Genomic DNA, 57,671 nt, shown 5'->3' on the forward strand with positions numbered 1-57,671 from the left:
GCGGAACCCATTCCTGTGCTCAAGCGACGCGAAGCCATGCACCATACTCCGAAAGCCGCGCACCACATGCAGCGCATCCACTTCACTGAGTCCATACGGTTCAAGAATCCGCAGTAAAAAGAACACAACATCATTGCCCGCCTCCTTCAACTCCGGATCTTCATAATCAGGCAAGATGGAAATAGCCTCATACAAACCAGGATGTTTCCGGGCAAAATCCACATAAGCAAAACCTACAGCTAACAAAGCATCGTCTTTCGCTTTGCCAATTACCGCATCGACCATGGCCGCTTTGATGAGCATCAGTCCACGCCGGGAAAGCTGCGTCCTCAGGTCTGGCAAGCCTTTAATATGGTTATAAAGCGATGGCGTTTTTACATTTAATTTGGCTGCTAATGCTGCTAATGTCAGACCTTCGACACCCTGTGTATCTGCCATTTCTACAGCTGCTTGCAGCACGTTTTCTGCGTCTAGTCCTTGTCTTTGCGCCATTGAAGTCCCGTCCCTTTTTTATCTAAATGTTTGCCGCTGTCATCTGAAATTTCTGAGCTGCCTCCGCAATGGCGCGGTCGATCACCGCAAGCGGCTGGTCAATCATTACGCCATGCCCGACCGCAAGAAGGCTTGGAGACAGCTGCCTCAATTTGCGCGCGCTCTCCAGCGACACTTCTTTGTTCCATGTGGCCATGGCCGGGAATGGAAACCAGAACTTCATCAAACCGGAAACCGCCACCCCGCCGCGAACTTGAAAAGCATCACCGGCAATCAGCGCACGGCTGCGTACATCCAGAAATGCCATCGATCCCGGCGTATGTCCTGGAGCCGAAATGGCTTGAAGCGAGCCTACGTAATCGCCATCTTTTAACAACACGTCCGGCTTCGTCTGCACCGACTTGGGAACGTCTCCTTTGATCGGTAAATTTGCCTCACCGTCCTCCAGTTCCTTGCTGCCTGCCAGCAGCTTGGCATCTCTTCGCGAAATATACACCTTCGCCTGCGGCAGGACTTTTTTCAAACCATCCAATGCGCCAATATGATCGCCATGTGCGTGCGTAAGCACGATGCGGGTAATGGGTTTCCCAATGCTCTCTGCAGCCTGAAGAATACCTTTCACACTGAACGGCAAAGCCGCATCAACCAGCGTCAACTCATTCTCTTCCTCCACCAAATAACAATTTACCGGAAAAAATCTCGGCATAAAAGACACCTGATACAAAAACCCTTTTTTCGTTACTTTCATTTTGAACGCCTCCCGCTTATTATCTATATAAGTATAATAACTAAGGTCATTAGTTTTGTAAAGCTGTCTTTGGCCTAAATCTCATTTATTTTTCTAATATGATAAAATAACAGTTATCGCACGACCTAATCATGTAAAAAAGTGAGGATTTCCAATGAACACTGAAACGTTAGAGCTTTTTCGTACATTGACTGAACTCCAGGCAGCTCCTGGCTTCGAACGGGACATCCGCAAATTTGTCCGTGGTGAAATGGAGAAATACACCGACGAGTTCGTCCAAGATGGCCTCGGCAGCTTGTTCGGCATCCTGCGCGGCGACGAGGCCGGTCCGAAAATCATGGTTGCCGGCCATTTCGACGAGGTTGGCTTCCTGGTTAGCGGCATCACCGAGCACGGCACCATCAAATTCCAGCCCCTCGGCGGCTGGTTCAGTCAAGTGCTGCCCGCCCAGCGCGTACAGATCATGGCCGAGCAAGGGCCGATCGTCGGTGTGATCGGCTCGGTGCCCGTGCACTTGCTGGACGAAGCGGCACGCAGCAAGCCCGCAGACATCAAGACGATGTACATTGACATCGGCGCAGAAGATAAAGCCGATGCCCTCGCCATCGGCATCAAGCTCGGGCAGCAGATTGTCCCCATCTGCCCGTTCACGCCCCTGGCCAATCCGAAGCGGATTATGGCCAAGGCTTGGGACAATCGCTACGGCGTAGGCCTGGCGATTGAACTGCTGAAGGAGCTTCACGGCGGGCCGAAGCTCCCGAATGTCCTGTACGCGGGCGCTACCGTACAGGAAGAGGTTGGCGTGCGCGGCGGTCGCACGGCGGCGAATCTCATCCAGCCGGACTTGTTCTACGCGCTGGATGCCAGTGCCGCCGGGGATATGACCGGCGACCGCAATGCTTTTGGGCAGCTGGGGCGCGGAGCGCTGCTGCGCATCTTTGACCCTACGATGATCACGCATCGCGGCATGGTTGAGTTCATTCTGGATACGGCGGAGACGCATAAGATCCCGTATCAATATTTCATTTCAGCCGGCGGTACGGATGCCGGACTGGTACACGTGCAAGGTACCGGCATCCCTTCTGCCGTGATCGGTGTCTGCGCGCGTTATATTCATACTTCCGCTTCGATTCTTCACGTGGATGACTATGCCGCAGCGAAAGAACTGCTCATTAAGCTCGTGCAAACGAGCGACCGTACGACGTTAAACACGATCCATGCACAAGCATAAATCGTGCTCAAGACTATCCCCCCCGCCCTTCGGCGGGTTTTTTTTATGCAAATGTAGAACTTATGTTCCAATATATGGTATAATTAGCAGAATCATAGGATCATAGAAAGAAGGCCCGTAATGACGTATATCATTCGAGAAGCAAAACCCCAAGATACGAAAGAAATCAGCAATTTTGTTTCCAAGCGGACAGGCAAGATGATTTCCCCTTTGCACATTGAAAATAGGTTGCATTTTATGCGTGACAATCCCGATGAATCCCTCTATGTGTACGAAGAAGAGAACCAAATACTTGGCACTCTAGGGTTTCGTATTCGTCAAGCGGATGATGCCGTTGTGAAGTTTAGCGAAGTCTCCGTGATATCTATGGAAGAAACAAACAGCAGCCAAGCAGCAGCCGATAAGCTAAAAAGCTATGCAGAGCAGCTGGCCCAAGAGCACGCCTGCTCAGGGATGTGGTGGATCACAGGTTCGGAGAACCATGGGGATCGCCGGAAAGCGCAGCAACCGCTTGGGTTTCATGAAACCGGATATCGATTCGTCAAAAGATTCCTCTAAAAAAGTCCGCGAATTGACTACGAAACTTTGAGGAGTGATTATTATGTCAACAGGCTTCAACACAGGAGCTTTTCCTAATCAGGGCAGTGCAGGCCTTTTTATCATTATTTTTACAATTGTGGCGGTGCTTATTGGCGGCTTTATTTTATTTGTCATTATCAAAGGATTGATCACATGGTCTTCCAATAACTCAGCCCCCATCGAAAATCTGACCTGTAAAGTTGTAGCCAAAAGAATGCAGGTTAGCGGAGGATCCGGGGATTCGAGTGCTAACACGAGCTATTATGTGACCTTTGAATTTGAGGATCGCCAACGATTGGAATTGCGTGTCGGACGGGATCAGTTCGGTTATATTGTTGAGGGAGATCAGGGAATACTGACTTACCAAGGAACCAGATTCAAAGGGTTTTCTCGCCATTTATCTTTTCAAGCTTAAGGAGTGTTCAGTATCCAAAATAATAGATTTACAAAACCTTTACAAAAACTAAGCAATTCGAAGAAAATCAAAGAAAACACGAAGATAGTCAGCAATAATCTCTTTTTAGCAAATATTCTGAATATTTACAATATTATAATAATAGACTATAGTTGGGTTAGGCTCACTTGAAGGACAAGCCTTACAGCTGGTAAGGCCCCCTAAGAGTAGCCAGGATATTCTCAACTTAGGAAGGGGATAGTCCAATGGACAAGGTTAGCGAAACATGCCCACTTTTCCTTCAAACGACGGAAGAAAAGGTGCGGGAACGCGTTACGTTCATCGGGCATGTGGGAATCCAGAAGCGGTAAATGTGATCAGCGTTTATTCGAGGAAAGGATCCTTTTATAGTCGTAATTTCAACGGAAGTTGGTTTGATTGGAGTGTGCGTAGGGACAATTGAATACGATGTGTGAAACTTAGAGACCTCCGGTTATCAGTGATAAGCGGAGGTCTCTATTTGTGCTCCTTCTAAGATTCTTGCAACGAGAACCGAACGATAAACGTCGTCTTTTTCTCCGGTTTACTTTCTACGGATATCGTACCTGCATGCATATCAATGATCTTTTTTACAATCGATAGTCCTAGTCCGTTGCCTCCTGAGGTTCGATTTCTCGATTTATCCGCTTTGTAGAAACGCTCAAAGATATGAGGCAAGTCTTCCTCAGCAATATTAGCTCCATTATTGGAGATTCGAATAATAACTTCTTTTCGGGTGCTTTCAACATGGACCCCTATGGTGCCGCCAACAGGCGTGAATTTGACCGCATTATGAATTAAATTCGTCCACACCTGGCTCAATAAATCTTCATCGGCCAATAGCGTAACGGGTTCCAGATCAATATCCATTTCGATATTTTTCTCTATCCACTGCGGTTCACAGGCAAGAATATGATTGCGGATCTGCTTATCCAGCCGGTAACTTTTCGGTTCAAAAGGGTGATGCTGTGACTCTAATGACGATAATTTGAGCAAGTTATCACTTAGCTTGGAAAGGCGTGTGCTTTCGGCTTCAATAATTTCCAAATAATGCTTGCGTTCCTCTGGCGTGATGCTCTCGTTCTGGAGCGCCCTTGAGAAACCGCTGATCGAAGTGAGAGGCGATTGAATTTCATGCGACACGTTAGAGATGAATTCCTGCCTCATTTTCTCCAATTGGCCCAGCTCTACCGCCATGTTGTTAATGGAATCAACCAGCTCTACAAAGGGGCCATTGTGCGGATTATTATCAACAGACACATTGAAGTCGCCTCTGGACATACTTTGGATCGCTGCAATCATAGTTTTAAAAAATTTCATCTGCTCGCTGCGAAAGAACCTGCCCAAGCAAGTCATGGTGACGCCCCAGAGAAACATGCCGCTGATACAGTTAATAAGCTGAACGATGACTTCGCTTGGGCGCTTATCGATATAGGTGTAAATCCACTCTGTACCGTAAAAGGCAGCCAGCCAGTAAAGAATGATGAGCAGAAAAAAACCTACGGCGAACAAAGTACCGCGTACACGCTGTCCGCGACTTCTAGGATCCTTTCTCCGCACTTTCTTGTTCATCATTGCAGGACCTCCATCCGGTAGCCTAGCCCCCGAATCGTCGCAATGCGAAAAGCGTGCCGTTCTTCCGGGAACCGCTCGCGAAGCCGATTGATATGCACATCGATGGTTCGTTCGTTGCCTTCATAATCGAAACCCCAGATTTGCTCGATCAACTGGTCGCGCGAAAATGTTTTTCCCGGGTAACTCGCCAGCTTATAAAGCAGCTCAAATTCTTTGAGCGGCAGTGTCAAGCTCTCGGAGCCGACGGTTACCTCGTAGGTTTTTTTGTTCATGCTGAGGTCGCCGACCTGAACCGTTTGGGATGCAGCAATTTTATAACGCTTCAGCAGTGCTTTGACCCGCATCGCTAGCTCGACAGGCTCGAAGGGCTTAACGAGATAGTCGTCGGTGCCCAGCTCAAAACCTTTGACCTTCTGCGAAGTCTCGCCTTTGGCGGTGAGCATGAGCAGTGGGATATCATAGTGCTCCCGCAGTTCTTTGCATAATTCCCATCCGTCCATATTCGGCATCATGATATCCATAATGACCATGTCGACTTGGACGGTTTCCAGCAGCTTGAGCGCTTCCGCGCCATCCGAAGCTTCAACCACCTCGAAGCCTTCGTTCAGCATAAAAACGCGAACCAGCTCACGAATATAAGGATCATCATCTACGATCAGGATTGGAGCCATTTTATATCAAACCTCGCTTCATGTTAGGTCTAATTTTCACTTATTTTAGCATAAAGCACTTTTATAAACTGAATTTAAACCAACGGAGGGTCCATTCCTATGTAAGGGCTTTTTTTGGTAAAAAAATTGTGATACATTTTGGAGAAAGTATGTTTTTGGGGGGACCTCACCGTATGATAACGAATACGTATACCGAGTTTTCCATGCTTCAAAGCGCTGAAGCCGAAGTTGCTTATCAGCAAGAGGTATGTGCCGAGGGTTATGCCGGCTTTCGCCGCCTGCTGGACGGCTTAACCGAAGCTATTAAAGCAGCCGCAGATGCGGACATCCCTGGCCTGGAGCAAGCACTCGCCAAAGCTGGCCGCCTCTTTCCTGAGCCGGTGCAATTCAGCCCGTCGTGGGAACGCATTTGGGCCGAGCTTGAGGCTACTATAGCAGCAAAGAAACACGTCCTGACGACCATTTCACCGCCGGAACGCACGGGAGAATGGCAGGTCATCATGGATAACCCGAACTTGGTCCAAGAAGTCGTGTGTTACCCCGGCCTGGACTTCCATGACGCGGCGTATTTATACGCCTATTTCCGCCCCCAACTGGAAAAATCGGAATATATCCGCCTTCAGAAGATTCAAACCGTCATTCAAGAGCTTGGCCACTAAGGACGCAGCCACCCATTCATGATTTCAGCTTCGATCTCATCCACTCGCACCAATGCAGGTCTGCATCTACTTTGAGCATAGCTTTTTTTACCAGAACATAATTAGCGAACATAGGGTCATGAAACTCTAATTCCTCAAGCGGTTTCTCACTTTGTCCTTTAACCTTCTCGAAGGACTCCATAAACCGCTCTTTCTTCCCTTTATAATAGCTCGCGCGCTCAACCAACATCTTCAGGGCTTCTTCTTTGTTCACAAGGCCAATGCAGTATATTTTCAGCGCAAATTCATCACGAGTTACCGGCGGGTCTGTAGGCAGCCCGATCCATTCCTGAAGTGCTTTTAATCCGGCTTCTGTTAATGAATAAACTTTTTTATCCGGCTTATCTGACTGTACAACGTGTACAAATTCAACATACCCCTTCTGCTCCAGTTGAGCAAGGAGAGGGTATATTTGACTATGCTTTGCCGGCCAAAAAGGCTGAATATGCTGCATAAGCTCATAGCCCGTTCGAGAATCTTTAGATAGCAGGCTGAGCAATCCATAGGAAAGGGTATTCATAGGAACTCCTTGTTATGTCATAATTGACATATGTCTACTTTGGTAGTATGATGATTTTCATTCAAATTATAGAGAATCCGGCGAGTAAGATCAATGGAGAGTGGAGGTATCAAGTGAGTAAGGATGATTTACAGCAAGTTCGTTTCTGGCCGATTATGATTGCCATCTTCTTCGGATCATTCGTTTCGATCTTAAGTATGAGTACAATCAACATTGCTATACCGATTTTGAGTGAACATTTCAATGCTGATTTGAGTAAAATCCAATGGACCATCACCGGATTTATGCTGGCGAGTGGTACAATTGCTCCTATTACCGGTTACTTAGGTGAGCGATTCAGTTATAAGCGGCTGTATGCTTTGGCTCTTGTGGGCTTTACTGTCTTTTCATTACTATGTGCAATTGCCTGGGATGCTTCTTCCCTCATTGCTTTCCGTATTATCCAAGGGGCATTCAGCGGTCTCATTATGCCGGCGACAATGACAATCGTGTATCAGGTCATTCCTCGAGACAAGCAGCCTATTGCAATTTCCCTATGGTCGTTATCCGCTATGATGGCTCCTGCCATCGGGCCGACATTGAGCGGCTGGCTTCTGCAGAATTGGAGCTGGCACTGGTTATTCCTTCTTAATGTACCTGTTGGACTTATTGCTATTTTTCTCGTTATCAAACTAATTCCCTTCTACCGTCTTTCTGTGCCAAAAAGGTTCGATGCGATCGGTTTAATCACCGTCGTCCTTGGAAGTCTCTCTTTGCTCGTTGCATTCTCACAAGGCCATGCTTGGGGATGGACTTCGGGTCGCGTCATCGGGTTGTTCGCAGGAGGTATCCTTATGCTTGGCCTCTTCATCTGGAGGGAGCTGAAAGCCGATTCTCCTTTGCTGAATGTTCGCGTCTTGGCTAATGCGCGCTACTCTTTGACACTTATCATTTCTAGTATTGTTACCATCAGCTTATACTCGGGAACTTTCCTGACACCTATTTTCCTGCAAAATATTCAGCATGTAACGCCACTCGATACTGGCTTAATCCTACTGCCAGCTTCCCTAGCCATGGCGCTCTGTATGCCGATTGTAGGGAAACTATATAGCATTTTAGGCCCGCGTATTCTTCTGTTTGTCGGAATTTCTTTGATTGCGGTAGGCACATTAACACTTAGCTGGTTGAGTGTCGATGTATCCCGCGGCTATATCTTATTTTGGATGATCGTACGTAACGTCGGGATCGCTTTTGCAACAATGCCAGCGAGCAACGCCGGTATGGAGCAAATTCCGCGCACATTGTCCGGTCATGCAACATCCATGAGCAACTGGGTGCGTAACGTTTTCGGTTCTTTCGCTATCGCGCTTTTCACTTCTGTTCTAGCGTCCCAAACCGCGACTCATTCCCAAGAACTTGCAACCAGCGGAATCACGGACAAAGCTGTTATCGGCATGCAGTCCTTTACTATGAGCGTGAACGATGTGTATCTTCTGGCTACGTTCATCGTGTTAGTTGCGCTGCCGCTCAGTTTGTTCGTCGGCAAACGTCCGATCGAGAAAGAATCTCCTGCTGCGATTGCTGCGGTGATTAGCCCTAAAGCAGTTAAATGATTGATGAAAAGTCCCCGCCTTTGCTGTGTGTTGCACAGTGAGGCGGGGACTTTTCTGTCGTGAGGGAGCTTTTTCGGCTTTGTTGGCTCTTGGATGTGGGGCTACGTTGTATTTTATACAACGATTTAGTGACTTTTATGCACTTAAGCCACTCTTCAATGTATAAGATACAACAATTTCCCCAAAAAGCGCTGTATATCCATCTTTATGAAGCAAATGGTTGTATTAAATGCAATATAGCATGCTTTAGCAGCATTATTAGGCGCATTTGACTGCATAAAGTGCAATCAAGGGATGGCACTCATTTGAACATTGGCTAGAACGAGCAGCCTGCACTTATGAAGCTGAGCCCATATGGATGGATCAGCTCCGATTCATTTTAATTTGTATAACCCCCTCTTCTCGCACACTTCTCTCTAATAAGCACATCTGCTGCATCTTTGTTACTTGGAGTAGCTAGTTCTGCCTCGGTGGTAAAGCGCGCATTTTCAGCCACTCTACCCAAACGCAAAAAAAGCCCTCAGCCAAGGAAAACTCCTTAAACTGAAGGCTTTCTATTAACCCAGCACCACGCGGTCATCCGACAGCTTGCTGCCGCTGATGTTTTCGAACTCACCGAGCAGCTGCTCCACGGTGAGGTCCTTTTTCCGTTCCTCACTCACATCGAGGATGATGCGGCCCTTGTCCATCATGATCAGGCGGTTACCTAGACGAATCGCCTGCTCCATGTTGTGCGTGACCATCAGCGTGGTCAGCTTCATTTCGCGCACGATTTCCTCGGTCAATCGTGTGATCAGCTCCGCCCGCGCAGGGTCGAGCGCGGCGGTATGCTCGTCCAGCAGCAGAATCTGCGGCTGGGTGAAGGTCGCCATCAGCAAGCTGAGGGCTTGGCGCTCTCCGCCGGAGAGCAGACCCACCTTCGCGCGCAAGCGATTCTCCAAGCCGATGCCGAGGCGCTGCAGTTGTTCCAGGAACAACGCGCGTCTACGCGCGTTGGTGCCGAAGCTAAGCCCGCGCTTCTTGCCGCGGGTATACGCCATGGCGAGATTCTCCTCGATGGTCATTCGAGGAGCGGTCCCCGCCATGGGATCTTGAAAGACGCGGCCGATCCAGCGGCTGCGCTCGTACTCGGGCAGGTGGTGGATCGTCTCGCCACTGATCGCCACCTCGCCGGCATCCGGCGTCATCACACCGGAGATGATGTTCATCAGTGTCGATTTTCCGGCACCGTTACTGCCGATGACCGTGACGAAGTCGCCGGGCTTCAGGGTTAAATTAATGCCGATCAGCGCGATTTTCTCATCAGCTGAACCAGGGTTAAATAACTTGGAAACATTCGAAAGCTTCAGCATCAGCGTCCACCTCCCTTATTCATTTGCACGGCGCGGGCGATGAGCTCAGCGGAGCGCCGTTTGGCGGTTGCTTTTTGCCGGATAGACCGCTGCACGGATGGCAGGACGAGTGCGATAATAACGATAATCGCAGTGATTAATTTTAAATCAGAAGCATTGAGCCACTCCACGCGCAGAGCCAAAGCAACCACGATACGGTACACAATGGAGCCAAGAACAGCGGCAAGTGTCGCTCGGAACACGCTCTGGGAACCAAAGATCGCTTCCCCGATAATGACCGAAGCCAAACCAATAACAATCATCCCGATGCCCATCGAAATATCGGCGAATCCAGATTGCTGAGCAATCATCGCACCGGAAAGTGCTACTAATCCATTAGATAAGCTGACACCAAGAATTGTGGTATTGTCTGTATTTGCCCCGAAACTGCGAATCATGCGGGCATTATCGCCCGTTGCACGCAGAGACAGTCCCAAATCGGTATGCAGAAACCCGTCCATCAGCAATTTAAACAGAATTACAACAATGAATCCCACCGCAATCGGAGAGATGGACGTGAACATGGTATCTGCACCAAGCAGTGAAATGTTCGGTTTGCCCATAATCCGCATATTAATCGAATACAAGGCAATCATCATCAAGATACCGGACAAAAGCCCGTTAATTTTCCCCTTTGTATGAAGCAATCCCGTACAAGCCCCGGCAGCCAGTCCACCTGCAAAAGCAGCCAAACAAGCGAGCAGCGGAGAATATCCGTGTGAAATCATAATGGCTGCAATTGCGCCGCCAGTCGTGAAACTCCCGTCCACCGTCAAATCAGGGAAATCGAGAATGCGAAAAGTGATGTAGACACCAAGCGCCATCAGGGCATAGAGAAGACCTAGCTCGACAGCACCGCTCATGGAATCCATCATGTTGAAACAACCTCCTAGTTTAAAATAAACAACGCCTAACCTCAGGTAGACGGGAGAAAAAAAGAGATGAACGAAAGTGACGTCCACCCCTTTTGTATCCCAAAATCTTACTGAATAATGTTTTTCTCTTTGTCTTTTACAGCATTTTTCATAGCATCCGTTACTTCAACGCCTTGCGCCTTAGCTGCTTTCAGGTTCAAGATCAGATCGAGCTTATCAGGAACAGTTACTTTCATGTCCGCTGTTTTCTTCCCATTTTTCAAAATATCAACAGCCATTTGTCCAACTTGATAACCATGATCGTAGTATTTGAAGCCAACCGTTGCAAATGCTCCTTTTTCCACGGTATCGCGGTCACTGGAGAAGAACGGAATGTGCTTTTCGTTAGCAATTTGAATGATGCCGTCTACACCGCTAACAACGGTGTTGTCGAGTGTAATCAAGAATGCGTCTGCGCGTCCAACAAGGGATTGAGCAGCTTGTTTTACTTCAGATGTATTCGTTACAGGCGCTTTTACAAGTTTGATGTTGTTTTTCGCCAAAGCTTGCTCAGCATTTTTCGCCATAATCACGGCGTTCGGCTCACCTTCGTTGATAACAAGACCGACTGTTTTCACTTTAGGCATGTTAGCTGCAACGAAATCCATCAATTGTGCGACCGCCATTGGGTTCGTGTCCGATGCTCCGGAAACCATACCGCCTGGTTTGTCTACATTTGTTACGATTTTAGCTGCCACTGGATCCGTAACGGCAGCAAAAAGAACTGGAGCTTTTTTCACTTGCTGTACAACCGCTTGAGCGGATGGTGTTGCGATACCTAGCACCAGGTCGTTGTCTCCCGAAGCGATTTTTTGCGCGATGGATAAATTATTCGTTTGATCCCCTTGCGCATTGTTATAGTCAACCTTCAGGTTCGTGCCTTCTACGATTCCAGCGTCTTTAAGCGCTGCCAAAAAGCCCTGACGAGTTGCATCCAAAGATGGATGTTCCACGATTTGCGAAATCGCGATTTTGTACGTTTTTGCCGCAGCTGCCGTTGCTGCTGGAGCTGTTGATGCGCCGCCTGCTGCAGGCGTTGTCTCTGTTTTTTGACCACAACCGGCTACGACCATAAGAGCTGCTGATAATACAAGTGATGCAAGTGCTTTCTTTTTCAACCTAATTACCCCTCTCTTTTTTCCCTTTTGGTTGACTTGAACCCATTCCCCGCTCACCACTTTAACGCTTTTGCTCGCCAAAGTATGTAGGCGCTGTTTGGTATCCAAGCTGTGATTCTAATTTACCATAGTTTAATTGGCTCGCGTGTTTCCGTCAATCGTTTTATCCATTCTGCTAATATATGGACGAGATTACTGCTGATTTTGGCGATAAAAGTCGCAAAGCAGCTCATCCATAACCCGATTTGTCCGCGCAGCCGTCCGTCCTGTACTTGGGCTTTTCCCAACGCCTCTAAGCTCATCCACAACCATCCCGATTAAAGGCTGTTGCACATGGGCCGGATTCGGAATCATGAACTCCTGCACTTGACCGTCCGCTGTCTCCAAACGAAGATCCCCGCCAAATGTTGAAAAAATGACTTTGCCGAGACTTCCTACAATCTCGTTCACATCACTGCGCTTGTAGCTGTTAAAGCTCCAAATGCCCGTCCCCATAACGCCTGACTCAAACGCATACGCCGTTGTCACGATATCTTCGACTTGCAGCTGTCCGCTCTGATTGCGAGCAAAGCCTTTGACCTCACCAATCGGCCCCAGCAAATAGTCCAAAACATCCAGCGTATGGCTGGCTAAATCGACAAAAAGTCCGCCTCCCGAAAGCTCAGGCTGTAACCGCCACGGCAGATCCTGACCCTGGTCTTCTCTCAGCATTTGCAGATATGTTGTATGGACGAACCGGATTTCCCCCAGAACACCGCTATCCAGCAGTTCTTTAATTTGAATAAACTTCGGCAAACCCCGGCGATAATAAGCAACGAAAAGAGGTACCCCAGCCACTTCACAGGCGCCAATCATCTCCAGACACTCCCCGTGATTCCTAGCCATGGGCTTTTCCACATAAACCGGCTTCCCTGCTTTAGCCGCCATCAACGTATATTCATGATGAAAACCAGGCGGAGTGGCGACATATATGGCATTGACATCCGGATCATGAATAAGCGCATTCGCGTCATCATACCATTTAGCAACGCCGTGTCTTCTCGCGTAATCTTCCGCCAACGCGCCATTGCGCCGCATGACGGCCACAAGTTCAGAACCCGCCACCTTTTGGAGGGCCGGTCCGCTTTTAATTTCGGTCACATCTCCACAACCAATAATTCCCCAACGCACTTTATCCATTAACGCGTATCCCTCCAGATCATCATTTGAATGCTACTTTATTTATTCGACAACAGCACTCTTCCTCCTTTTGTATAGTGGCACACTATTTTCCATTGGAATTGGCACTATATTTAACACATTTACCTTGTTACAATACCGTTAAATTGAAAGAAGCAGGTGAAAAGCAACATGTACATCCCTTCCTATTTTAAAATAAAAGATGACGACCTCCTGTACACGGTTATCGAACAAAATGGCTTTGCGACCCTGGTTTCGCAGCATGGCGGCCACCCGATGGCAACCCACTTGCCGCTTACGCTTGATCGCACCAATAAATGCTTGTATGGACATGTTGCTCGTCCGAATCCGCAGTGGAGAGATCTTCAGCAGCAGGAGGTTCTGGTCATCTTTCAAGGGCCGCACAGCTATATCTCTCCCTCCTGGTACGAAACCAGCGATTCCGTTCCGACATGGAATTACGTGGCTGTTCACGTATACGGGCAAGCCAAGCTCATCGACGATGAGGATGAAGTGATGTCCTCCATGAAGAGCTTGATTGAAAAATATGAGGAGCCCGATAGCCCCTATGATTTAAAATCCGTAGACTCCACCTACTTATCCGGTCTAAGCAAAGGCATTCAAGGCTTTAAAATCCACATATCCGACATGGAGGGTAAGGCCAAATTAAGCCAAAATCATCCCGTTCAGCGCCAAGAACTGGTCATTCAGAGGCTGGAAGCTCTCAATCGAGAGAATGAACGGAATATTGCTGCTTTGATGAGAAAAAACCTTGAGCTTCTTTAAAGTCGAAGAGGGGGAACTACGGTCCTCTATTCCGTGTGAATGAACCAGTTTCCTCGGTGAAGGGGAACTACGGGCCTCTATTTCCCCAATTTCAATTGAAATGTAAGGTTTAGGCCCAAATATGAGCCTGTGGTTCCGTTCAGACCTGAATCCAGCAGATTTAGCTCGAATAGCGCTCTGTAGTTCCGCTGAGCTGCCATGCTCTTATCTGCAACATGCTCTCATCTGCAAAAAGGACTATCTCAATCGCAGATTAATCTGCTTTTGAAACAGTCCTTTTTGGAGTCCTACTTTGCAGCCTGCGCTGCAGTTACCCTGTATAATTACCGATGCGAAGGAGCCTCCACGGGAGCCAGCGCCTCCTCAGACACGAAACCCGAATCCGCGGAAAGCTGCTCTTGCAGTTGAAGCTGCTGCGTAGCAAACTCGCGGTACATGTCATGCGACTCCAGCAGTTCCTGATGCGTTCCGCTGCCGGTCACCACGCCTTTGTCCAGGAAGATAATCTGGTCGGCATCCACCACCGTCGATAAGCGATGCGCGATGACCAGCGTCGTCCTTCCCTGCATGAGGTTCTGCAGCGCCTGCTGCACCACAACCTCGGACTTGCTGTCCAAACTGGACGTCGCTTCGTCCAGCATCAAAATCTTCGGATCGCGCAGCAAAGCTCGCGCAATCGCAATCCGCTGCCGCTGTCCGCCGGACAGCTTAATGCCGCGCTCGCCGACTTCCGTTTCATACTGTTGCGGCAGCTCCTCAATAAATGTATCCGCATAAGCCATCTGCGAAGCCCGCTTCAGCTCCTCCAGCGTTACCTCACGCTGCAAGCCATAACAGATATTATCCCGGATCGTACCTGCTATCAGCGGACTCTCCTGTGAAACATAACCGATCTGGCTGCGCCAGGAAATAAGCGAGAAATGATCAATCGGATCGGACCCTAAGGTAACAGAGCCCTTCTGCGGCGTATAGAATCTCTCGAGCAAGGAGAACGTCGTCGTCTTCCCGCTTCCGCTCGGCCCTACGATGGCCGTCACTTTGCCGGCTTCCATCGTGAAACTGACATTTTTAAGGACAGACTCCCCTTCTTTGTAGCCATAGGTCACTTGATCGAAATGAATGGACTGTGAAGCATTCGCTACGGGCACACCTGCATGCGGATTTTCTTCTTCATGATCCAGCACTTTGAGGATGGTATCCGTTGCTCCCATCGCTTTTTGAGCCTGATTGAAAAACTGTGTGATCTGCGTAATCGGCATGACAATTTGGAATAAATAGAGCATGAACGCCACCAATTGACCTGCGGTTATCGCGCCTGAAGCCACTCGCATACCGCCGTAACCGAAAAGAACAACAAACAGCATCAGCATAACAAACGTTACAAGCGGAGCCATTAAGGCTTGAATCTTACCCTCGCGAAGTCCAAATTTAAACAGTCTTTGAATCCCTGAGCTGCCTTCTTGGTACTCTACAGGTTCGGCATTCGCTGCCTTCACCAAGCGAATCTCGGATAGGACACGATTGAGCACAGAAGTGAAACTTGCTGTCTCAGCCTGCATGCCCTTGGAGATTTTGAACATTTGCCGACCCAGTGGAAAAAGGATGAGGAAAGCTATCGGGAATACGCTGAACATGATGAGCGTCATTTTCCAATCCATATACAAGAGCACCGCGATAGAACCAATAATTGAAATAATACCTGTCACGAACCCTGACATATGCTCGGCGATTAGCCCTTTAATCACAGCGGTATCATTGGTCATCCGGGAAATCGTATCCCCCGTCTGGTTGTTATCGTAATAACGAACCGGCAGCACGAGAAGCTTTTTCCATAGTCGCTCACGAATGCCGGCCACAACGCTTTGACCCGCGTGATTCAATAAATAAACCGAGACGCCAGAAGCAATTGCCGAACCGACAAAAGCGATCGCCATGCCGGTTATCTGCATCCAATTCAAGTTGTCGAGCGAAAAGCTGTCGACCACATTTTTCGTAAATAACGGGATCACAAGTCCTGCCAATGTTGAAATAATGCTTAATCCTAATGCTATGCCTAGAAGAAGCTTGGGTGGATTCGCCTGCATGATCAAGCGGACGAATCCCCGCCAATTGCTTGCGCTCTGTGGCGCTTCTTTCCTTGTAACTGCCATGTATCTCTACTCCTTTACCCGATCGAATATACATCCGTCATCTGAATGATTCTTTGCTTTCCAGTATCTCTTTGCAAAATGAATCATACACCTGTATTTTAAACGGAATATAAACAGGAACGAATCGGTCCGTGGATGTAGAGGGGCTCATCTCAAGCCTTATACCTCCGTAGAAATCTGCCAAATCACACCGAACGGGTCTTCAAGTCGACCGAACATCGTACCCCAAAACATGCGCTCAAAGGGCATGATCACTTGACCACCCTGGGATAATGCTTCAAAAATACGTCTCGCCTCCTCTTCACCTTTAAATTCCAATGTTAAATCCAACCCTTTGCCTCTATCTACCGATTCTGTACCTGCATCCGCCATGAAAAAGCGTAAGCCAAGCGCTTGAAGCTCCAAATGAAGCACGCGATCTTTCATGGACTCATCAGCCCCCGGCATATCTGCGAACGTACGCAGGCTGACGATCTCGCCGCCAAACGCTTTTACATAGAAGTCCGACTGCTCTCTTGCATTTCTGCTATAAAAATAAGGTGTTAATGTCGCCATGGCGATTCCTCCTATTATGGTGTTGATACAAGCTAGAACCGGCTCTGCGCCTTCGTCCTTCTAATTTTGTTTTTTGCTGTTTCTTTCTATACAATATAGGGGTAAGACTACATATAGATGATCTCGAGGAGGTAATTCGATGAATACATTTACTTATTATAATCCAACCACGCTGCATTTCGGACAGGGGACACTCGAGAAATTAACTGCGGAGGTACCCAAATACGGTAAGAACGTGCTGCTCGTATACGGCGGCGGAAGCATTAAACTGAACGGCATTTACACCCAAGTTGTTCACCTGCTGAAAAGCATCGATGCTTCAATTTTCGAACTGAGCGGTGTTGAGCCTAACCCAAGACTTACAACCGTCCACCGCGGTGTGGAAATGTGCCGCACTCAGAACATCGACTTAATCCTCGCTGTAGGTGGAGGTAGCGTCATCGACTGTGCCAAAGCGATTGCCGTCGGCGCCAAATATGAGGGTAACTTCTGGGATATCGTTACGCGTAAAGCATCCGCAACTGGGGCGCTGCCGTTAGGCACCGTGCTGACGATTGCCGCAACGGGCTCGGAGATGAACTCCGGCTCAGTGATTACGAATTGGGAGACCAAAGAGAAGCTCGGTTGGGGCAGCCCCTTCTCCTTCCCGAAATTTTCAATCCTGGATCCCGCTCACACAACTTCCTTGCCTGAAAATCAAACCGTATACGGTATGGTCGATATCATGTCACACGTTTTTGAACAATATTTCCATCATGTCGATAATACACTTCTTCAAGATGGCTTTTGTGAAACCATTCTTCGCACTGTGATCGATACGGCGCCTCGCTTGCTGCAGGATCTCACGGATCTGGAGAACCGCGCAACGATTCTGTACAGCGGCACGATGGCGCTGAACGGGACGCTTAGCATGGGAGTTCGCGGCGACTGGGCGACGCATAATCTCGAGCATGCGGTGTCAGCCGTTCATGATATCCCGCACGGCGGAGGCCTTGCCATTCTATTCCCGAACTGGATGACCTACACGCTGGATGCCAATGTAGCGCGGTACAAGCAGTTCGCGCAGCGCGTCTTTGGCGTTACAACCACCGGCAAAACGGACCGCCAGGTAGCAGAGGAAGGTATCGCGGAGCTTCGCGGGTTCCTTAACTCCATCGGCGCGCCAAGTCGCCTGGCGGATTACGACATCGACGATTCCACGATCGAGCTGATGGCGGACAAAGCGATGGTGTACGGCGATTTCGGCAACTTCAAGAAGCTTACACGCGAGGATGTCGTGAACATTTACCGGATGTCCCTATAAAAAGGAGCTATCCTTGAGCAGAGTCTTTGCTTAAGGATAGCTCTTTTTTTATAGGCAAGCGGCCGGATCCAGCGAAATAGCGATCCCTAGTTCCCGTTACCTACCGCAGCACCGTATAATCGCGCCACTCCTCCGGCAGCAAACGCTGATACAGCGGCTGCAGGTACCGGTCGTCAATCAGCAGCAGCACGCCGTGATCCGTTTCGGAGCGGATGAGCCGGCCGCCGGCCTGCTGCACTTTGTTCATACCGGGGAAGACGTAGGCGTATTCGTAGCCGTTTTTGCCCGTGTCTTCGAGGTAGGCCTTGATCAGATTGCGCTCAGGTCCGAGCTGAGGCAGCCCAACGCCAACAACCGCCACGCCGGTCAGCCGCTCGCCAACCAAATCGATGCCCTCCGAGAAGATGCCGCCCATCACAGCGAAGCCGACCAGCGTGCCATCACGCCCCGCTTGGAATTCGGCCAAGTACTGCTCCCGCTCCTCTTCCGGCATCTGAACCGTCTGAACCAGGACACGCAACCGGCTATCCTCTCCCTGCTCATCTACAAGATCCGTAAAGGCCTCATAGACACTGCTCATATACGCATACGAGGGGAAAAACACGAAATAGTTGCCCGAACGGCGGGTCACCATTTGATAAATCGAACGGGCAATCGCCTCCCGGCTTCGCTCGCGATCCTGATACCGGGTCGACAGCGGCTGGACGAAAACCTCCAGCTGTTCCTTGGCAAAAGGCGAAGGTACGCTCACGGAGTAATCCTCTTCGCCTGCTCCAAGCGTGTCCATGAAAAAGGACAGCGGCGAAAGGGTCGCCGAGAAGAACACATGCGAGCGATAGCCTCTCCCCATCTGCCGGAGCAGATGGGAAGGGTCCAGGCAGAAAAGCTTCACGCTGACTTCGTTACGATCAGACGTGAACAATGTCATATAGCGTTCATCGTACAGCTTGGCAATACGGACGAAATTGTGGGCTGCGAAATAAGTCTCCATGAGCAGCGGGCTCGCAGGGCTTCCTCCGCTTGCAGCCAGCTCCTTTTCAGCGCTTGCAAGGAAACCGTCCAGCAGCGCCAAGAGCTCCTCCGGCAGTTCCGGCTCCACCAGCATCTGGCGGTCTCCGATTCTTTTGCGCAGCGTAATGAAATATTGGTTGATGGCCTTAGCCGCATCGTGCAAATCCGCGCGAACGCCTTTGAACTCCCGCTGCAGCGCAAGAAACCCGGATTTGGAGAGCGTGCTGCTGTACATTTCCCGCGCACGGTCAATCAAATTGTGCGCTTCATCCACGAGCAAAGTCGTATGCCGCCTCTGCTCCTCGAACAACCTTTTTAAATTGACGCGCGGGTCAAATATGTAATTGTAATCGCAAATCACCGCATCCGCGGCATAAGCGACATCGAGGGAAAATTCAAAGGGACAAACCCGATGCTTCCGAGCATACGACTCAATGACCGTACGCGTCATAATCGTCTCCGATTGAAGAAGATCGAGCACAGCGCCGTTAATGCGGTCGTAATACCCATCGGCGAATTCACAGTGCTCCTTGGTGCAGCGGACTTCGTCCTTCAGACACACCTTCTCCTTCGCCGTGATGGTCACGACATGCAGCTGAAGACCATGTGCCTGAAGCAGGCCATATGCTTCCTCCGCCGCCGTGCGGGTGATAGTCTTCGCCGTCAAATAAAAAATCCGCTGCAGCAGCCCCTCGCCAATCGCTTTCACCGACGGAAACAAGGTCGACATCGTCTTCCCGATACCGGTCGGCGCTTTGGCAAACAGCTTACGCCCTTCGCTGATCGTTTTGTACACCGCTCCTGCCAGTTTCCGCTGGCCTTCACGATAGGCTGGAAATGGAAATGCCAGCTCCTTGATACTGCGATTCCTTCGCTGCTCATGCTCATAAATTGCTTGTGCGTAGGGGTAATACTGCTCCACCACGTCATGCACGAACTGCTCCAACTCGCTGAACGAAGCTTCCTTCACAAATCGGCGCGTATCTTCCGTCTCCACCTGCATATACGTAAGTTGAACCCGCATATGATGAAGCTCGCGATCTTTGGCTACCATATAGGCATAGCACATCGCTTGCGCCCAATGCACGGGATACGAATCTTCTTCGATCTCGCTGATGTCCGAGGAAGTAGACTTGATCTCATCTACCGTCACAGGACCGCCGTCCGCATCTTGAAGAAGACCGTCGCACCGCCCGTCAATTACGAATAGGAGCTCCCTGCAAGCAATTTCAGCGGAAACATACACTTCATGCTGATCCGATCCGCCATATTGTTTCTGCAGTTTTTGGTGTGCCTTCGTGCCTTCAACCAGCGCAGTGCTTGTCCGAAAGCCGGACTCAATACTCCCTCTGCGAAACACATATTCGACCAGAGAGCGTACGGAAATGTTGATCAATTCAGCCATTCGTCCTTCTCCGTTCTAGAACATTTGTTCTTTATTGTAGCATGCGGACGGACCAAATATCTACTTTTTCAGGAAAGGAGCCCCATGTTCTATTTCAGTAAGATCTTCCTTAAACTGCTGCGCATGAACAACAAGTTCATCTATAGTCTGGCCTTTCTTTTCATCCTTTTATCTGCGATCAGTGCTTATATGTTGGAAAAGGAAACCTTCGGCAGTGTCTTCAACGGACTTTGGTGGGTGATGACAACCGTGACCACCACGGGGTACGGCGACTATGCGCCAAAAACTGTGGCCGGCAAGTGCCTCGGCATCTTCCTGTATATTTTCGGAATTGGGCTCATCTCCGTCACGATCAGCAAAGTCGTCGATTCATTATTCGTATACAGACAGCGAAAGGAAGCGGGCAAATTGAGATATCAAGGCGAACAGCATTTCGTAATCATTGATTGGAGCAAAAATGCGGAGCTGGCGATCCAGGAGATTTTGAACACCGATACATCAACTGAGGTCGTACTGATCGATACCCATGAGAAAACACCGATCGTACATAATAGGGTCCATTATATAAGAGGCAATCCTACCCATATGGAAACTTTGGAGATGGCGAATATGGAAAAAGCCCGCTCCGTCTTCATCTTCGCCAATGAGATCACAGAAGACCAAGCTATGCTGCGTGACCCTTCCTTTGTCGATGGCAAAACACTGCTAGTCGCCACAACCATCGAGCGCAATTACCGCAACGTCCACTCCATCGTCGAAATCAAGAACAGCGAAAACATGCAAAATTTCCAACATGTTAACGTGAATGAATTTATCCTTGGCTCCGAGACCATTTCGCAGCTAGCCGTTCGCTCGGCTTTCTCACCGGGATCGTCACGGATTGTTTCGCAGCTCTTGACCCGGCAGTCCAGCAGCAACCTTCAAGTGCTTGCCAAAAGAAGCTCTTGGCGCACGTACCGCGACGCTTTTGAGCAGCTGCTCCTTGAGGGGGCGACACTGATCTCGGACCGCGATCAACTGAATATTAATCAGAAGTTAGACCAGCTCATCCCCGAGGATGCGCAGCTTTTCGTCATCTGTGATGCAGAAACATACGAACGCCTCTCTAAGCTAAAATAATGCAAATAGGACACCAACCTCTCCGCGCAGCGCAGAAAAATGGTGTCCTCTAACTTTACTCTCCTATTCACCCCTTCGGCTTAGTAGCCTGTGCCGGCTGAACCCAACGAAACGGCGTCGTATTCCAAAATAAATCCGGATTCACCTGTACATTATGCGCCCAAAATGTAAAGTGCAAATGCGGCCCTGTCGAGAAACCGGTCGTGCCGACGAGCCCGATAATGTCGCCCTGCTTCACCCGGTCCCCTGTTTTGACCCGCAGCTCGGAGAGATGCGCGTACTGTGAGAAAAGCCCCATCCCATGATCGAGATAAATGGAATTGCCGGTCAAATACAGGCTCTCGGCCAGCGCCACGATCCCGTCATTGGTCGCTTTGATCGGCGTGCCTTCCTTCGCGGCCAGATCAACCGCCATATGAGCGCTATCATACTTCCCGTTCACGTAACGGGTGTACCCATATGGCGTCGTCAAAATCCCCTCGATGGGCTTCACGAACGGCCCGCTGAACAGAAATTCCGGCTCGGACTTGCTTCGCGCCAGATCAATTTTCTTCTGATCGGCGTTGATACGCGCCGTATCCTGCTTCATGCTCTCCATCTCCGACGTAACCTTGAGATACTGCGTCTCAAACTTCTTCGCCACGATGGTGAGTGTCTGATCGCCAATCGGGTATTTGCCGGGCTTCGCACTCATCGAAATCGGTAAATACGTGAAATACCCCGCTCCGTAGGGCTCAAGCGTGTACGTTTTGTTCAGCCAGGTAATCGTCCCTGGCTCATCGTGACGAACAAGCACCGCATCTCCGGGCGCCGCGCTCTCAGGCACGAGCTTCCATCTGGCGCTCATGATTCCTTTCGCTGCTTCCTTCGTAGCGTAAAGATCCCTTTCCTTGGCCATCTGCTGCAAATGGCCCTTCTCCTTGAGGATGGCTTCCTTGACCTCCGCGGTCATGCCATCCACCCAAGATTGCCCGCCGTCAACGGTGATCAGCAGCGGATTCTTCGCATCCTTGCTGCTGGCGGGCAGCGCCCAACCAATACGCGGTGTCAGGAACTGCGTTTGCTTCACCGGGAACGCAGTCCCGCCTAACGTCGCCGCCGACGGGGCTGGACTAGAACCGTCTCCAGCTTCCAAGCTGAGCAGCTCGGCTAGATTACCATCGACTGCTGTTTCCGCAGCAGCCGCTTCGCCAGCGGCCGGTTGCCACATGCCGCCGCCATCCTCTGTCGCCGCGATTCCATCGGCGTATTTCACCCAGCCATGGTCCAGATCGACCATGCGGAATTCCAATGCCTCTCTAGGCGGAGGCGTGGGCACCGGTGTTGCTGCAGCCGGAACATCCTTCCCGGCAGCCTTCCAAGATGAGACCGGACCAAACGGCGATTTGCCGATCACGATGACGACACATGCCGCAAGCACACAAGCGCCTACCAGCAGCGGCCATTGCCGGCGTTTTTTTGATTTCACAGCATCTATTCCTCCCTCGCTTGCGATGGGCTAATTTCTTCCAATACGTGTCCATAATAACATAAAAAACCCGAAGACAGCAGGGTCTCCGGGTTTTTGTTATATTAAATTTGAACGCCTTTTTTGAGCGCTTTCTGATCAATGCTCGTGTTATTAACTAAAGGAAGTAACTTGACGCTTCGAACCATAGTGGACTGACACAAGTGGCAAGTCGGAACGTGATCAAATGTAAAATTATCTCGCATCCAGCCTTTACAACCTTCTTGTTCACAAGACCATATTGTCACATTTTCTAGAGGCATCTCTTCAAAGGACTTTTTTCTGGAATACATGATGGACCTCCTCAGCGTTTTACGTAAGTAAACTTCAATAGCTAAATTGAAAAAAGACTGCCATTACAAAGTAAAGGCAGTCTTTTAAATTATATTACAGTTTTACAACGTTTTCTGCTTGTGGTCCGCGGTTGCCTTGAACAACGCTGAACTCAACTTGTTGACCTTCATCCAAAGTTTTGAAACCTTCGCCTTGGATAGCGGAGAAGTGAACGAATACATCGTTGCCGCCTTCAACTTCGATGAAACCGAAACCTTTTTCTGCGTTAAACCATTTTACTGTACCAGTAGCCATGAGAAATACCTCCAAAAATTATTAACATGTTTTTTATTCTTCAAAGAGAAAAAATTCACACATTGCAAAAGGTTCACTAACAAAAATGAAAACCCTTTACAATATGTGAATTCAGGTTCTTTTTGTCGATTGGATTCATCATAACATATCACATTTGAAAACGCAAACTATTTCCAATTCTTACATGCTAATGAAATCGCTTACCCGACCCTGCTGATGAATAAAGAAGATGAGCGCCCCCAACTTTAGTCTAGGTAGATACTTGGTCCCCGGACCGTTTGCCGCTTCAAGCAGCGACTCTATACTGGAGCTATCGTAAACACTTAGGAGGGGCTTCATTTTGTACAACATAAGTATTGGAACTATTCTGGCAGCTTCGCTGCTATTCGTGATATGCACCTGGATCGGAAGCGTGAAAGCTTCTCGACTGCTCTATAGCCGCACCATTGAACGCATGCATCGCAAAACGCGCAAGCTGTTGTTCTGGGCCTGGTTCCCCATCATTCCGGCCGCCGCTATTCTAGGGGCTATCGCTTGGATACAGCAGACTATGCTCACTACCTTTTGGATCGATCACGTGTTCATCCAAGCACCGCTGATCCTTGTGCCGCTTCTAACCATCTGGTTCATAGCCGTTCCTAAACTGCTCAAGCTGCGCTCGATCACCAAACAGCCGCAAGGTGACACGGAGCAGGAAGCGACTGTTGATTCAACAGCGCACTTGAGAGCTGCCGCTCCAGGCCTCATCATTCCTTTTCAAATGACGGCGCTCGCCGCATTAACTTCCTTATATTTCGCGCTAGTTCCGCCTGTGCCGTTCAAATGGCTTGATATTTCCATACCGCTGGCTGTCTTCGTGTTGGCAACGGCAGTACTTTGGTGGAGGCATCAGTTCCGTTATAGGGAGGTAAGCAAGATGGAAGCTTATACGGCCCCGGCCTTTTGGAAACGAGGCTTGGCTATGCTCAGTATACTCGCCGTGCTGGGAGCGTCAGGTTATTATCTTTTTAACTATGCCGTGGACAAAAGCGAGCTGCCGCCCGAAATCGATATGGCAAGCGGGACGCATGATTACGGCGGTCTGATGCCAGCCGATATGAGCCTGCATAATCACCAAAGCGGAATGGCCGCAATGACCAGCAATTCAGGCAAAATGATCTCTGTCACCGACCTGACGGGCCCGCGCGAGGGGATACCGGATCGTCATTTTACATTAACCGCTCAGAAAAAGACCGCCACGCTCAGTTCCGGCAAAACCATCGATGCCTGGACGTACAACGGGCAAATTCCGGGACCCGAGCTTCGCATGAAAGAGGGTGAGTTAATTGAGGTTACGCTCATTAACCAGGATATTGAGCAAGGTGTTACCGCACATTGGCATGGACTGGATGTTCCGAATGCAGAAGATGGCGTTGCCGGGGCCACGCAAAATGCGGTCATGCCGGGTGAAACGTATACGTACCGCTTTCGCGCCGAACAGGTCGGCACGTTCTGGTATCACTCTCATCAGGACTCACGCGAAGCCGTCAGCATGGGACTTTTCGGGGCGTTAATCGTGGAGCCGAAAACGGAACCTTTTCAACCTATAAAAGACATTACCGTGATGACACATCGTTGGAAAGGGGCTTCGATTGCCGTTGGCGCCTCGGATCAACTCGAACGCATGGCGATCGCTCCAGGAACGCCTGTCCGAATGCGGTTGATTAACACGGACGATTGGGTGAATCAAAACTATACACTCGTTGGCACCCACTTTGAGGTGGCGGCTATTGATGGAACAGAGCTGAATAAGCCCGATGTGTTAACGAATACCCACGTAGTTGTGCCTACAGGTGGACGGTATGATATCACGTTCATCATGCCTGAGCGCCCGGTCTACTTAAATGTAGGAGGGAATCGGAGCGGAGGCCTCCTTATGTCTTCCGATGGCAGTGGGGATGTTCCTGAGATTCCGCCTACCGTAGCATTCGATCCTCTTACCTATGGCAGCCCCGCGGCAACCGCTTTTGATGCAAGCAGCCGCTTCGATAGAGAATTTACGTTAATTCTGGACAATAAGCTCGGCATTTTTAACCGTAACTTTGATTTTCTCTACACTTTGAATGGAGAAGTATTTCCCAATGCGCCTATGTTTATGGTGAAGGAAGGGGATCTCGTTAAAACAACCTTCATTAACCGAGGAAATGTCGACCACCCGATGCATCTGCACGGACATCACGTGCTTGTCCTTTCGCGCAATGGAAAGCCCTCAACCGGCAGCCCTTGGTGGTCCGATACGCTGAACGTGTTGCCGGGAGAGACGTATGAGGTCGCCTTTGTAGCCAATAATCCGGGATTATGGATGGATCACTGCCACAATCTTGTGCATGCCGCCGCAGGCATGTCGATGCACCTCATGTATGAAGGCGTAACGACCCCTTATGCCGTGGGCAGCGGAACACAAAATCATCCCGAGTAAAAAGAGGGAGGGGATGTAGGGTTCATGTTAGAAATCATAACATTTCGTTGACAAAAAGCCGATGTCCGTTTACGCTAGAGAAAAGCAGGAACAACACGAACTGAATAATCTCTTTCGTATAACCTTAATAATCGGATTAAGGGTCTCTACTTAGAAACCGTAAATTTCTAGCTACGAAGAATGTGCGCATTTGCATATTTTTCGTAGCTAGTTTTTTTATGTTCCTCACGTCATACAATAAACAGAAGTAGTAGGAGGTTTATGCCCATGGCGACAATTCTTATTAAGCAGGCAGAAATAGTAACCATGAACCGCGACGGGGATATTTTCGTTGGGGATATTCTCATTGAAGACGACCGGATTAAGGCCATTGGACCTGACTTAGATGTGGACGCCGCACAGGTGGATAAGGTGATTGATGCCAAAAACCGAACGGTCATTCCAGGCTTCGTGCAGACTCATATTCATTTATGCCAAACGTTGTTTCGAGGCAAAGGGGACGATCTGGAGCTGATGGATTGGCTGAAACAGCGGATTTGGCCGCTGGAAGCTTCCCACGACGAGGAATCCATTTATTATTCCGCCTTGCTCGGCATCGGCGAGTTGATTCAAAGCGGTACAACGACCATCGTAGATATGGAGACGGTGCATCATACCGACTTCGCCTTCCAAGCCATCGCATCGAGCGGGATCCGCGCTTTGTCCGGCAAAGTGATGATGGACAAGGGCGATGAGGTGCCATTCTCTTTGCAAGAAAAAACATCCGAATCGCTCCAGCAAAGCGTCGATTTGTTGGAAAAGTGGAATGGCCACGACGGCGGCCGCATCCAGTACGCGTTCTCGCCGCGATTCGTCATCTCTTGCACGGAAGAGCTGCTGCGTGAAGTACGCAGCTTATCCGAGCAGTACCAAGTGAAAGTGCATACGCACGCATCCGAGAATTTGGGCGAGATTGAGATTGTGCAGGCCGAGACCGGCATGCGCAATGTCGTATATCTCGACCATCTGGGCTTGGCGAATGAGCGCCTCATTCTGGCGCACTGTATTTGGCTGGATGATGAGGAGAAGCGCATCATCCATGAGCGGGGCGTCCACGTGAGCCACTGCCCGGGCTCGAACCTGAAGCTTGCTTCAGGCATTGCCGAGACGCCCGACATGCTGAAGCTCGACATCTCGGTCTCGCTTGGCGCTGATGGCGCACCATGCAACAACAATCTCGACATGTTCAACGAGATGCGGTTGGCTGCGCTCATCCAGAAGCCCGTGCACGGACCGACGGCGATGAACGCGCAGACGGTCTTCCGCATGGCGACCATCGGCGGTGCCCGCGCGGTCGGCATGGAGCAAGAGATTGGAAGCCTCGAAGTCGGCAAGAAAGCCGACTTGGCGATCCTCGATCTCATCAATTTTCACACGTATCCGTCCTTCGACGTGGATCCGATCTCGCGCATCGTGTACTCTGCGACACGCGCGGATGTGGAGACGACGATCATTAACGGTCGGATCGTCATGGAAAACCGCATCATGCGGACGATCGATAAGGACATTGTCCTGCCTGAGGCCAACCGCTCGATCCAGCGCCTGCTGAAGCGCGCTAATCTGCGCTAACGAGCAAAAAGCCAGCCTTCCACCGTATTTCGGTGAGGGCTGGCTTTTTATCCACTATTTACCCCAAAGCAGCTTCCCTGCCTCCAGCTTCGTAAGTTTTGTAACATCGCGCCCTGCGTCTTTCTTCAAAATAGCTTCCTTCTGCGTTTTGGTAGCCGGTTCATTCCGTAGGATCTCATCTAAATTATCATAAGCCACTTTCTTGATCAGTGCAGGATCTCCGATAGCATCCATGACACGATACATCGCCTCGATGGCAGCATCCTCGCTTGCAAGTCCGAAGCCGGAGTCCGTGCTGAGCATAAACTTGTCAGGAAACTGCTTCATAACAGGCAGAAAATCCTCGATCCGGTTCGAGCTCTCCAGATTAAGCACGGTAAACCCTGCAAAAAAATCCATATAGATGTTATCGTACTTCTCTAATAAACGTTTGATATTCTCTGGCGAATTATAGGCATTCGCATGTCCGAAAATGAAGGTTGTTTTGGGATGTGCAGCCAAGGCATCCTCTAATTTGTCTATTACAAAACCATTCGGTGGATCGATATGGAGTAGAATCGGCGCTTGATACTCCGCGCACAACTCATAAATTTGCGGTAGAAAGCCGTCCATAGGGTCCATAGCCTTCCATTCCACTTTCGATACAACAGGGGAGTAATACGAAGCGGCAGCAATTTCGCCTAGTCCAAAATAACCCTGTTCCAAATTATCCCTCACGACCTTCAAACTAGAAGGATCATGCAAATTAAAGCCTGAGAAATAAGGCACAAAGAAATCCGGCCTTTCTACATAGGCATCCCAGGCATAGGCATCGGTTCGAATCGCGCTGAATTCCGAAACATCCCCGAAAAGAATAACGCGATCCATCGCATCCCGCTTCCATACATTTTGCATGCTTATATACTTCGAATCGCTCGCATCATGGTTATGCGCATCCGAAAGCGGTATAGAGCCATACTGCTGAAGAAGATCGTTGAAGCTTTTTTTTGCAAGGGCGGGTGGTATAGTCTCAACAGGTGTTGCCGCGGTTGTTGCCGCCTGGGAGGGTACAACCTCTATCGGGTTACTTGTGCTTTCCCTGTAATTATGCGAGCTCAGACCCCAAATCCCGCCCCCAATACAAACGCAAACGCTTACACCAACTAGTATACTTGAGCTTTTTTTAGGCATCTTAGATACTCCACTCCTTTAGCCAATCCCCTAACATGAGTTATGCGCTTCGAGCGAATCTACGTTGATTATGACATTAATTAATTACTTATATTTCAATTTTTCCATATGTTGGTTTATGGCTATGTATTCTACTTTAAATATTATTCATATGAAATAGGCTGATCCTACTATTTGAAAATATTATAATATATCCTTTTATAGAAGTATAAAGTAGTTGGTAATCATATACGTCGAAGTACTTTTAATGAAAAAAGTATGCATAGTAATAGATAAAAGAATAATTCGAAAAGTACCGTTTTCGTAACACATGCCTGCTCAATCCAAGAGAATATCAAGTATAATACAGGTATAAATACCTAAATATTTAGATATTTATACCTAGGTGAATATTTGTGTGCTTGCGAGCTGCTCAGGAGGCGAAGAAGATGCAAAAAGTTAACGGTACTCCCTTGAAATGGGGCTGGACAATTCGGAAGAAGCTTATGGCCTTTTGTCTATTGTTGTTATTGATCCCTACACTCTCCCTATCAATAACCGGGTACTTTAACGCCAAAGATGAAACCGACAGGCTTATTGAGAAAAACCTCGAGAACAGCGTCAAACTGATGGTTCAAAATATCATTCAACTGAATAATCTGGTGAAGAACGGTCAATTAACCAAGCAGCAAGCGGAGGAAGACGCTAAACTTATCATGCTAGGCAGCAAGCAGGCAGATGGGACAAGACCGATTAATCGCAATATTAATTTGGGTGTGAACGGCTACTATTTTGTGCTTAATGACAAGGGAGAGCTGCAAGCGCATCCGAGTCTGGAAGGCCAGAACATCTGGGATAAACAGTCGTCGGACGGCATTTATTACATACAGGACATGATTAAACAGGGGCAAAACGGCGGCGGGTTTACGTTTTACAATTGGCCGTTGCCGGGTAGCAGCAAGGAAGGGCTGAAAATCGCCTATGCGCTCAAGGTTCCGGAGTGGAATTGGATTGTTGCAGCGGGATCTTACTACCAGGACTACAATGAAGGGCAGGCTCGCATGTTGCACTCCACGATCACGGTGCTGGTGATCTGCCTTGTGCTCGGAGCGGCGGGAGTTATTTTATTTTCAAACCATATTTCCAAACCGATTAAAAAGATTGCCGCCGAGGCTCGGAAGATGGCGACAGGCGATCTGACTTCGGATGCCTTGCGCATTAAGAACAGGGATGAGATCGGCAAGCTGGCCAGTGATTTTACGACGATGAGTACGAATTTAAAATCGCTGGTGAAGCAAGTGATACATAGCTCGGATCAAGTTTCCAGTGCCTCCCAAACGCTGCAGTCCTCTATTGAGGAAACGACGCAAGCTTCAAAGAATATAGCGGAGTCCACGCAGCAGATTGCGGCCGGCATCGAAACGCAAGCGATGAGCACGGAGCAAAGTTCCAGGGCGATGGAAGAAATGACGCAGGGCATTCTGCGCATTGCCGATACCTCCTCGCAAGCTTATGAAACGTCGATTCAATCGAAGACGGAAGCGGAATATGGCTTCGGGCTGATCGAGCAGTCGATTGTCAAAATGCAGTCCGTGCAGCAAGCGGTCAACAATATCTCCAAGGTGATGGAGACGTTGAATGTGCGCTCCCAGGAAATTAGCGGCATCGTCACCGTGATGTCGGATATCGCCTCGCAAACGAGCTTGCTTTCGCTGAATGCGTCCATTGAGGCCGCACGGGCCGGGGAACAGGGCCGTGGGTTTGCCGTTGTTGCGTCCGAGGTGAAAAAGCTGGCGGAAATGTCGAAACATTCGTCCGAGCAGATCAATGAGCTTGTCTTCCAAGTGCAGGCGGACATCGCCTCGGCTTCCAGTTCGACCGTCCAAGGCATCGACGAATTCCAGCAAGGCATGCTCGCTATCGAGCAAACAGGAACAGCATTTGCCAAAATTGTAGAAACGGCCCAAGGCGTCGTAGGTCAAATTCAGGAGGCTTCGGCAGCTTCTGAGCAAATGTCGGCAAGCTCCCAAGAGATTACCGCCACGTTGCAGGAACTGGATCGCATTGCCGGGCATTCGGCCAGAAGTTCTGAGGCGATTACTGCTGCCACAGAAGAACAAATTGCCACGATGGATGAGATCGCGCAATCCTCCAGCTCTCTGAATCACATGGCGACGACCCTCAAGGAGATGGCACATCGGTTTCATATTAAAGAATAGGCGGTATAGCAAAAGTCTTGTATACGCGCAGTTTTCAAAGAGAGCGACCGGAAAATTTTCCGGTCGCTCTTTGCTTAGTCTGAGATCCTGCGTTGGCTGCAGCAGACGGACATCACGATTGACGATATCGCGTCGCGATTGCAGTAAGCAATGCGCAGAACTTTTCGCGGATTTTTAAAAAGGTGGTTGGCGTTCCTCCCGGCCAGTTCCGAAAGGATATGAAAAACGAGATGGCTCAAAGCCACGCGACTCCAAGAGCTTTTTATAAATGCTGTTACCGCGCATAGAGATCAGGAGTTGCATAACCGTTTCAAGGGGCTTCGCCACACACTCGAACAACCCTTAGAGAACCTATAGTTCTCTAAAACTCTTCTGAGGCTAGAGTAAACAAGTTTCCGATTTCGTTCTTCGACCATATACTATTGCATTCATTAAATACAGGGAAGGAGGGACTACAATGGTCCACTTCTCAAAGCCCCTTATACAAACTAAGGTCCAAGTAAAGATTAAACAAACCCAAGACCCGCAAGTTATCAAAATTGTGCCCGTGGTTGGCCAAGTCGGCGATATTCGCGTTAATTCATCTACAAACCTCGTCTATTATGTCTTTGACGAAAATCTAGTAGGCGTGCTGGACGGTAACACGAATAAAGTGATCGGCAGTGTGCAGACGGGGGATGGAGCTACATTTCTGGCTGTGAACACGCGTACCAACCGAATATATTCAACAAACTTCCGAGCTGCTAACGTCACTGTTATTAATGGGAAAACAAATAAGGCCATCACCAACGTACCTGTCGGCGAGCGCCCTTTTGGCATTGCTGTTCATCGCATAAGCAACCGCATTTATGTCGCCAATACGAGTGGAACGATAAGCGTCATCGACGGCGTCACCAACCGTGTCCTGAAAACCATAAGAGTCGGCGGATCACCTGCCCTTATCGCTATCGATGAACGAACCAATCGGATCTATGTCACTAATGTAATGAAGGACTCCGTTCATGTTATCGATGGCATTACGTTGAGCGTAATTAAAACGATTAAAGTAGGCAAAAATCCAATCATTACGCCGGGTATCCTCCCTGAGACAAACCGGATTTATGTAGCTAATAACCTAAGTCGATTTGCCTCTGTGATATCAGGAACAACGCTTGGTAAAAGCAAGCCCATTCAACTCGGAAAACTCCAAAGCGAGCTTGCTGTAAACGACCTAACGAATCGCGTCTATCTGACAAGCGCTCAGCAAGAGGGGAAAGGTAAATTGTTCATTGTTAGCGGGCTAACCCATACGATTACAGCAACCTTATCCATTCCCACGTTCTCTTCGCTCCTCGTCAACCCGTTGACGAACCGTTATTATGTCGGAGATACAGACACCCGAAATTTGTTCGTGTACAGCGGACTAACGAATCGGCTGCTGGTCAAGCTGCGAACGGGGCAGTCAGCAGGGAGCATGGCCTTGAATAAGCGGAGCAACCGGATTTATGTCGGCAATGAAAATTCGATCACTGTCATTCAAGATTACAAATAACAAATAAGCCCCAATACCCACGGAAGGTGGGCTTGGAGGCTTTTTTGCGTTTCTGTTATTTATCCTGTTAGTTGCCCCTCAGAGAACCCACTAGACTGTGCTAACTATAACACTCCCCGAGATTGATGCCGCCCTTCAATAAAAATTAAATATTTAAAAATTCAAAATATTAAAACTTAAATGACTATTGTTTTGATATGACCTAAAAACAAACGTTCCTATTATTCTGCTTTTGATTGAAATCCATTCAGAGAACTAAATGCATAAATAGAGGCAAGATATAACATTTTCATGTTACTGTGTGTAAGCCGGCAGTCAGGCCTTACAGGGTTTCTACATTTTTCTGAATAATCAAATAATATAGAAATTTTAAAAACAATATTTTGCATAAACCCATTCTAATAACCCATATTTAAAAAGACAGAAAATTAAATCTATTATTAAAAAGTAGTCAAAAATGTGAAATAATCAGAAAACTACATAAAACGCATGAAATTAAAGCAAAAATACAGAGCAAAAAGAGGGAGGTTCACACAAAAATCCATACCGTAAGCTGAGCAAAAGGCTGGAATTGCACCGTTAGTTGACGTGACCGAAAAGAAAAACCTTCATATAGACAAGCCATGGCCGAAAAAGCCAACAATCACGCCGCAATTTTTACCAGTGTTCGATTGTGAATGATTTGTGTTCATTACTCTCATGTTTCAGGGAGCTGTTAGCTTTTATACTAAGCATAAAGGTGTTCTGACACGAAAGGCGGTTATTCCCGATGAAAGCTGAAACAAGTATTGCTCCACAAAGAGTTCAGTCCCGAAAAATAACATCATCCTTCACTTTGAAAGGCCGCTGGGAGTCGCCGTTTGCGGGGTATCTGTTTATTTCCCCGTGGCTCCTTGGGTTTCTGCTGCTTACACTTTGGCCGATGATCCAATCGATGTATTATTCTTTTACCAAATATACGCTGCTTGACGCTCCGGAATGGATTGGCTTGCGCAATTATGAGCGAATTTTTGCAGATGATGAGATTTTCCGACAGTCTTTGAAAATAACGATTTTGTTTGTCGTATTATCTGTGCCAATTAAGCTGTTTAGCGCGTTGATGGTGGCGATGATGCTCAACAAGAAAATTAAAGGAATTTCGGTCTATCGGACATTCATTTATTTGCCTTCTCTTATTGGAAGCAGCATTGCGGTAGCGATTCTTTGGCAGAATATTTTCGGCATAGACGGCTTTATTAATAAATTTCTAGGCATGCTCGGCATAAGCGGCACCAGCTGGATCAGCAACCCCAAGACGGCCTTAGGAACCTTGATTATCCTTGTCGCTTGGCAGTTCGGTTCCTCCATGGTGATTTTCCTTGCCGGCCTTAAACAAATCCCCACCGAATTATATGAGGCTTCATCCGTTGACGGCGCTTCGAAAATAAGACAATTTGTCAGTATCACCCTGCCTATGCTGTCTCCTGTTCTGCTGTTTAACCTTGTGCTGCAAACCATCGGTTCTTTCCAGATGTTCACGCAAGCCTTCATTATTACAAAGGGCGGCCCGATTAACTCGACTTATATGTACGCTTTGTACCTCTATGATCGCGCCTTTTCCCGATATGAGATGGGTTACGCTTCGGCGCTGGCCTGGATACTTCTCGTGGTAATCGCTGTTGTGACGGCAATCATTTTCGCCTCGTCCCGCTACTGGGTATTTTACGAAACAGAAGGAGCGAAAGGTAAATGAGAAACTCACTTATATCTGCTAAATCGTTTAGAACTCATTCCTTATTGGCTATATTCAGCCTACTCATGATCTATCCCATGCTGTGGTGGTTCGGAGCTGCCTTTAAGTCCAATGCAGAAATGAGCTCTCCTTCTCTTCTGCCCAACGAGTGGTTGTGGAGTAACTTCAGCGAAGGCTGGATCGCCATTCCTAAATTTACGTTCACCCATTTCTATCTCAATACATTTGAGTTAATTGCCGGAGTGCTTATTACATCTGTCATTTCCTGCAGTTTGGTCGCGTTCGGCTTCGCGCGGTTGGATTTTCCGCTAAAAAACTTCTGGTTTGCCATCCTGATGGTTACGCTGATGCTGCCAAGCCAAGTGACTTTGGTGCCTCAGTACATCATGTTTAATACTTGGGGATGGGTGAATACGTACCTACCCTTCTATGTGCCGCATGCTTTGGCCGGAGGTATTGGAGGCCCCTTCTTCATCTTCCTGCTGGTGCAGTTTATCCGCGGCATTCCGCGTGAATTAGACGAGTCGGCCAAAATGGACGGCTGCAACTGGTTCGGCATCTACTGGCGAATTGTGCTTCCTCTTACAAAGCCAGCGCTCGTCACGGTCGCCATTTATTGTTTCCTTTGGAACTGGGACGACTTCTTCGGACACCTGCTTTATATTAACTCGGTTAGCAAATACACCGTCGGTCTTGCTTTGAAGCTGTTCGTGGACAGCCAATCAGCACTGCCTTGGGGACAATTGCTGGCGATGTCACTTCTTTCCATCATCCCTTCACTCATCATCTTTTTTATGGCGCAGCGCCATTTTGTTGATGGCATTGCCTCCGGTGCTGTGAAAGGCTAAAATGAAATAAAATATGAAAAAGGTTGCGAAATTGGCAACCTTTTTCCAGTTTCATAGCATCTTATGAGGGGGATCAGCCTTGTTTACTATGTTCAAGCGTGTCCGCATCGGCCGGCTGTTCTTCGGCAGCTTCGCCGCCTTCATTGCCGTGCTGCTGCTCGTCACCTCATGGATAAGCTACAGCCTCACGTCGCGCGAGCTGGCCAGCAATACCGCTAATTATCAGCAAGATCTATTAAATGAATTAAATAAACGCCTGGTTATTCAGTTAAACTCGATAGAGCAAATGTCGCTAGCGGCCTCCAGAAACATTGATATTATCGGATACGATCCGCTCGAAAGCGACTTATTTGAGCGCAATCGCCGGAAGCAGGATTTGGAGAATCTGCTGGCGAGCATCACCTACAGCACAACTATGGTTCAGTCGATTTATTTGTATACGGAGCGGCCTTTTATGCCGGATTCGCAGGGTCCTATCCGCGTCTATAATTTGCAAAAAGTACGGGAAGAAGACTGGTTTCCGGACATTCAAAATAACGATTCCGCTTGGATTAAAGAACGGACGATTCAGACTAACAAAGGTCCGCTCAATGTAATCGGCTATGCCAGGAAACTTTACAACAACTCCGGTATTTACTATGGCATGCTGATGCTGAACGTGAAATCTTCGGAAATTCAGGACCTGATTCGCGGGGAAACGGAAGGCCGGAGCCGGTTGTTATTCGATGCTAGCGGCAGGAAAATGACCTCGATTGGGGATCAAAGCCTGCAAGTTGATGAACTGGATAAATTGAAAGTCATGACTGAAAAGTCCGGAAGCACGCATCTGTCAGCCAAACAGCAAAGCGATTCCTTACTGGTATGGAGCAAATCGCCTTCCAACTGGATGTTGGTTGAGGTCACGCCTTGGAAGAACATCATTAACGGCAGTATCCGTCTGGCACTGATTCTTTTAACGGTAGGACTTTCCGCTATTATTATTGGATTTTTTGTCACGTTTTTTATTTCCAGACAATTTACCAAGCCCATCCGGTTACTGCTCGCCTTCATGAGCAAGCTGCCGGACCGTGGTTTTGCTGCAGACTTGCCTCAAGACTATACCAATGAGTTCGGAAACCTGTTTAACGGTTATCGCAAGCAGATGGAACGCATTGAGGAGCTGCTGGATTCCTTGAAAGCTCAGCATAAACGCCAGCGTGAAGCGGAAATTCAAGCGCTGCAAGCGATGATTAACCCTCATTTTTTATACAATACGTTGGATCAACTAAACTGGCTGGCCATTGATTCAGGCCAAGATAAAATTAGTAAAATCCTCTCCTTGATGGGCAAAATGTTCCGTATCGGCCTATCTAACGGGGAGACGCTCATTCCGATCGCTGATGAGATCACACATGTCGAATGTTATTTGCAAATTCAACAAATCCGCTGGGGCGACCGATTGTCATTCACCATTAACGTCGACGAGTCCGCCCGAGAGCTCTATATTCCGAGGTTAACGCTGCAACCTTTTATTGAGAATGCCATTATTCATGGTTTTCACGGCAGAAAAAAAGGCGAGATCCACGTGAACATAGAGTTAATCAATCAAGACATTCAATTTCAGATTGAGGATGACGGTGTAGGGCTGCGTCCCGATTGGAATCAACCGAAGGTAAGAAAGACGGGCGGTTATGGTGTGCGCAACGTGAAGGAGCGGATTGAAGCCTATTTCGGGCCTCCCTACGGCGTCCAAATGACCAGTTCCAAAGGCAATGGCACGCTTGTCACGGTTCTGCTGCCACAAATCCAATACAAAGAACAGGTGGAGGAGCGGTATTATGTGGAAAATACTCATCATTGACGATGACTTTCAAGTGCTCGAAGGCATGAAAAAGGCGATTCCTTGGGAAGCTATTGACGCCGAATTCGCAGGCGAGGCCAGCGATGGCGCCGAGGGGCTGGAGATGATCAGCCAAACCCAGCCGGACATCGTCATTACGGACATTTATATGCCTGTGATGAACGGGCTTGAAATGATTGAAAAACTCCGGGAAGCGAACTTTCCAGGAGAGATTATTATCCTGAGCGGGTATACCGATTTCCAATATGCCCGGCAAGCATTGCGTCTTCACGTCAGTGACTATTTATCCAAACCCGTTACCGTAGATGAGCTTCGGACTGTGCTGGAGAAAGTCATTAAAGAACTGGAAGCCAAAGAGCTTATCAAGATGGAACAAGAAGACATTAGAAAAAAGCTGATGCTCTACGAACCATTCGGACAGCAGGAATGGTTGAAATCGGTCATGACCGGGACGTCCCACAAATGGGTTTCCAGCCTAAATCTCCCTCCCGCTGAGCAGCAGCACTGGATTCATCGCCACCACCTTGTCATGGGCATTGAGCTGATGAGCACAATACGCACGGCAAACCTGTCGCTAATCGATTGGAATCTATTCCGTTTTGCGCTGGCTAATATCATTCAGGAAATTTTATCGGAAGATTGGCCTGAATCCGACTTCATCGAACTTCACAGCCATCATGCTGCGATCATGTTTCATATTGAGCCTTCGGAGCCTGCTGACGCAGCCCTGAGCCGTATTCACGCAATCGGCAATCGGATTACTGACTGTGTGCTTATGTATCTTAAACTGAACATCCGGATCGGAATAGGTCATATGAAAACAGCTTGGCAGGAAATATCCGATTCCACCGAGGAAGCTTTCCTGGATCTGCTCCAGCAAACGATGACTCCGCAGCCAGGCAAACCAACCTCCCTGCCATCAGATTTGGCGATTCGGCCAATCAAGTTTTATCAGGAGCTTGCGGAAGCTATTGTGTATTTGAAGGAAGAGACTGCTTCGCAAATTGTAGATGCCTATATTCATCAATTGCAGCAAACGCCAACGATAACGCCTGCTTACTTACAGTATCTATGCACGGAGTTATGGACGATCTTCGCCTATTCCCTGTACAGCGTTGGCATTGTGCTGGATGAGCTGTTTCCTGACATGCATCTGCCGTCTGAAATCATGCAAATTCAAACGACAACCCACTTGCAAGAGTGGCTGCGCGCCAAAATTCATATCATCGCCACTAGCCGGCATTGGAATGAGAATTCGAAGCATAAAGAAGCTGTCGATTTCATGATTCAATATGCGCATGACCACTATGCCGAAGAGGTATCCTTGGAAGATATGTCGAAAAAGCTGTACTTATCCCGGAACTATCTGAACCAGATTTTCAAAAAATCAACCGGCGAAACGTTCACCAACTACCTGATTCAGGTTCGAATGAAGAAAGCGCAGGCCCTACTGGCCGAAGGCAAACATCTCATTTATGAAATTTCTGAGAAGGTCGGGTACAAGAACGTCCCTTATTTCAGCTCTATTTTCAAAAAGTATACAGGTATGAGTCCAAGCGAAGTAGGCAAAAGCGGATAACCATCGTTCACCAAACCAAAATTATGTTTTGTGCTTTGTTATTTTGTGATCAAAAGTGAAAGAAGTGTGTTCATTACTATCATTCTTCATTTTTTCCGTTAATCCTATAATGAGATTGTAGGGACGACTAGCCAGCGAGAGGGGATTATCAATGAAAATGCAGATGAGACAATGGGGCATGCTGAGCATGACTGCTTTGATAGCGCTGTCTTTAAGCGCATGCGGTTCTGGGAATAAAGCAAGTACAGCAGGAGGCAGCACAGCTGCAACGACAGCGCCGAACGCTGCAAGCACGCAACCTTTGAAACTGCGTATTGTATGGTGGGGCTCACAAGCAAGACACGATGCTACGCTAAAAGCACTGGATGCTTATACGAAAAAACATCCGAATGTAACCTTCGAACCGGAATTTTCGGGATTTGACGGTTATGCCGATAAGCTCGCTACCCAAGCAGCCGCCAAAAATGCGCCTGATATCATTCAAATGGACCCGGCTTGGCTTTCCGAATATGCGGGCAGAAACCAGCTTGCTGACTTATCGAAAGGCATTCACACCGAAGATATCGACAAGTCGCTCGTAGACTCAGGCAAGTACAAAGATAAACTTTACGCGATCCCGTTAGGCAATAACGCAACCGGTATGATTTACAACAAAAATGCGGTTGATAAACTCGGAATCACGCCACCTAAAAATAACTGGACCTGGGACGAATATTTCCAATTCGGTAAAGATGCCAAAGCCAAACTGGAAAAAGATAAATATGTTTTAATGGACGCAACATCTGACTATACGGTCTACACCGCTTATCAACTAAGCCAAGGCAAAGGCTATCCGATTACGGAAGACGGCAAATTCAACATCGACAAAGACACCTATCTAACTTTTGTTAAAAAATATGCCGAGCTTCGCACAGCTGGTGTCATTCCTCCGGCAGAAATCGCGACCACGGATAAAGAGTCTGATGCAAAGCTTGATCTCATGAACAATGACAACGTATTTATGAAGCGTACTTTCGCAGCTCTGCTGCCTGGCTATGAGGCTGTAAAACCTAACGTTTATTCCCTTGTGAATCAACCAAAAGGCGTGCAATCCAGCGGTTGGCTGAAGCCTTCCATGTTCTGGTCCGTGAGCGCGGATTCCAAGTATGCCGAAGAATCCAAGAAGTTCATCGACTGGTTCGTGAATGACAGCGAAGCAGCAGATATCCTAACCACAACAAGGGGCGTGCCGGTTTCCAAGAAAATGCTCGAGTATTTAACACCGAAACTCACCCCTGCGGATAAAATGCAAATTGAGCTTATTAAGAATGTAGCTCCTGACGCTCAACCTTTCAATGCCGGGGCTAAAGGCTGGAGCAACTACACAGCGAAGGATTTCAAAACGATCGGCGAGAAAGTCATGTTCGGCAAAGTTACCCCGGAAGCTGCTTATGACGAGCTTGTGAAAAAGGCGAAAGAGTATCAATAAATTCCCATAGATATATAAGCACCAAGAAGGGCTGCCCCTCAAGTAGATCATCTACTCGAGGGGCAGCCCTTTTGCATGGCACGGACGCCTCCTGAGAGGCGTCTGAGCATGTCTCTGTTCCGTTTACTACGCAGTAGAGGACAAAGCCTCTTCAAGCCTCGGAGCGCATCGCAAAATGCCTCGTATGGGCAAGATGCGCACGGCGTGCCAATTACTGCGGCTGCTGGGTGGACGCGGTCTAGACGCCTTTGGCGGGCTCTGCCGCGCAGTTCCCGACGCGCAAGGGACGGTGGAGAACACCCACGCTGCTAGAATTTAGCGTTACGGAGACACTTGGCGGCGCAAGTAACCTTATCGTCAACGACAAACTCTTGAGGAACTACAGGCCACTATTTCCACAAATTCAGCCGTTTCCGCGTCCAAGTGGAACTACAGGGCCTTATTTGACCGCCTCACCCTGTTTTCTTCAGGAAAACAGACAAATAGAGGACCACAGTTCCCCTCCGCGCGCAAAAGAGCTCATTCCGGTGAAATAGCGTCCTGTAGTTCTCTCTCCGAGAGAAATCGCTACCAGCGATGGAAGCCAACTTCTTGATTGGAGTGCTCAACGCAAACGAAAAAAAACAACTCTTAACATAATGTTAAGAGTTGTTCTCCGAACTGCTATCTATGCAAGCAAAAGCTTACAGCTTTACAACGTTCTCAGCTTGTGGTCCGCGGTTGCCTTGAACAACGTTGAACTCAACTTGTTGACCTTCGTCTAAAGTTTTGAAGCCTTCGCCTTGGATTGCGGAGAAGTGTACGAATACATCGTTGCCGCCTTCTACTTCGATAAAGCCAAATCCTTTTTCTGCGTTAAACCATTTAACTGTTCCTACTGCCATGGGTAATACCTCCAAAGTTTTAATTAACATGTCTTTTTTCTTGTTTCGAACAAAAAAATTACACATTGGAAAAGGTTTCACAGACTAAAATGATAACCCTTTGCAATAAGCAATTCAGGTTTTACCCCAAAGACTATTAATACTGTACCACACATATTTGGCTAATGCAATTACCCTTCAGAGGCATTTCTTACTAAGGATAAGAGTTCCTCTTTATCCTCTATTTTCAAGGCAATTGTTAGTGCAATTACGACATCATTCGACGGTTGTATTCGACCATTTTCGATGGCATTCAGGATGGAATAACTGACGCCCGCTTTCTCGCCAAGTTTGCGCAGCGTTAGATTTTGCTGTTGTCTCAGCTCTTTCAGCCTGGTATGAAATAACATGCCTTTTCCTCCTCCACTGAAAACTTATTTATTGTCCATTTGCCTGCGAATTTCTGCTCTAATTTTGTCGAAAGGGTCCTGCCAGTCGGGGGGCTTAATGGTTTTGCCAAATTCGTTCTTATGGACTAGACCGTCCGACCACACTTTGGACATGTTGGCGTGATGCACGATGTCAAAAATCGGCCCCGGCTCGACACCCATCTCAACTAAGGTACCCAACACGAAGTACAACTCATCGATCATGGCATCCACTTCATCTTCCAGTGTCGCCGCCTCTTTGAACTCGTCCAGCTCTTCCTGCATCCAAGCCAAGCGAGCTGCCTTGCGGCTCTCCGACAAGCGCTGCGGCGTCGTGCCTACCGGGTGCTCAAAGGTCTGGTGAAACTTTTTCACATCGTTAAAAGCATTTTTCAAAGTCATTCTCGTTTCCCTGCTCCCTTTATGTAGGTTTTCTTTTATATAACACTAAAGGGAGCCATCGGTCAATTACAACCGACGGCCTGTGATAAACCGATTTTTCCAGTAGCTATCATTCATATCCAGCATGACGACGCCGGAGCTCGCCGTGTTGCTCACGAACTTGCCATTACCGACATAAATGCCCACATGATTGATGCGGCCGGGCTTGGACGTACTGAAGAACACGAGATCGCCTTCGCGCAGGTTCGCTTTCTTCTTAACGGCTGTCCCTAACTTCGCTTGATCTGTCGAACTCCATGGGATCGTGATCCCGTTCTTCTTGAAAACCAGCTGTGTAAAAGAGGAACAATCCAGAATCAAACGTGACGTGTCTCTGACGCCAAATTTGTAACGCACTTTACCGATATAGGATCGTGCCGTGCGTACAATACTACTTGCTTTGCTTGTGCTCGTGCTTGTGGCACTATAGGCTGCAGTTGCAGCAGAATCGCTCGCAGCAGCGAAGGCTGACTGAGGTCCGAATAACATGGTTCCTGACGTTAATAAAGAAAGCGCCAGGCCGATTCCCACGAATGATTTGCTAAGGCGGCTCTTTTTCACTAGTAACATGATGGGATATCCTCCTTCATGGATCATGGTGATGGGCTTGTTTGGCCCTGGGTCCACCATAACACACATAAAAGGACCGGTATTTACCAGTCCTTTGGGATATCCAAGCGGCGCCTAGCTTTAAGCGCCTTTATTAGAATTTGCTTAAAGTTGGCTGAGTCCCTACCTCTTGACAACACTCACACCGAGTTCGGTGTCTGCTCATTTCGGTACTCAGAAGGGGTCACACCGTATTTCTTGCGAAACACCTGCGAGAAATGACGCATGTCCTGATAACCGATCCGATCAGCGACGTCCGCCAATTTCAGCTTAGGGTTCAAAAGCAGCTGCTTCGCCTGTTCCAGACGAAGATGCGTGACATATTCCTTGAATCCCTGGCCGATCTTCTGTTTAAATAATTGGCTGAAATAAACCGGATTCAAGTAAACGATCGCTGCGACCTTCTCCAGCGACAGGTCGTCATGATAATGCGTGCGAATATATTGCAAAGCCACATCAACCGAGCGGTCACTGCCGCTCGCATGATGCTCGTAGACCTGCGTCGTCGAAGCTTGACGCATGCGCTGTACTTCGGCTGGCACCGCCTCGAAGCGGTTGATCTGTTCGGAGCTCATAATCTGAAAGGGCACCTTCAAATACTTCACGAGATGGCTGCGCAGCTCATCCACGAGTGTCGTCAAGAGGGCGGCGTCCGGGAATGTGACGATGCCGAGCAGGCTTTTGCTGTCGTGGACCGTTACGAAACCTTTGCCGTAGCGCTCGATCAGCTCTTGGAGGACGTTCTCGATAATGAAATTTTCGAGGAAAACGGCCTTATCGCTCTCCATTTTCACCATGATGAGATGGAAATGCGGGTGCTGCTCCATGAAGGGCTTCATATCGATGCGCCCGGTATCCAGCCCTTGCGCAAAGCGCTGAAAGACAGCTTCCTGCAAATATTTGCGGTTCGCCTTCAGGAGCTCAGACTCCTCGTTCAGCTCAATTTCGTGAGCGATTTCCTCGCCAAGCTTCCGGATCATCTCGCTGAGCACCTCTTTGCCGATCGGCTTCAGCAAATAATCCTTGGCTCCGAGCCGCACAGCCTCCTGCGCATACGAAAATTCGGAATAGGCGGATATCACCACCCATTTCACATTCGGATGCCGGCTCCGGGACATATTCATGAGTTCCAGCCCTGTCATTCCCGGCATGAGAATGTCGGTGAGGACGATTTGAATGCGGTGGCTCCGCAGCAAAGCAATCGCTTGCTCCGCGTTCGCCGCGAGATAAACCTGATGCTCAGGAAAGCGGTTGAGCAGCGTACGCTGGATGCCCTCCCGAATCACCGTTTCATCATCTACGATGAGAATATCCATGGTTTTACTCTCCTTTCCGAGGAAGCGGCATCGCAATGACGACGGTCGTTCCTTCTCCTTGCTTGCTATGAATGCGAAGTCCATAAATATCTCCGAACATAAGAACGATCCGGCGATGCACGTTGGTAATGCCAATGCCTCGTCTCGTTTGGCCGGATGCACTGGTTGTCTGCGGAGATTGCAGGGATGCCATAGCCCCGTCAATATCCGATGCGTCCTTGATGAGCTGCTCCTGCATGTTCTGGAGGGCACTCTCTTCAATGCCGACACCGTTATCCTCAATCACAATCCGCAGCTCATGCTCGCTGATCTCCGTGTAGACCCGCAGCACGCCAGGCCGGTCAAGCGGTTCCAGCCCGTATTTGACCGCATTCTCAATGATTGGCTGAAGCGTCATTTTCGGCAGGACCACATCCAGACATTCCGGCGCAACATCCAAAACAGTGCTGACCCTGCCTTCTAAGCGGCTTTCAATGATCGTCATATAATGTCGCATTTGATCCAGCTCTTGGCGAAGGGTTGTTTTCGAGGCCTCCTGCCAGTCGCTGCTGTAACGAAACATATGGGACAAAGCTAAAATCACTTTTCCTAAACGGTCGTTCTCCCGCTCGTCTAACATCCAATAAATCATATCGAGCGTATTATAGAGAAAATGCGGATTAACTTGAGATTGCAGCGCCTGCAGCTCCGCGTTCTTCTCACTCACGGTGGCGAGCGTGATGCGCTCAATCAGTTCATCCATCCGATTCACCATTCGGTTAAAGGAAGATACGAGCGAATTGATTTCTTCGAACGATTTGACCGTTACTGACCCTTTGAAATTCCCCATCTCCACCTGCTTCATCTCCCGAATCAGCAGCTTAAGCGGCGAGGAAATGTTCTGGGAAATAATACTCGCAAGCACCAAGGACAGGAACACTACCGCTAGAATCACGAGGTACAGGTACTCTCTTGTTTTGACAACCTCAGAGTTAATATCGCCTTTGGGAGTTAAACCGAAGACAGTCCAATCGGACATCTTCGCTTTGGCCGAAACAATCAGTTGGTCTGTTCGGTCATCCACGACGATCTCATTGTTTTGCGGGCGCGGCAGGCCTCCGAAAGAAGGAGGAATGTCCTTCTCCCCGGCGGTAGAGGCAATCATATGATCTTCCTTATCGACGATATAAACCTGGCTGTTCGGGGAAATCCTCACGTTCGAAAGCGCCGCCAGAATCGGCTGCGGGTTCGTTTCAATCACCAGAACGCCAATCAAGCGATGATCGGTTAAATCGTACAATTTGCGTCCGAATACGAAAACGGAGTCTTGCTGAAACCGGTTGATGATCGAGCCTTTGGATAGACCCAACCAAACCATTTCACCGGAGGAATCCTGCAGCTTATGGTACCAGGCCGTACTGGCATAGTCCGCATTAATGACACTGTCAAAGCCGCGTTCATAGTTATAGTTTTTGCCCGCATTCGTAATGATATGAATTCCGAAAATGTCGTCTCTGGAGTAATAGGCCGCTCCCATGATATTCGTAATGGTGCGCTCATTAATAATGTTAACCGCTTCATCTTTGCTCGTATCACGATCATGGATTAACCTGAGCATCTCATAATTGCTGTTGAGCGATTTCGTAATGCTGTCATAACCCTGCAGCAGCAATTCAAACAGGCCCACCGTTTGGGAAATATTTTTCTCCGCCAAATCACTGATTTTGCTATGAATAATGTCCGTTGTTTTCTTGTAATAGAGCACGCTTACCAAAGTTAAGAGGATCAGCATGCAGGAAATAAAAAGCAAGAACAGCCGGCTATGAATAGAATGAAGGCCCCGTGTCACTTCGAAGTCGGTCCCCTTTCGTTAGTCGTTACAGGTTATCATATCACAGGCTGTTTCCTAAACGGCAAAAAGAGAGGGGTGAAGTTAACCCTTCACCGCTCCCGCTACCATACCTTTTGTAATTTTATCGGCTAATAGGAAATAAATGATAATGACCGGCAGCGCGCCTAACACGAGAAACGCCCCGATAGCCCCGTAATTTACCGAATATTGACTCACGAAGCTGTTCACCCCGAAAGGCAGCGTTTTGAGCCGCTCGGACGAAATGAATGTCGCCGCAAGAATGTATTCGTTCCAAATATTGATGAACGTCAAGATACATACTGTCATCATTGGAGGAATCGAAATCGGAAGAATAATGCTTCCAAAGATTCGGAAAACCCCCGCGCCGTCTACGACAGCAGACTCTTCGATCTCAGCCGGAATGGATTTCATGAAACCGCTGAGGATAAAGACTGCAATCGGCGTCTGAAACGCGATATAAGGCAAAATGATGGATAGATGCGTGTTCAAAGCATTCAAGTTTTTGAAAATAATCATCAGCGGCAGCAATGTCGCTTGCATCGGAACCATCATTCCGATCAGGAAGATGATCATGACGACTTGGCCATATTTCCACTTGAACCTTGTAATCGCGAAGGAAACCAAGGAACTAAGCAAGATAACGCAGACCATTGTAACCGATGTGACGAAAAGACTGTTTTTCAAGTACTGGAAGTAATGCCCCGCCTCTACAGCCGAGGAGAAGTTCTTCCATTGAAGCACTTGCGGGAGGGCGAAAAACCGCCCCGACAAGATTTCCTCATTCGTTTTTAACGAATAAATAAACAACCAAAGCAGTGGATACACTTGTGTAACTACGAGCAACGACAAGAGTGCAATGACCAAAACTTTCAGGATAGAGAAGCTTTGGCGTCTCCGAGTCATTGCAGGCGCAGCTACCGCTGCTTTCCTGACATCTTGCATGGTGACACTCCCCTTCCTTAAGTAAATCTTCTCTCTAGTTTATTAAAGATACCATTGATAATTACAGTTGCAATCAAACATAAGACAACCAAGAATGCAGCGATCGCACTACCATATCCATACTTCATGGATAGGAAGGACATGTTGTACATATGTGTAGAAATGACGTCTGTCGCATGCGCAGGGCCGCCTCCGGTCATAACCATGACCATGTCAAACGCTTGTAAGGAGCCGATAAAGGCAAGAACGATCGATATTTTGAAAATCGGAATATTCATAGGGAAAGTTATATACCAGTCAGCTTTAAGGCCTTCGGCTCCATCAATTCGCGCCGCTTCATAAATATCAGCAGGAATGTTCTGAATGCCGGTGAACTGGATCAAAGTGTGGTACCCCAGGTACTGCCATAGGGCCACGAAATAGAGAGAGTACATAGCAATCTTCGGATCCGTTAACCAGGATCTCGACCAGCTGTGCAAATTCAACATGTCCAATACTTGATTGAGCATACCGCCCATTGCGGCAGGGTTATAAATGGTTTTCCAGAGCTGTCCGACAATAACAACGGACAAAATAACCGGTAAGAAGTAAGCAGAAACTAAAAAATTCGGCTTTTTGATGAATCGGTTCAAGAGAACGGCTACACCTAAGGCAATTGGAATTTCAACCATTGAAAATACAGCAAACATTAAAGTCCGTTTCACAGACGGCCAAAACACAGGATCATGAAACAATAAGTTACGGAAATTATCCAAACCAACGAATTTTGCACCGCTGATCCCGTTCCAATCCAGCAACCCACTATATAACGATACTAGAATCGGTACAAAAACGAGACAGACATAAATCAACAAACATGGCAGTACAAACATGGCAATCGTCCACTTGGAGACTCTTAACACATTCACTTGGCTCGCCTCCTTCATGAGATATACCAATCGGAATTCACCCTCTACACCCTTGCGGCGCTTAGGATAAATTCCGATTTGGCTGCTAAATGATTATCTATTTACTTTTTGTTCGTATCGTAAGCTGTTTGGTGCTCTTTGCCAACTTCAGCAGGATCTTTCTTCTGAACGAAGAGGTTTTGGATGCTTGCCAAGTGGCCTTGTGCTGTTCCTGGGTTCATTGTGTTATCGAACGCAAGGTCGCCGCCTTTAACTTGTTTGAACATATCCAGAACTTCCATCGCCATATCGGAGTATCCAGCCGCTTTGAAGTCACCGTCAACTTTTTGAGCGATACCTACTGCGCCTTTAACCGCGAATGCTTCTTTCGGGAAGTTCAACATGAAGTAGTTCAAGAAATCTTTGGTTTCTTTCAAGTGTTTGCTGTTAGCAGAAATTGCGAACGCGCTTCCTGGTGCAAGCATGAATTCGTCAGGGTTACCTTTGCCTTTAACCGTTGGGAATTTGAATACGCCGACTTTACCGTTAACGGAAGAAGTTTCGATACCGCCTGTTGCCCATGAACCCATGTAGTACATAGCCGCTTTACCTGTTTTGAACAAGTTTTCACCTGCGTTGTAGTCAAAAGAAGTTGCGCCTTCTTGGAATGCGCCAGCTTGAATCAGGTCTTGGAAGCTGCTTACAGCATCCGTGAATGCTGGATCTGCGAATGTTTTCTTGCCATCAACAACAGCTTGCAGGAAGCCAGGGCCGCCATTTGTGCGAAGCAGCACGTTCATGAACAAGAAGGAACCCGTCCAGGAATCTTTTTCACCGATCGCCATTGGCTGAATGCCTTTGCCTTTCAATGTTTTTACAGCTGCAACCATATCTTCGAATGTTTTCGGTACTTCTACGCCAGCTTGTTTGAACAAGTCTTTGTTGTAGTAAACGAGACCGATGTTGTTACCATCCGGCAATGCGTAGATGTTGTTGTTGAATGTGTACCAGTTCAAGATTCCTTCTTGGAACGTGCCTTTCAGGCCGTTTTGCTCAACCATGTCATTAAGCGGCGCGAACAATCCTGCGTCTACGAAAGGTTTCATTTGAGCGGCTGGATTCACGATCGTGATATCCGGAACTTCTTTGGAAGCTGCTTGTGTTTTGAGCTTCAGCTTTTGTTGGTCCGTGTTCAGGGAATCAAGTTCGATTTTGATGTTCGGGTTTTTCGTTTGGTAGTCGTTCACGATCTTTTTCAACATGCCGTTTTTCGGATCTGTTGGATCGGGATATATGTTTTGGAACGTGATTGTTACGTTTTCTTTCGTTGTGCTTCCACCGCTAGGTGCTGCTGAAGCGCTCGCGCCCGGTGCCGGTGTCGTTGTGCTGCCGCCTGCACCACATGCTGTTAAGGAGATAGCCAGTAAGCCTGCTGCTGTTAATTGAAGACCTTTATATTTTTTAATCAATGTGAATCCCCCTCGTTTGTTTAGTGAACTTGATGACCCTATTATCGCTCGAAATTGGCAACCCTTACAATGTGTGAACTTTAGGATTCATGTTTACTTTTTATAGGTTTATGTACCTGAATGTATCCTTTCAAGAGCATGCGAAAAACCGGCGATAGGGTTTGAAGAGCTTTGAGTCGAGCTTGGAAAGTGTTTGAAAAGCGTTGAAAGATGTGACTGTCAAAGAGCGTGAAGAAGTGGTAAAGCGTGCAGAGCAGGGCTTGCCATAGCCCCGGTATTCAGTAGGATACCCCTTATTGTTGATTGTAGTGACGTACAGAGGCGGTAAGATGTGGTTTGATATCGCAAATTTTTCCCTCTATTTGTCCCGAGACTCCTCATAATGCATGACGTGAAAATATCGAGTAGGCCCATGCGCATTTGCATGGGCCTCTCACAGATCCGGACATTCGGGTCATCGCATCCGGTCTTGCCAGCCAACTGGTTATGCCGCGCGGACTAAGCACTATGCGTTAGCTATGTACTTCCGCCACTTCGCGGTGTACTAGAGACTTTCACTCATTAGTCTATTGCACTACGAAGCGCATAAAAAACGACCCTCCCACCAAATTGACAAAGGAGAGTCGTTCTAATAAATAACCTAATAAGCCTTAGGCACCTCAACACGATGAGTCACGCCATCTTCCGTAAAGTAAATATGCGTGTCGAACCCTTGATCGTCCATGAAATAGGACACATACTTCGGCTCGCCATGCTTAATCGGCACCAGGAGCGTAGCGATCCGGTGGCTGCGCGCCGGCTTCGTCGTCGCCTTGAGATGCCAATGCAGCGGCAAACCTTCGATCTCGCTCAAGTCCACATCCGCGAAGCCCTCATGCTGTGTAAGCTCAAGCTCGCCCGAGGAGCAGTAGACGAAACGACCATCCATATCGGCTTTGCGGCCTTGGACTTTGAAGGTCTGTCCATTCAGCTTCATTTCATACAGCGTCTGGAACAGCCAATCCACGGTGCCCGTCTGTGCCAGATCGATGTGATCTACGACGACAACATAGGTCCCAAAGAAGTACAACTCGCGTACGTACCGCTCCAGATAAGGGACGTACTCCCTGTACGCTGCTGTGGCATTGCTGCGGGAGTAGCCGTAACCTTTGCGCTGCTCAGCCACTTCAACGAACCCGTTCGCCGCCATATTCAGCACTTTGTTCTTCTCCGCGTATTGACCAAGGCCATCGATCAAAATATTATTCGTCGAACGCGTCTGTCTGCGCCAGTTCATGTGCATCGTGGAGCTGAACGCCACGTAGTAGCCGCTCTCAATCGCAAGCGGTTCCCCATAGGCGTGCAGCAGGAACCCGTTCTGGTCGCCATGGCTATGGCTGACAGAGCCATATTTGCTGCTCTTCGTAAGCAACATAATGTGGCGCTCGGGATCCGCCATATGCGAGTGGAAAGCAACCCAACCGATGTCGCGGAACCATTTTACCTGCTCGATATTCGCATCCGTTGGCACAATGGCCTCCACTTGTGGATAGTCGTGACGGAAAACCATTTCGTCAAAACGGAAGTCCCACCAGCCGTAGTTGTAAAACTTCATTTCAGAATCGGTATCCGTCTCGCGTACCCGCTCAAAATACCACTGATACAGGCCGTTCCCCGTCACGCCGGCGAATTGGCGGATGTTGAAGCCTGTTTTCAGGCTAACAGGATCTCCCAGCGTGGATTGGTCGCCAAAGCTTGCGCGCAGCGTATCCGGACTGAAGGCGTACAGCGGGAAATCGCCCGTTTTCGTAAAAAATGGCCGTTTATAGAAGTTAATGCCCGTATATTTTTTCAGCAAGTTCATCGCTTCCGTAACAAAAGCCATCCCGGTCGTCCAATACATCGGACCTTCCGCCCAGCCTCCATCCGGTCCGCCCCAAGGGGAATAGATGCATGCATAGTATTCAAGGGTATAATCCAGCCATTCGCGTGCTTCCGGCTCTTCCTCTAACAAGGCAATGCAGCTCGGGACCAGCACGCTGGACAGCGAACGAACGGCGTGGCTGTCAAATGGCACGTGATGAATTTTGGAGTGGTCTATGACATGTGTAGCAATTTGCCGTGCACGTGCAAGCAAAACCTCTCGCACAAGCTTCCGCTCAAGCTCCGTTAACCGCCCATGCAGCCAGTCGTAGCCCCAGGCAATCGCTCCAGTCATTCGGAAAGAGGCCTCATCGTTGTAATCGCGGCTTGTTGTGCCGTTGACATCCCAATTGCAGACGTGAAGCAGCCACGTTTTGGCGCGATCCAGCATCTCTTCGTTAGCCAAAATCGTTCCGGCTACCGCCAAATGGCGGATCGCATACAAGACTTCTTGTGTGTCCATGTACATTTGACGCCACAGCTTGGCAACACGTTTGTTGCCCGGGTAAGGCTGCGGCTCAGCGATGAGTTCGCGATCCATCCACGGTTTCACAGACTTTTCAAAAAAGACATCGAACCCGCAGTAAGTCGGATCAGCTTCCAATTCGCTTCGGAAAGCTTCAACCTCAGCGGACTGGAGCCATAGCCGAGGGTGCTGCAAAGAGGCTTCGGCATAACGGCGATCCCGACTAGGCAGCGGAGTTTCCGGCAGGTCAGCCGGGACTTCAAAACGTCTCACCTTACTCCAAGCGGTTTGTTCGTCTTTCTCTCCGAGCAAAGCGTAGCGCCAGTAGTAAGTTCCTGCCTCAAAGGCATCATCCGGTGTATATAAATTATAGGGAATCGGCTTGATCGTTTGCGTGCCTGCCTCGGAAAATACGTCCGACTGCGAAATTTGCAGCACGTAACGGTCATTCTCCAGTTGGGCCGGAATCCACGTGAAGCGTGGCGGGTTCTCCAACAGTTTAGTTTGCTCATTCGGCTCGTATTGTACGGTTAATACGCCGCTCTGCGGTTCGTATAATGGCGACAGGGTTGTCATCACGATGCTCCCTTCTTCTATATGAAAATTAAACCTTTATCTTCTGTAAGTTGAATACGTGATGCGCTTTCCGATTGACCGGGTACGGCAATCTCAACTTCCTGCGCGGAAACACGGGTAAGCGAGGCACTGCTATCTGCCCGGTACACGTGGATGAATTCAGCTCTACGGTCATTACGCCGGTGGAGGACGGCAGTAAGCGGCTGACTTGGGTCGATAGAATCACCTGGCGTTTGTACCGCCAGCAGCTCGTCGCCCGATTCTGCCAATGCTGTGTGGAACACGACCTTGTTTTCCCCGAGCGCATAGGACAACTGCAGTTGGCCTGCATCCGGCACCAGTCCGCCAATGATCGGGTGCTTCTGTTCCGTTAACTCGGAAGCATCTTTCTCTTGAATCCGAAGTGTGTACACCTCGTCCCGTTCCTCAAGCGTTCCTGTTAGAGGCTGAACGGCAGGATGCATCCACCATTCTATGCTTCGCTCCCCTTCGGCAAGCTCAACCTGGAACCAATCCAGCAGCCACTCGTCAGTAAGCAGCAGATGGCGATTCATCGTGCAGCCTTCGTAGGCTCCGGTGGATTGCAGCCAGGCGTAGACGGACTTTCCGCCACTAGACGCCTCATAGCGAACGCAGCGCCCTTCATGCGGCGCTTGGGACATGCCGTCCAGCGACACCGTGTTGTGGCTGGACGTTTCGGCAAACCACGATTTCCGCATAGGCGAGCCGTAAGGCACCATGCCAAAATCGGGAGTAAGCGTTTGCGCAGGATGCATCAACGTCAGATGCAGCTTGTCGTAGTGGCCGTGGGAACCGCCATGCTCGCCGAAATCGGCGAGAAACGACAGCGGGTTCCCCGCCACCCGGCCGATGATGAATCCGGCATCCGGCCAGAGCCTTGAAGCCCGCGAAGCCGCAGAAGCCTGCGGGCGCTCGTCTGTGCCATAGAGCAGCGCCTCCAGCTGCTCGCCGCCGGCAGCGCCCAGCTGCCGGTACGCTTCGCGCAAGACCGGCGCGAGGCCGGCAATGCCGTAGATCGCGAGCCCCTGCTCTGCGATCTCAGCGATCTCGCGGGCATAGGGAGCACGCGCGAGCGGCCCGTCATGCAGGGCAGGCAGCGCGCCCTGGTCGTCGGCCAGCTCGGCGAGCGCCTCCAGCATGCCGCGCATGGATTGGCCCTCTGCGCCTGTGACGGCGTAGAGGTCAATCCCGAAGCGCTGCGCCATCTCCGCAGCGATCAAGTACGCCCGAAGCACGAATACGTGGTAATACGTGCTTCCTTCGAATTCGAACTGATCGGGTTTCACGCCGATCGAGAGATGATGCTTGAAGCCGCCTTGGCCTTCAATCAGCGCTTCCAGCGCCGCTTGCTCGCCGCGGGCGGCGTAGACGCAAGACAATGACGCGTTCAGCCAAGCGGTGTAATTGTTCTCCGCATTGTTCCGCTCATGAATAAGAATGTGCCGGTATTCTTCCATACTCCCGGCAAGCAATCCCAAAAAGACGTCGATAGCCGCCTGCTCCTTCTCATCGAACACAACGCCTTTATCGCGCAATAACAAGTAAGCGCGAATCAGGGTTGTGGACCAGATCGCTTCCGTGAGCGCTTGATGGAACGCGCGCCCTTTCAGCATCCAGCTTTGCGCTTCCGGATGCACGGGGTAGAGCGGGAACTGCTCGGCGTATTCGACGAGCAGTCTTTTGCTAAGCTGGGCGTAGGAAGCCTCGCCAAGCGCTGCATAGACAGCCGCTGCTTGCAACGCGACGCGTGCCAGCGACTGATGTTTAAACACGAGCCAAGCGCCGCGGTAGGCTTCGCCTTCAATGCGGCAGCCGTGCGGGCACGCGAACTCGGATGCATCGACTTGCCTATCTTCGAACACCAGTTCGGTATGATGATGTGGGCAAACATACTGGTGCCACCAGCCACCAGGTTCTTTCGGAATCGACAGGCTGCCGGCTTGCTGCAGCTTGTCGATTTCCTCTTTTAAGATATGGGCTATACGGTCCGATCTAAGCGCGGTACTCATCGCATCATCATCCCGCCGTTGATTTCAATCGTTTCACCTGTTACATAAGAAGCCAAATCGGAAGCAAGGTAAAGCACGGCGCCAGCTACATCATCAGGTGCTCCTTCACGTCCAAGCGGAATGCCGTTAATCGTCGCAGTACGAGCTGCGTCCGTTGTAAATGTCGCGTGGAACATTGTGTTCCCGATAAAGCCAGGGGATACGTTATTCACCGTAATGCCGCTTGCCGCGACTTCTTTCGCCAAGCCTTTGGAGTAAGTAAGCACGGCTGCTTTGCTGGCTGCATATACGCTCGAACCTGGTCCGCCGCCGTTATGCGCAGCAACAGATGTCATGTTGACGATACGGCCGTAGCCTTTGGCTTTCATGCCGGCAAGCACTCTTTTGCACATGAACACGGTGCTTTTCAAATTAACGTCCATAATGCGGTCGTACATCTCTTCAAACATTTCGGAATTCGGCACACGCTGTACCAAATGGCCTGCATTGTTGACTAAAATATCAATAGTGCCACCTAGCGCTTGCTCCACTTCACTTACGAGTCTATCGATCTGCTCGATATTCGTCACATCGGCTTGCACTAATACAGCTTCGCCGCCCGCCGCTTGAATCGCTGCGACAACTTCTTGCCCTTGTGCTACGTTGTTCAGGCAGTTCACGCCAACTTTTGCTCCGTTGCTAGCCAAAGCCAATGCGATGGCGCGTCCGATCCCCGCGTTTGATCCTGTTACCAGTGCAATTTTCCCCGTTAAGTTGATGTTCATATGAATTCCTCCCATGTTTTGTTTAAGATATATATGAATGGGAAAATAAGAGCCTTTAGCGACTTCTATTCCCCGTTTACCAACGAAAATTTTCAGCGTTCGCCTTGGCGACTAGCCGTCTCGATGAGTGTAACGGACTCTAGGAACGTTAAATGAGTCTATTTGCTTCCTTTTTGAAGGCTAACGGACATGAGAGACTCTTTTCCCACTTCAGAGCACAGAAACGCCATTATATCCAGCAAATAAGGACTACTATGTCCGTTAAAATTGTTGGCGATAGACTTTTGACCCGATTATGGTCATCTGAGTCCGTTAGCTTAGATGGGCAGAGGTAGATGGGGCGCGGCGGGATTGGCGACGTGACTCAAGCGTTCCCCAGGCGTTCCTCACCTGCTCCAGCCAGCCCAGCTTCGCCCTCTCATCTTGCCCGTAGATGGGCAGAGGTGAGGGGCGTGGCGGAATCGGCCGCTTCCATCAGTTCCGCATCTTCGGCCGTGCCGTCTCCGGCATCGTCATCGTCAAGCACGAGCCGCGTCCCCACTCGCTGTCGACCGACAACCCGTAAGCCTCGCCGAACACCATCTGTATGCGCCGATGCACGTTCATAAGGCCAATGCCGCCTCGCCGAGGCGAGCCGTTCTCTTCCGGCTCCGCCAATCGGTTCTGCTCCAGCTTCTTCCGCAGTTCCTCAAGCCGCTCCGGCTTCATGCCAATGCCATTGTCCTCCACAAAAACTTGGAACAAGCCGTTTTCCTTCTTGGCGTTGATACGGATAAAGTGATGCGGCTCCACGCCGTCCGGAAAAGCATGCTGAAAAATATTTTCAATCAATGGCTGCAGCGTCAGCCGAACCATTTTCTCCAGCAGCAGATATGGCGGGATTGCCACATCAATTTCGAACTCTTTGCCCGTCCGATGCTGCAAAACAATCATGTAGTTGCGAACATGGTTCAACTCATTGGCCACTGTAATTTCTTCCAAATTGGTCTGAACGGAATAACGGAGCATGAACGCCATGGCTTCCACCATCTCGGTGATTTCCGTTGAATCCTGAACAATGGCATAACAGTTAATCGTTTCGAGTGTGTTATATAAAAAGTGAGGATTAATTTGCAGCTGCAGCGACTGGTATTCCGCCCGCTGCCGCTCCAGCTTCGTCTCCCCTAGCTCCAAGGCATTTTTCTGCTGTTCCAGCTCCGCCTCGTAGACCCGCTCAATCATATCGGAAAGGCGCGTCACCATCAGGTTGTAGCTGTGAATAAGTCCGCCGATCTCGTCCGTACGGCCGGATTCATCAATGTACTGCCAATTTCCCTTTTCCGTTTCTCTCATACTGTCTTTCAACCAACGAATCGGCGCAATAATCGAACGCCCGAAACGGGTTGCCAGCCACAACGCAATGGCCAGGGTAATCAAACCTACACTGATTGTTGTCGTTCGAATCGTATCAGCTGGCCGTCGCAGCTCGTCAACCGGCATGGAAGCAACCAGATTCCAATCGGAGTAACCGGATTTGCGGGACACAAACATGCGCTCCTCACCGTCATATTTGTAAATGAAGGTCTGGTTGCCGCTTGCCAGCACATGCGAAGCCAAATCGTCCTGCGGCTTGCGCTCGCTCATTGAACGAGGGTAGATGTAGTTTCCAGCATCGTCTATGATGAAAAAGAAACCCTTTTTCCCCAGACTCACCCGATCCCACGTCTTCGCCAGTTCATCCAGCTTGATCTCGATGGCGACGACCCCGCGATTGGCATCCCCGTAAGAAGGTCCCCTTACTTTACGTGCCATCGTCACGACAGAGCCCTGATCCACCTCGCGAATACTCATATTCAGCAGCGAGATTTTGCCGTCTACCGGCGTCATTTTCATCAAATAATCATACTTTTCTTTCACCAGTACGGGGTCGAAATTCAGCAAATTCTGGTTTTCATAGATGACTGAGCGCCCATGCTGGCCAACCGCATAAATCATGTTCAACTGTTTATATAACGTCACAACGGAAATGACCGAAATACGTGCAAATTCCTTGATCTTTTCGCTGTAAACATAGTACTCGTACGAATCATCCGGCTTGATTTCCATAAATGCGCGCACATCCGAGTTGGAGGAAAACGCGTTGCTGAGGAGCTCGTAAGCCTGCAAATAACTATCCGTCTGATAGTTGGCGCTATCGATCATTTGCTCCATGTATTGCTTCACCTGGCCATCGAGCGCTCTGGAAGACTGCACATAGGAGAAAGCGCCAACCGATACAAGGGAGAGCACAATCACAATGAGAAAGTTGGAAAAAATTTGCCGTGACAGCGTCTTGCCTCTCATGTACGAATCCCCATTTGCTGGCGATACTCGGATGGAAGGCAGCCTTCATACTTCTTGAATGTTTTCGTAAAATGCGGGTGGTCAGCGTATCCGACTTCCCCCGAGATATCCGTAATGCGCCATTGCGGCTGCTCGAGCAGCTTTTTCGCTTTTTCCATGCGCCTGCGTGTGCGGTACTGCACGAACGTTTCCGATGTGTTTTGCTTGAACAATTGGCTGAAATACGAAGGGTTGAGTCCGATGAATTCAGCCACTTCCTCTAAGGAAACCTCCTCTGCGAGGTGCGTCTCCATGTATTGCTTCGCTACCTCCACAGGATCTTTCAACTTCCCTTTCCGCTTATTCCTAAGCTCATCCAAGTGGCCGTAGACCGCACCGGTGAATCGGAGCCAAGCCTCCTCTTCGCTGGCAGCGCCGGTTAAGGCAAGCTCGCCTTGCATGAGATAAACATCGCGCACATTCAAACGTTGGTGCAGCAGGGTATGAATTTCCTCCAAAATATCGAGAAGCCGGTTCAGCTTCAGTTTATAATCTTTGAGCTCTGTATAAATTTCTTCAAGCAAGCTGTCTAATTCCGCCTGATGCAGCATCCAGACCGCATGCTCCATGCGGCTTGCCCATTGTTCCAGCTTCGTTACAGCAACGAAAGATTCGGAGCTTACCTTGGACCTGGTACGGATCAGCTTCTCCAATACGTTCTGAAAACCTTTGATATTTACAGGTTTCAGCAAATACTCTTTAACACCATAAGAAACACATTTCTGGGCATATTCAAAATCGCTATACCCGGAAATAACGACAACCTGG

Annotated in this window: 47 protein-coding genes and 1 riboswitch (2 of these 48 cut by a window edge); of the genes, 17 read left to right on the forward strand and 30 right to left on the reverse strand. The window is 49.0% G+C overall.

The window, feature by feature from the left end; genetic code table 11:
- Positions 1 to 492, reverse strand: partial view of a TetR/AcrR family transcriptional regulator gene (locus AC3WTJ_RS32085; RefSeq protein ID WP_492525145.1) — the 5' portion only. The gene continues 78 nt to the left of window position 1, outside the view; the window shows 492 of its 570 coding nt (coding positions 1-492); it begins with the start codon at positions 490 to 492; the stop codon falls past the left edge of the window.
- Between the two features lie 22 nt (positions 493 to 514).
- A complete protein-coding gene (locus AC3WTJ_RS32090) occupies positions 515 to 1,240 on the reverse strand; it encodes an MBL fold metallo-hydrolase (RefSeq protein ID WP_492525147.1) in 726 nt (241 codons plus the stop codon).
- 154 nt (positions 1,241 to 1,394) lie between these two features.
- On the opposite strand from AC3WTJ_RS32090, the gene AC3WTJ_RS32095 reads away from it, so the two are divergent.
- The 3 genes from AC3WTJ_RS32095 to AC3WTJ_RS32105 all read left to right on the forward strand — a co-directional run bounded on the left by AC3WTJ_RS32095 (position 1,395) and on the right by AC3WTJ_RS32105 (position 3,465).
- Positions 1,395 to 2,471, forward strand: a complete 1,077-nt coding sequence (locus AC3WTJ_RS32095) for a M42 family metallopeptidase (RefSeq protein ID WP_492525149.1) — start codon at positions 1,395 to 1,397, stop codon at positions 2,469 to 2,471.
- A 120-nt stretch (positions 2,472 to 2,591) separates the two neighbouring features.
- Positions 2,592 to 3,029 (forward strand): GNAT family N-acetyltransferase, encoded by a 438-nt coding sequence (locus AC3WTJ_RS32100; RefSeq protein ID WP_492525151.1) that lies wholly within the window; start codon positions 2,592 to 2,594, stop codon positions 3,027 to 3,029.
- A gap of 43 nt (positions 3,030 to 3,072) precedes the next feature.
- On the forward strand, positions 3,073 to 3,465 hold the full coding sequence (locus AC3WTJ_RS32105; RefSeq protein WP_492525153.1) for a DUF2500 domain-containing protein: 393 nt from the start codon (positions 3,073 to 3,075) through the stop codon (positions 3,463 to 3,465).
- A gap of 510 nt (positions 3,466 to 3,975) precedes the next feature.
- Here the strand turns inward: AC3WTJ_RS32105 and AC3WTJ_RS32110 are convergent.
- A complete protein-coding gene (locus AC3WTJ_RS32110; RefSeq protein WP_492525155.1) occupies positions 3,976 to 5,058 on the reverse strand; it encodes a sensor histidine kinase in 1,083 nt (360 codons plus the stop codon).
- Complete coding sequence (locus AC3WTJ_RS32115) at positions 5,055 to 5,729, reverse strand: response regulator transcription factor (RefSeq protein WP_492525157.1); 675 nt, start codon at positions 5,727 to 5,729, stop codon at positions 5,055 to 5,057. The genes AC3WTJ_RS32110 and AC3WTJ_RS32115 overlap by 4 nt, the downstream gene beginning before the upstream one ends.
- A 173-nt stretch (positions 5,730 to 5,902) precedes the next feature.
- Between AC3WTJ_RS32115 and AC3WTJ_RS32120 the strand changes: the two genes are divergently transcribed.
- The gene (locus tag AC3WTJ_RS32120; protein ID WP_492525159.1) at positions 5,903 to 6,388 is read left to right on the forward strand and encodes a hypothetical protein; all 486 of its coding nucleotides are present in this window, start codon (positions 5,903 to 5,905) and stop codon (positions 6,386 to 6,388) included.
- Positions 6,389 to 6,404: 16 nt separating this feature from the next.
- Here AC3WTJ_RS32120 and AC3WTJ_RS32125 read toward each other — a convergent pair whose 3' ends face one another.
- Entirely contained in the window at positions 6,405 to 6,947 is a 543-nt protein-coding gene (locus AC3WTJ_RS32125) for a PadR family transcriptional regulator (RefSeq protein WP_157318362.1), read from the reverse strand.
- A gap of 155 nt (positions 6,948 to 7,102) precedes the next feature.
- On the opposite strand from AC3WTJ_RS32125, the gene AC3WTJ_RS32130 reads away from it, so the two are divergent.
- Positions 7,103 to 8,539 (forward strand): DHA2 family efflux MFS transporter permease subunit, encoded by a 1,437-nt coding sequence (locus AC3WTJ_RS32130; RefSeq protein WP_492525428.1) that lies wholly within the window; start codon positions 7,103 to 7,105, stop codon positions 8,537 to 8,539.
- A gap of 557 nt (positions 8,540 to 9,096) precedes the next feature.
- Here the strand turns inward: AC3WTJ_RS32130 and AC3WTJ_RS32135 are convergent.
- From AC3WTJ_RS32135 to AC3WTJ_RS32150, 4 genes are all read right to left on the reverse strand, one after another.
- On the reverse strand, positions 9,097 to 9,891 hold the full coding sequence (locus tag AC3WTJ_RS32135) for an ABC transporter ATP-binding protein (protein ID WP_127453829.1): 795 nt from the start codon (positions 9,889 to 9,891) through the stop codon (positions 9,097 to 9,099).
- Positions 9,891 to 10,805 carry an ABC transporter permease gene (locus AC3WTJ_RS32140; protein ID WP_492525162.1) on the reverse strand — a complete coding sequence of 305 codons (915 nt, stop codon included), beginning with the start codon at positions 10,803 to 10,805 and terminating at the stop codon, positions 9,891 to 9,893. Before AC3WTJ_RS32140 ends, AC3WTJ_RS32135 begins: the two co-directional genes overlap by 1 nt.
- A gap of 107 nt (positions 10,806 to 10,912) precedes the next feature.
- Entirely contained in the window at positions 10,913 to 11,962 is a 1,050-nt protein-coding gene (locus AC3WTJ_RS32145) for an ABC transporter substrate-binding protein (protein WP_492525164.1), read from the reverse strand.
- Positions 11,963 to 12,154: 192 nt separating this feature from the next.
- The gene (locus AC3WTJ_RS32150) at positions 12,155 to 13,141 is read right to left on the reverse strand and encodes a Gfo/Idh/MocA family protein (protein WP_492525166.1); all 987 of its coding nucleotides are present in this window, start codon (positions 13,139 to 13,141) and stop codon (positions 12,155 to 12,157) included.
- A 171-nt stretch (positions 13,142 to 13,312) separates the two neighbouring features.
- Here AC3WTJ_RS32150 and AC3WTJ_RS32155 point away from each other — a divergent pair, with 171 nt between their 5' ends.
- Entirely contained in the window at positions 13,313 to 13,927 is a 615-nt protein-coding gene (locus tag AC3WTJ_RS32155; protein WP_492525168.1) for an FMN-binding negative transcriptional regulator, read from the forward strand.
- A 323-nt stretch (positions 13,928 to 14,250) separates the two neighbouring features.
- Here AC3WTJ_RS32155 and AC3WTJ_RS32160 read toward each other — a convergent pair whose 3' ends face one another.
- On the reverse strand, positions 14,251 to 16,077 hold the full coding sequence (locus AC3WTJ_RS32160; RefSeq protein ID WP_492525170.1) for an ABC transporter ATP-binding protein: 1,827 nt from the start codon (positions 16,075 to 16,077) through the stop codon (positions 14,251 to 14,253).
- Positions 16,078 to 16,236: 159 nt separating this feature from the next.
- Complete coding sequence (locus tag AC3WTJ_RS32165; protein WP_492525172.1) at positions 16,237 to 16,632, reverse strand: VOC family protein; 396 nt, start codon at positions 16,630 to 16,632, stop codon at positions 16,237 to 16,239.
- Positions 16,633 to 16,771: 139 nt separating this feature from the next.
- Between AC3WTJ_RS32165 and AC3WTJ_RS32170 the strand changes: the two genes are divergently transcribed.
- Positions 16,772 to 17,935: an iron-containing alcohol dehydrogenase gene (locus AC3WTJ_RS32170; protein WP_127453844.1), complete on the forward strand. Its 1,164-nt coding sequence runs from the start codon at positions 16,772 to 16,774 to the stop codon at positions 17,933 to 17,935.
- A gap of 100 nt (positions 17,936 to 18,035) precedes the next feature.
- Here the strand turns inward: AC3WTJ_RS32170 and AC3WTJ_RS32175 are convergent, their stop codons facing one another.
- Complete coding sequence (locus AC3WTJ_RS32175) at positions 18,036 to 20,351, reverse strand: ATP-dependent DNA helicase (protein ID WP_492525174.1); 2,316 nt, start codon at positions 20,349 to 20,351, stop codon at positions 18,036 to 18,038.
- An 84-nt stretch (positions 20,352 to 20,435) separates the two neighbouring features.
- On the opposite strand from AC3WTJ_RS32175, the gene AC3WTJ_RS32180 reads away from it, so the two are divergent.
- Positions 20,436 to 21,470, forward strand: a complete 1,035-nt coding sequence (locus AC3WTJ_RS32180; protein ID WP_492525176.1) for an ion channel — start codon at positions 20,436 to 20,438, stop codon at positions 21,468 to 21,470.
- Positions 21,471 to 21,537: 67 nt separating this feature from the next.
- Here AC3WTJ_RS32180 and AC3WTJ_RS32185 read toward each other — a convergent pair whose 3' ends face one another.
- From AC3WTJ_RS32185 to AC3WTJ_RS32195, 3 genes are all read right to left on the reverse strand, one after another.
- Positions 21,538 to 22,938, reverse strand: coding sequence for a M23 family metallopeptidase (locus tag AC3WTJ_RS32185; RefSeq protein ID WP_492525178.1), 1,401 nt, complete (start codon positions 22,936 to 22,938; stop codon positions 21,538 to 21,540).
- Between the two features lie 104 nt (positions 22,939 to 23,042).
- Positions 23,043 to 23,270 (reverse strand): cold-shock protein, encoded by a 228-nt coding sequence (locus tag AC3WTJ_RS32190; protein ID WP_157318371.1) that lies wholly within the window; start codon positions 23,268 to 23,270, stop codon positions 23,043 to 23,045.
- 94 nt (positions 23,271 to 23,364) lie between these two features.
- A complete protein-coding gene (locus AC3WTJ_RS32195; protein WP_127453854.1) occupies positions 23,365 to 23,565 on the reverse strand; it encodes a cold-shock protein in 201 nt (66 codons plus the stop codon).
- 340 nt (positions 23,566 to 23,905) lie between these two features.
- Between AC3WTJ_RS32195 and AC3WTJ_RS32200 the strand changes: the two genes are divergently transcribed.
- Both AC3WTJ_RS32200 and AC3WTJ_RS32205 read left to right on the forward strand, forming a co-directional pair.
- The gene (locus AC3WTJ_RS32200; protein ID WP_492525181.1) at positions 23,906 to 26,023 is read left to right on the forward strand and encodes a multicopper oxidase family protein; all 2,118 of its coding nucleotides are present in this window, start codon (positions 23,906 to 23,908) and stop codon (positions 26,021 to 26,023) included.
- 94 nt (positions 26,024 to 26,117) lie between these two features.
- A riboswitch (purine riboswitch) is annotated at positions 26,118 to 26,217 on the forward strand.
- Positions 26,218 to 26,290: 73 nt separating this feature from the next.
- Positions 26,291 to 27,631, forward strand: a complete 1,341-nt coding sequence (locus AC3WTJ_RS32205) for a 5'-deoxyadenosine deaminase (RefSeq protein ID WP_492525183.1) — start codon at positions 26,291 to 26,293, stop codon at positions 27,629 to 27,631.
- Positions 27,632 to 27,685: 54 nt separating this feature from the next.
- On the opposite strand, the gene AC3WTJ_RS32210 is transcribed toward AC3WTJ_RS32205, so the two are convergent.
- The gene (locus AC3WTJ_RS32210; protein WP_492525185.1) at positions 27,686 to 28,801 is read right to left on the reverse strand and encodes an amidohydrolase family protein; all 1,116 of its coding nucleotides are present in this window, start codon (positions 28,799 to 28,801) and stop codon (positions 27,686 to 27,688) included.
- A 428-nt stretch (positions 28,802 to 29,229) separates the two neighbouring features.
- Here AC3WTJ_RS32210 and AC3WTJ_RS32215 point away from each other — a divergent pair, with 428 nt between their 5' ends.
- From AC3WTJ_RS32215 to AC3WTJ_RS32245, 7 genes are all read left to right on the forward strand, one after another.
- Positions 29,230 to 30,999, forward strand: coding sequence for a methyl-accepting chemotaxis protein (locus AC3WTJ_RS32215; protein ID WP_492525187.1), 1,770 nt, complete (start codon positions 29,230 to 29,232; stop codon positions 30,997 to 30,999).
- 457 nt (positions 31,000 to 31,456) lie between these two features.
- Entirely contained in the window at positions 31,457 to 32,530 is a 1,074-nt protein-coding gene (locus AC3WTJ_RS32220) for a YncE family protein (RefSeq protein WP_492525189.1), read from the forward strand.
- Positions 32,531 to 33,299: 769 nt separating this feature from the next.
- Positions 33,300 to 34,262 (forward strand): carbohydrate ABC transporter permease, encoded by a 963-nt coding sequence (locus AC3WTJ_RS32225; RefSeq protein WP_492525191.1) that lies wholly within the window; start codon positions 33,300 to 33,302, stop codon positions 34,260 to 34,262.
- Complete coding sequence (locus AC3WTJ_RS32230; RefSeq protein ID WP_492525193.1) at positions 34,259 to 35,110, forward strand: carbohydrate ABC transporter permease; 852 nt, start codon at positions 34,259 to 34,261, stop codon at positions 35,108 to 35,110. The genes AC3WTJ_RS32225 and AC3WTJ_RS32230 overlap by 4 nt, the downstream gene beginning before the upstream one ends.
- An 88-nt stretch (positions 35,111 to 35,198) precedes the next feature.
- Positions 35,199 to 36,950 (forward strand): cache domain-containing sensor histidine kinase, encoded by a 1,752-nt coding sequence (locus AC3WTJ_RS32235; protein ID WP_492525430.1) that lies wholly within the window; start codon positions 35,199 to 35,201, stop codon positions 36,948 to 36,950.
- On the forward strand, positions 36,928 to 38,529 hold the full coding sequence (locus AC3WTJ_RS32240; RefSeq protein ID WP_492525195.1) for a response regulator: 1,602 nt from the start codon (positions 36,928 to 36,930) through the stop codon (positions 38,527 to 38,529). The genes AC3WTJ_RS32235 and AC3WTJ_RS32240 overlap by 23 nt, the downstream gene beginning before the upstream one ends.
- Positions 38,530 to 38,680: 151 nt before the next feature.
- Positions 38,681 to 39,997 carry an ABC transporter substrate-binding protein gene (locus AC3WTJ_RS32245; protein ID WP_492525197.1) on the forward strand — a complete coding sequence of 439 codons (1,317 nt, stop codon included), beginning with the start codon at positions 38,681 to 38,683 and terminating at the stop codon, positions 39,995 to 39,997.
- Positions 39,998 to 40,680: 683 nt separating this feature from the next.
- On the opposite strand, the gene AC3WTJ_RS32250 is transcribed toward AC3WTJ_RS32245, so the two are convergent.
- The 14 genes from AC3WTJ_RS32250 to AC3WTJ_RS32315 all read right to left on the reverse strand — a co-directional run.
- Entirely contained in the window at positions 40,681 to 40,881 is a 201-nt protein-coding gene (locus tag AC3WTJ_RS32250) for a cold-shock protein (RefSeq protein WP_126140957.1), read from the reverse strand.
- Between the two features lie 170 nt (positions 40,882 to 41,051).
- Positions 41,052 to 41,270 carry a helix-turn-helix domain-containing protein gene (locus AC3WTJ_RS32255; protein WP_315954431.1) on the reverse strand — a complete coding sequence of 73 codons (219 nt, stop codon included), beginning with the start codon at positions 41,268 to 41,270 and terminating at the stop codon, positions 41,052 to 41,054.
- A gap of 24 nt (positions 41,271 to 41,294) precedes the next feature.
- Complete coding sequence (locus tag AC3WTJ_RS32260) at positions 41,295 to 41,690, reverse strand: pyrophosphohydrolase domain-containing protein (protein WP_492525200.1); 396 nt, start codon at positions 41,688 to 41,690, stop codon at positions 41,295 to 41,297.
- Positions 41,691 to 41,756: 66 nt separating this feature from the next.
- Entirely contained in the window at positions 41,757 to 42,299 is a 543-nt protein-coding gene (locus AC3WTJ_RS32265; protein ID WP_492525202.1) for a C40 family peptidase, read from the reverse strand.
- A 179-nt stretch (positions 42,300 to 42,478) separates the two neighbouring features.
- Positions 42,479 to 43,654 carry a response regulator gene (locus tag AC3WTJ_RS32270; RefSeq protein WP_492525204.1) on the reverse strand — a complete coding sequence of 392 codons (1,176 nt, stop codon included), beginning with the start codon at positions 43,652 to 43,654 and terminating at the stop codon, positions 42,479 to 42,481.
- 4 nt (positions 43,655 to 43,658) lie between these two features.
- Complete coding sequence (locus AC3WTJ_RS32275) at positions 43,659 to 45,482, reverse strand: sensor histidine kinase (protein WP_492525206.1); 1,824 nt, start codon at positions 45,480 to 45,482, stop codon at positions 43,659 to 43,661.
- 84 nt (positions 45,483 to 45,566) lie between these two features.
- Complete coding sequence (locus AC3WTJ_RS32280) at positions 45,567 to 46,409, reverse strand: carbohydrate ABC transporter permease (RefSeq protein WP_492525432.1); 843 nt, start codon at positions 46,407 to 46,409, stop codon at positions 45,567 to 45,569.
- 56 nt (positions 46,410 to 46,465) lie between these two features.
- The gene (locus AC3WTJ_RS32285) at positions 46,466 to 47,356 is read right to left on the reverse strand and encodes a carbohydrate ABC transporter permease (protein WP_181646517.1); all 891 of its coding nucleotides are present in this window, start codon (positions 47,354 to 47,356) and stop codon (positions 46,466 to 46,468) included.
- A gap of 101 nt (positions 47,357 to 47,457) precedes the next feature.
- Positions 47,458 to 48,804 carry an extracellular solute-binding protein gene (locus tag AC3WTJ_RS32290; RefSeq protein ID WP_127453899.1) on the reverse strand — a complete coding sequence of 449 codons (1,347 nt, stop codon included), beginning with the start codon at positions 48,802 to 48,804 and terminating at the stop codon, positions 47,458 to 47,460.
- A gap of 640 nt (positions 48,805 to 49,444) precedes the next feature.
- The gene (locus AC3WTJ_RS32295) at positions 49,445 to 51,748 is read right to left on the reverse strand and encodes a DUF4962 domain-containing protein (RefSeq protein WP_492525434.1); all 2,304 of its coding nucleotides are present in this window, start codon (positions 51,746 to 51,748) and stop codon (positions 49,445 to 49,447) included.
- A gap of 17 nt (positions 51,749 to 51,765) precedes the next feature.
- Positions 51,766 to 53,778, reverse strand: a complete 2,013-nt coding sequence (locus AC3WTJ_RS32300; protein WP_492525209.1) for a heparinase II/III domain-containing protein — start codon at positions 53,776 to 53,778, stop codon at positions 51,766 to 51,768.
- Positions 53,775 to 54,542, reverse strand: a complete 768-nt coding sequence (locus AC3WTJ_RS32305) for an SDR family NAD(P)-dependent oxidoreductase (protein ID WP_407869976.1) — start codon at positions 54,540 to 54,542, stop codon at positions 53,775 to 53,777. Before AC3WTJ_RS32305 ends, AC3WTJ_RS32300 begins: the two co-directional genes overlap by 4 nt.
- Positions 54,543 to 55,016: 474 nt before the next feature.
- The gene (locus AC3WTJ_RS32310; protein ID WP_492525213.1) at positions 55,017 to 56,864 is read right to left on the reverse strand and encodes a cache domain-containing sensor histidine kinase; all 1,848 of its coding nucleotides are present in this window, start codon (positions 56,862 to 56,864) and stop codon (positions 55,017 to 55,019) included.
- A protein-coding gene (locus AC3WTJ_RS32315; protein ID WP_492525215.1) for a response regulator transcription factor crosses the window boundary here: on the reverse strand, positions 56,861 to 57,671 show its 3' portion. Its footprint extends 230 nt past the window's final position; 811 of the gene's 1,041 nt are visible here — the last part of the coding sequence; the start codon falls outside the window, past its right edge; it ends in the stop codon at positions 56,861 to 56,863. Before AC3WTJ_RS32315 ends, AC3WTJ_RS32310 begins: the two co-directional genes overlap by 4 nt.

The sequence above is a fragment of the Paenibacillus sp. FW101-FHT12H11 genome (assembly GCF_058790355.1).

Coding starts and splice junctions, on each gene's coding strand:
- AC3WTJ_RS32135 (WP_127453829.1), bottom strand. CDS start 9,891: ATGCTGAAGCTTTCGAATGTTTCCAAGTTATTTAACCCTGGTTCAGCT.
- AC3WTJ_RS32095 (WP_492525149.1), top strand. CDS start 1,395: ATGAACACTGAAACGTTAGAGCTTTTTCGTACATTGACTGAACTCCAG.
- AC3WTJ_RS32210 (WP_492525185.1), bottom strand. CDS start 28,801: ATGCCTAAAAAAAGCTCAAGTATACTAGTTGGTGTAAGCGTTTGCGTT.
- AC3WTJ_RS32180 (WP_492525176.1), top strand. CDS start 20,436: ATGTTCTATTTCAGTAAGATCTTCCTTAAACTGCTGCGCATGAACAAC.
- AC3WTJ_RS32155 (WP_492525168.1), top strand. CDS start 13,313: ATGTACATCCCTTCCTATTTTAAAATAAAAGATGACGACCTCCTGTAC.
- AC3WTJ_RS32175 (WP_492525174.1), bottom strand. CDS start 20,351: ATGGCTGAATTGATCAACATTTCCGTACGCTCTCTGGTCGAATATGTG.
- AC3WTJ_RS32220 (WP_492525189.1), top strand. CDS start 31,457: ATGGTCCACTTCTCAAAGCCCCTTATACAAACTAAGGTCCAAGTAAAG.
- AC3WTJ_RS32195 (WP_127453854.1), bottom strand. CDS start 23,565: ATGGCTACTGGTACAGTAAAATGGTTTAACGCAGAAAAAGGTTTCGGT.
- AC3WTJ_RS32245 (WP_492525197.1), top strand. CDS start 38,681: ATGAAAATGCAGATGAGACAATGGGGCATGCTGAGCATGACTGCTTTG.
- AC3WTJ_RS32260 (WP_492525200.1), bottom strand. CDS start 41,690: ATGACTTTGAAAAATGCTTTTAACGATGTGAAAAAGTTTCACCAGACC.
- AC3WTJ_RS32215 (WP_492525187.1), top strand. CDS start 29,230: ATGCAAAAAGTTAACGGTACTCCCTTGAAATGGGGCTGGACAATTCGG.
- AC3WTJ_RS32105 (WP_492525153.1), top strand. CDS start 3,073: ATGTCAACAGGCTTCAACACAGGAGCTTTTCCTAATCAGGGCAGTGCA.
- AC3WTJ_RS32295 (WP_492525434.1), bottom strand. CDS start 51,748: ATGACAACCCTGTCGCCATTATACGAACCGCAGAGCGGCGTATTAACC.
- AC3WTJ_RS32205 (WP_492525183.1), top strand. CDS start 26,291: ATGGCGACAATTCTTATTAAGCAGGCAGAAATAGTAACCATGAACCGC.
- AC3WTJ_RS32235 (WP_492525430.1), top strand. CDS start 35,199: ATGTTCAAGCGTGTCCGCATCGGCCGGCTGTTCTTCGGCAGCTTCGCC.
- AC3WTJ_RS32140 (WP_492525162.1), bottom strand. CDS start 10,805: ATGATGGATTCCATGAGCGGTGCTGTCGAGCTAGGTCTTCTCTATGCC.
- AC3WTJ_RS32190 (WP_157318371.1), bottom strand. CDS start 23,270: ATGTATTCCAGAAAAAAGTCCTTTGAAGAGATGCCTCTAGAAAATGTG.
- AC3WTJ_RS32240 (WP_492525195.1), top strand. CDS start 36,928: ATGTGGAAAATACTCATCATTGACGATGACTTTCAAGTGCTCGAAGGC.
- AC3WTJ_RS32230 (WP_492525193.1), top strand. CDS start 34,259: ATGAGAAACTCACTTATATCTGCTAAATCGTTTAGAACTCATTCCTTA.
- AC3WTJ_RS32305 (WP_407869976.1), bottom strand. CDS start 54,542: ATGAACATCAACTTAACGGGGAAAATTGCACTGGTAACAGGATCAAAC.
- AC3WTJ_RS32130 (WP_492525428.1), top strand. CDS start 7,103: ATGATTGCCATCTTCTTCGGATCATTCGTTTCGATCTTAAGTATGAGT.
- AC3WTJ_RS32120 (WP_492525159.1), top strand. CDS start 5,903: ATGATAACGAATACGTATACCGAGTTTTCCATGCTTCAAAGCGCTGAA.
- AC3WTJ_RS32225 (WP_492525191.1), top strand. CDS start 33,300: ATGAAAGCTGAAACAAGTATTGCTCCACAAAGAGTTCAGTCCCGAAAA.
- AC3WTJ_RS32300 (WP_492525209.1), bottom strand. CDS start 53,778: ATGAGTACCGCGCTTAGATCGGACCGTATAGCCCATATCTTAAAAGAG.
- AC3WTJ_RS32270 (WP_492525204.1), bottom strand. CDS start 43,654: ATGGATATTCTCATCGTAGATGATGAAACGGTGATTCGGGAGGGCATC.
- AC3WTJ_RS32100 (WP_492525151.1), top strand. CDS start 2,592: ATGACGTATATCATTCGAGAAGCAAAACCCCAAGATACGAAAGAAATC.
- AC3WTJ_RS32125 (WP_157318362.1), bottom strand. CDS start 6,947: ATGAATACCCTTTCCTATGGATTGCTCAGCCTGCTATCTAAAGATTCT.
- AC3WTJ_RS32250 (WP_126140957.1), bottom strand. CDS start 40,881: ATGGCAGTAGGAACAGTTAAATGGTTTAACGCAGAAAAAGGATTTGGC.
- AC3WTJ_RS32115 (WP_492525157.1), bottom strand. CDS start 5,729: ATGGCTCCAATCCTGATCGTAGATGATGATCCTTATATTCGTGAGCTG.
- AC3WTJ_RS32280 (WP_492525432.1), bottom strand. CDS start 46,409: ATGACTCGGAGACGCCAAAGCTTCTCTATCCTGAAAGTTTTGGTCATT.
- AC3WTJ_RS32165 (WP_492525172.1), bottom strand. CDS start 16,632: ATGGCGACATTAACACCTTATTTTTATAGCAGAAATGCAAGAGAGCAG.
- AC3WTJ_RS32265 (WP_492525202.1), bottom strand. CDS start 42,299: ATGTTACTAGTGAAAAAGAGCCGCCTTAGCAAATCATTCGTGGGAATC.
- AC3WTJ_RS32090 (WP_492525147.1), bottom strand. CDS start 1,240: ATGAAAGTAACGAAAAAAGGGTTTTTGTATCAGGTGTCTTTTATGCCG.
- AC3WTJ_RS32110 (WP_492525155.1), bottom strand. CDS start 5,058: ATGATGAACAAGAAAGTGCGGAGAAAGGATCCTAGAAGTCGCGGACAG.
- AC3WTJ_RS32255 (WP_315954431.1), bottom strand. CDS start 41,270: ATGTTATTTCATACCAGGCTGAAAGAGCTGAGACAACAGCAAAATCTA.
- AC3WTJ_RS32170 (WP_127453844.1), top strand. CDS start 16,772: ATGAATACATTTACTTATTATAATCCAACCACGCTGCATTTCGGACAG.
- AC3WTJ_RS32310 (WP_492525213.1), bottom strand. CDS start 56,864: ATGAGAGGCAAGACGCTGTCACGGCAAATTTTTTCCAACTTTCTCATT.
- AC3WTJ_RS32150 (WP_492525166.1), bottom strand. CDS start 13,141: ATGGATAAAGTGCGTTGGGGAATTATTGGTTGTGGAGATGTGACCGAA.
- AC3WTJ_RS32160 (WP_492525170.1), bottom strand. CDS start 16,077: ATGGCAGTTACAAGGAAAGAAGCGCCACAGAGCGCAAGCAATTGGCGG.